We start from the raw sequence: 47,607 nt of genomic DNA on the forward strand, positions 1-47,607 counted from the left end.
AAAAATCAGGGCTACGGCTTCGACCATAATTATGGGCATGGTCAGCAGTCGCTGGCCACGGTGCTGGCTTATCTAATGCTGATGGCCTTTACCACCGATCAGCTCATTCAGTGGTGCAGTCATCCGTTTGAAGTTCTCTGGCGAGAAGCCAAAACAAAAGCCAAACTTTGGGCTACCTTCCGGGCCTTGTTTATGGTCAAACCCTTAACCAGTTTTAGACATCTATATCAAGAAACTGCTTACCTGTACGGAGTCGAAATTACTTGAAAACACCCAAATTAGAAACTGCTGTAATCTGGTTGTTCCTCAGGTCAAGACTTTGGAGTTGAGGTAGTTCCGCCAGAAAACGAATATCGTTAACCCTATTGGAACTCAGATCAAGGCGTTGGATCTGTTCAAGCTGGTTTACCTGATGCAGTGATTTTTCCGAAAGTTGATTTTTGACACCTGTATTCTGACTGGCTTTCCAATTATCCTGGCTATTCTTGTAACAATCACCCAAGTTTAATGCTGTTAGCCAGGTCAGAGTAAACAGTTCGGTAGGCAGATTGGAATCCTTTAAGCCACAGTTGCCAAGGTCTAAAAAAGGGGCGTGGGTGCGCTGGTTTTCGGCAATTAACTGGCGGGCTAAATCACTCATACGGGATAGGAAGCTAAACGCTGTCTAACTACGCATTTTTTGCGGTATCATGCAAATTGCGTTACGTACGGTATAGCCCATTTCCTGCTATGTAGCCCACTACGGGGCTATAGGTAGGGTAATCCCTCTACTTCCCCAGCCACTCTTTGAACGCCGTGATACGGTCGCCACTGACGAAAACGTCCTGCCGGGGGGGCGGGTTGAGGTCCAGTTTGAGCTTGCTGCCCGAATAGGTATGGATGGTCCGAATAGCTCCCAATGATACCAGATACGCCCGGTTGACCCGGAAAAACTGGGTGGGACTCAGTAGGTCGACCAGTTTATCCAGGCTATAGTCGATGGTGATGTGCTGACCTTCCTGCGTGGTGAGCCAGGTGGCTTTGTCTTCAAAAAAGAAGTAGGCAATCTCGGTCGTTTCGATGCTCCGAATCTTGGTGCCGATGGTAACCATAAACCGCTCCTTGTACGTTACGGACGGTTTTTGCATCAGTTTGAGCAGGGTGTTCACGTCGGCCAATGCGGGTTCGGTGGTTTTCTGCAACCGCCTGAACTTATCCAGGGCAGCAGCCAGTTCATCCGCATCGATGGGTTTAAGGAGGTAGTCGATGCTGTTGGTTTTGAACGCCTGGAGCGTGTACTGGTCGTAGGCCGTGGTGAAGATGATGGGCAGCGTCAGGTTAGCCTGCTCGATGAGCCGGAAACCCGAATCGTCTTCGAGGTGAATATCCAGAAACAACAAGTCCGGGAGGGGGAGTTGGTCGTTACTGTTGACCACCTCCGTAAACCAGGCCACCGCCTTGCTCACCGAGGGTAACTGGGCCAGCACCCGAATGGTGGGGTCATAGGTCAGCAGCATACTCTCCAGCCGCCGGGCCGTTAGCTTTTCGTCTTCTATGATAACTACGTTCATGTTTTTTAATGAGTGAATTGCGAATGAGCGAATGAGCGAATGAGCGAATGTTGGCCAGTGGAAGTGAAGTATTCACTCATTCACTCATTCGCAATTCACTCATTAATAGTGGAATAATCACGACAAAGTCGCCGTTGTGTTCGCCTACCCGAACGGGCTGTTCGGTGAGCAGGCGGTAGCGACTGCTGATATTTTGCAGCCCCATGCCCGTTGAATCGCCACTGGATGGCCGGAGCTGGATGGGGTTGCTGACGCGCAGCGTTTCGCCCACGAGGGCAATCGTGACCGTCAGCGGGTCTTCGTCCGACATCTGATTGTGCTTCACGGCGTTTTCGACCAGCAGTTGCAGGGTGAGGGGCGCAATCTGGTAGTGGATACGGGCTGCTTCGGGCACGTTGATGACTACCTTGAGCCGGTCGTCGAAACGAATATTGAGCAGAAACGTGTACGACTCGATAAAGTCCAGTTCGGTTTTCAGCGATACCTGTTCGTTGTCGCGCTGATCGAGGATATAGCGATAGGCTTTCGAGAGCCGGTTAATGAACTGCACTGATAGTTTGGTGTCAATTTCGACCAGTGATGACAGAATGCTCAGGCTGTTGAACAGAAAATGAGGACTTACCTGATTTTTCAGCGCGTCGAACTGCGCCTGCACGGCTTCTTTTTGCAGCCGTTCGGTTTGCAGTTGAAGCGTTTGTATGTGCTGGGTGGACCGCCGGTTGACAGTCAGATAAAAAGCGGATAACATGGCCATAAAAACCAGCCCGTTGTTCATACGCTGCCGATTTTCCCGCCCCCCCCGTGGTACCGTTTCCAGCGGACGGCCCAGCCTGGGGAACTGCCGCTCGATGCCCGTATCCATCCGGTGGTGAACCACGGCGAAGCCCGCGTTGAAAATCAGGGCCAGCCCCGTAGCCACCGCCAGCGAAATCAATTGTACGGGCCAGCGCAGGGCATGGGACGGGTCAGCCCCGAACCGACGCAGCAGCCGCTCCTGCAACCAGTCGATCAAACTAACCCATCCCCAGAAAAAGAGAAACGTCAGAGTAAGCTCGATCACGAAGAAAAAAGCATTATCCCACAATACGTTCCAGCTCAGTACCCCCACGTTCATATACACCCGAATGGGCCAGTAAATGAGCAGGATGCTCAGGGCTATCCGGGCTTTCTGACGCGGGGTGAGGTAAGGAACAGGCGATGCGTGCATGACAGACAAAGTTACTCCGTTGTAAACTGAATCCGACAAATCAGGTTGACGCTGATTTGCCGGACTTAAAGCGGCTCAATTACGTACAAAAGAACGGCCATTATGCGTTTAGCACGACAAAACTTTCCTGCGGAACAACCTGAACCACAAATGTCTTCGTCACAACCTCGCTACCGGTCTTCAGGGTCATCTGGTACGTACCCGCCGACAGGCCCGACACGTCGAACTGAAGGCCCAGCCCTTTTTTTAGGTTCATTGTTGAGGCATAGAGAGAATGGCCTTCGGCATCCGTAATCGCTATCTCTCCGTTTACCTGAACGGGCTGCACGAACAGTTGGATTTTCTGGTTGTTGGTCATCACTACGCGGGCTTGTGGCGTTGGCGTGTCAATGGTTTGAGCAATGGTTTTTGGGGCGAACGATGCGGTACCGGCTACCAGTCCCAGCATCAATAGAATAGTTTTTTTCATGATTTGTTGTCGTTCGTTTCGTTTGACCGCATCGGCGGCTCGGCATGACAAAGGTGCGGGTTATGTGATGCCCCGGAAACTAAATCGGATTGAATGCCGGGTTTAGCTGGACAGGGCAACCGTTTAGCCTGACGAATAATAAGTTACGCTCCTAAAAAACGGCCTGCTTCGGCCTGTTTTCGTTCATAGTCGTTGCAGGTACAAATCACTGACATGCAACAGTCAGGTGAAATCCTGCTGCTCTTCATTCTCATTATAGGAGGTTTTTCTAGCCTTATTCAGAGAATTAATTAAACCATTTGGGGGTAATCTGTTCAAAGTAGCGAATACAACCTGAAAACATTTGCTACCATGAAAAAAGTACTGTTAACAGCCGCAACCCTGCTTGCCCTCCTCTCGACCGGTGCCTTTGCGCAACGCTACGGCTATCCGCCAGCGCCATCGAATAATTACCCACAGCAACAACCGGGTTATAATCAGCCGGGCTATAATCAACCGGGTTATAATCAGTCTTACGGTCAGAATGGGTACAATTACGATTACGATGATAACCAGTTTGACCGGCATCTGGAGTGGTGGGACCGCGAACTGAACCTGACCCGCAGGCAGGAGCGTGAGATTCGCCGGATTCGGGCGAGGTACACCCAGCAAACACAAAATGTCAATTCCCGCGACCCCCGTCAGCGCGATTTCATGCGGCAGGCTCGCCAGCGGCAGTTCATCGATATGATGGCCGTGTTAGGACCACAACAGCGTGACCGGGTCATGGCCCGGATGCGTCCTTACGAACTACAGAATGGCTCCCGTTCGGCGAGTCGGGGGCGCGGGTACGGCAATGGCCGGGGTTCGTATGGTCCCAATGGCTATTAGTTGAATGTTTTGAGTATAGGAAGGAGAGTGTATAAAAAGCCGGTCAGCTTGACCGGCTTTTTTTTGTTGTGGTTCAATTGGTAAGCTGTTGACGCGTATCGCGTAAAGAGGAGGAAGAACTATAAAACGTCAATGGATTGTCGACTTTACTGGATTCAGGTTTCGTCTGATCCAGAATGCGGGCCAACGTGGCTTTTACGGTAGGTTTATCATCATCAAAATCACCATGCTGATGAGCAGTCGAATAATTTTTAGGCTCATTTAGGGCTGTATTAGGGGCCAGAATCCAGTCTGCTTTTTTAGACTTGAATAACTTAGTTAACTCTTTATCATCATCAAGAAATTTGGTCATGCCAAGAATCGGCTCTCCTTCTGGCCTGAATATGGGTATGCGTGGCCTGGCTTCAAATGCGTTAGAAACTAGGTACAGTAAAGACTTGTGATAAATTTGGGCACAATTATCATCCTGCTCTGCTTTATCGGTTAGCGTGAAGAGGGCAAAGCGACGAATTAGGTCATCCTTTATAGCCTCCAGATAGGCCTTTTTAAACAAGTCAATTGTGCAGGCCGGTGCCCACAAGGTACAGGATTCAATTGGTAGGCCGTAGCCCGTTTGACCCTTTAAATAGCCGGACGTTATCTCCCCTTTCGCCGTGAGTAACCTTACCAGAGGGGCATGAAACGTACTACCAGCGCTATGACCAACTACGTGTATTTCAACAGTTGGGTCTGTCGCTAGTTTTGATAGTTCTTCAAGGACAAAACGTACGCCACCGTTTTTATTTACAGTTGCCTGTAGGGCATTTTCCTTCATTTCGTCCCATTCTGCTTTGCCCGTCAACACTCTGGCCAATGGTTCCAGAGCATCGTCCAGGCGATCCAGCATAAAATCCAGACTGGCATCGAGGATGCCTTCCGGCCGGCGTTTCCGAAGGGCATCCTGTAGAATGTTGGTGGCTGTCGACCAGAAATCGCTATGCCAGATAAATGAAATTGGATATACCTGCGCATCGAGCATCGTTTGGCGATAATCGGCTAATCGCTGAACGGCTGCCGTTTCATCAACCAGCCCTCCATGGGCATATAACAGCAAACGCTTCTTTGGCCATTTTTCTGTAACCCGTGGGAAGTCCACCTGGAAGATATTCCGTACCTCATCGGTGGTAGTTCCAAAATCCCCCCCTTCTTCCAGAGTTCCGTCATTACCCAGACTAACGATATGGGGCCGTAGGTCTGAATAAGAATAGGCGTTGGACTTACCCGCTGCTGCCGAGAAACTGGTAGCAATCGATTGTGGCCGCAACAAAGTTACCGGTGCTCCCAGTCGTGCCACCCAAACATCGGTTCCATTGGCTAACCAATCGTCATAGGAAATAAGGCCAAATCCCTGGGACCCCCACTTTACACCCCAAGAATTTTGAATCCAGAAACCCTGATCATCGTAAGCTACAATGGCAAAAGCATGACCCCCAATGGTATTTTCAGCGAAATCAATGACCCCCTTCTCACTTACATTTCGCCAGCCATCATGAACGGAAGCTGTTGCATATAGAATGCCTACTTCAGCCATGGCACTATGCATAGAAACCAAATCTTTATGGTTAACCCGGTAATAAGCACCAAGAGGCCGCTTCAGTGCATCCGAGGTGCGCATTTGTGTTAGCCGCCCATCTGGTTTCAGCGCATTGTAGGGATAACATTCTTCGCCACATACGCCATGTTTGTGCCATCCTTTCATCGCTCCACGAGCACTGGATCCACTATAATCTTCTCCCGGCCACTCATCGTATCGCTTGGCCATTTCATACAGCATACGAGAGCTAACTGGCTTAGGATCAGGCACAATCTTTCGACGGCGTAACAGGTAGTTAGCAACAGTTGCCAAACCAAACCCTGTACAGGCCCCTTCCTGCCCCTGATCGAGAATGGGTACCTCCCATTTTTTATATTCATCCAATCCGATTCGGGTGGGCACTTCGTAAAGATTCGCTACGTAAATCTTGTCTCGAAAATCAAGTGTATCGGGTCGTGCATCAAGTTCTGGTAGAACGGTAGCTTTCTGGGTTGCCATATGGTGTAGATTTTGATCTTAGCTCGATACGTATAAACTGGTTCCTATTGGATTGTAAGTCTTGATAATCTGCTTCCCGTACAATCGTTAATGTCGCTACCGTTTCTGTTGATAACTGGGGCGACCCCGCCTACACTACCCCAATCACTACTTTTGATGCAACTGTATTTTTACAAGAAAGCCCTGCCGAACGATGATAGTGAGCAACAAAGTAGCTTTTCAAAAGAATTGTAGTCAACGGGAAAATTCCCGTATTTGTAAAGCCAGTTTTACCGGGAAAGCCAGTCAAGTTGACTGGCTTTCCCGGTAAAAGGGACTCTAATGAGAAAATAACCAGTTAGTTATCAAATCGGCCGACTGCTGGATAATGGCCTCCAGTTGCTGGATTTCTTCCGGTGTTGGCATGGTCAGCGGTGGCCGGACATCACCCGCCGAACGGCCAATGAGGGTTGCCCCTGCTTTAATCAGACTTACGGCATAGCCCTGCCTGCGGTTTCTGAGCCGGACAAACGGAATATAGAATTGCCGGAGTATAGTGGCGATAACCTCTTTGTTACCTGCCCGCAGACTCTTATAAAATAGGTTCGCCAGTTCGGGGACGAAATTGAAAACCGCCGATGAGTACGTATTGACACCGATAGACAGATACGCTTCGGCAATGATTTCGGCGGTTGGTACCCCCCCGATGTAGGACAAGCGACTGCCAACGGATTTAATGGTGTCGTTCAACTCCTGCATATTACCGGTACCATCTTTCAGGCCAGTGAAATTAGGGCAACTGTCGGCTAATTTCTGCACGTAATCACTCGATAAAACGCCGTTGCCCCGGTTGTAGTAAATGACGGGCAGGCTGGTATTGTCCATGATTGTTTTGGCGTACTGGTAAATGCCATCGGGCGGACATTCGGTGAGGTAGGGGGGCATGAGCAACAGCGCGTTCATTCCCGCTTTTTCGGCAATTTTAGCAAACGAAATCGCTTCGGGAATGCTACGTCCCACGCTTGAGATCATCGGTATTTTTTCCTGCACCGTACGGGCCGTCACTGCCACAACGTTTCGGTATTCGCTTTCCGACAGGGAGAAGAACTCGCCCGTTCCGCCCGCCACGAAGATGGCCGATACATCGTGCGTTACGAACCAGTCCAGACGGGCGGCATACGTATCGGCGTTGAATTGACCATTTTTGTCCAGGTCCGTAATGGGAAAGGATAACAGGCCATCTTCGAGCGAGGCTTTGATTTGGTGTAAGGGTAAGGCCATAATTGACTGACTGATAGAAAAAGTGAGTGATAGGGTGTCAGGTGACCGGAGCCACAACAAAAAACGCTTATAGTAAAGAGACATACAGGCGAAAAATATAACCCGTTCAAGACCTGTTCTGCGTAAAGTCCCAGCCGGGTGGTAACCACTTTTTTGGTGCCACTGGCCGAAATGCAGTCCCGAAGCGTACTGTTCTGTGCTTTCTTATTCGCTCCGTTAGGCTGATTGCCGGCAACAAAACGTTATAGGTTAATGTGGAATGTCACAAGCGAACTAGAGAAAAGTCAGGATAGAAAATCATCCCGATGCCATGCCGGATGCTCCAATTGCGCCAGACCCGGTTTCATTAACCGCTTCCCTTACTTCGTTTATCGCTCTCCCCGGAAACTTAGTCAGCAAACCTGTATGTTAAACCGACTACGAATCAACTAAACTGGCCTGTTACCGGCATTACTGTGCTGACTGCGGTACCGGGACACGGCCATCCCTAATCTAACAATGTCACAGAATCCATTCTTACTGCCGTATGTAACACCCCATCAAACGGCCCCATTCGACAAAATTGCCAATGTAGATTTCATGCCCGCTCTGAAAGAAGGGATGGTAGAAGGTCGCCGGGAAGTGGCGGATATTGCCAGCAACCCGGCTGCACCCACGTTTGAGAACACCATTGTCGCCCTTGAGCGGTCGGGTGATTTACTGGGCAAGGTTACCTCGGTGCTGTTCAACCTGAATAGTGCCGAAACTACGCCCGAACTTCAACAACTAGTGAAGGAGGCCTCGCTGTTGCTCAGTGAGTACCATAATGATATCTCCCTGAACGAGCCGCTGTTTGCGCGGGTAAAGGCGGTATATGACCAGCGGGCCAGCCTCACCCTCGACCCGGAGAGTGCCATGCTGCTCGAAAAATCGTACAAACGCTTTGCCCGTAATGGAGCCAATCTGGACGAAACCGGTAAGGCACGCATCCGGGAAATTGATAAAGAACTATCGCAGTTGGGTCTTCAGTTTGGTGAAAATGCCCTGAAGGAAACCAATAGTTTCGTCATGCCCATTGCCGATGAGAAGGACCTCGCCGGTCTGCCCGACTACGTCCGCGAAGCAGCCAAAGCAACGGCTAAGGAGAAGGGGCTGGAGGGCTGGACATTTACCCTACAGGCTCCCAGCTACGGGCCATTTATGCAGCACGCCGATAACCGCGAACTGCGCGAAAAACTCTACCTGGCCTACAACGGGCGTAGTTTTCACGGTGATGAAAACGATAACTCGGCCATTATCCAGAAAATTGTTGCGCTGCGGTACGAGCGGGCCAGCCTGCTGGGATACGAAACCCACGCCGATTTTGTGCTCGAAGATAGTATGGCCGGTTCCCGCGATAAGGTGCAGGGTTTCCTGGACGAACTGGTGACCTACGCCCGGCCTGCCGCCGAACGCCAGCTCGCCGAACTGACTGCCTACGCCAAAGCCCACCGTTTTCCGGAGGATACCCTTCAGGCGTGGGACAGCAGTTACTACGCCGATAAACTGAAAAAAGAAAAATACGACCTCGACGATGAAACGCTGAAGCCGTATTTCAAACTCGATAATGTGCTGAACGGTGCGTTTGCGCTGGCTGAAAAACTGTATGGCATCACGTTCCGGGAGCGCAGTGATATTCCGGTCTATAACCCCGAAGTACAAACGTTCGAGGTGTTCGATGCGGATGGTACGTTTCTGGCCGTGTTCTACGGTGATTATTTCCCTCGTACCGGCAAGCGCAGTGGCGCGTGGATGAACGATGTACGGGGGCAGCGAATGGAGGCCGGTGAAAATATCCGTCCGCACATTATCAACGTCTGCAACTTCACGCGGCCCATCGAGGCCACCCGTGCGGGAGATTCGGCTTCGGAAAGCAAACCGTCGCTCCTGACATTTGGCGAAGTAACGACCCTGTTTCATGAGTTTGGGCACGCCCTGCACGGAATCCTGGCTAACAGCCAGTACGAGAGCCTGAGCGGCACGAACGTCCCCCGCGATTTTGTCGAGTTACCCTCGCAGGTCATGGAAAACTGGTGCTACGACCCCGAAGCCCTCAAGCTATTCGCCCGGCACTACCAGACGGATGAGGTTATTCCCAATGAGCTAATCGAAAAAATAAGGGTCAGCCAGAATTTTATGGCGGGCATGGCTACGCTGCGGCAGCTCCGCTTTGGTCTGGTAGACATGTATTACCACAGCCAGAAACCAACCGGCGAAACCGTTACGGCGGTAGAGGACCGCGTTGATGCCGTGGCGAATCTGTTCCCGCGAGTGGCCGGGGTGGCTACCAGCCCGGCGTTCTCGCACATCTTCGCGGGGGGCTACTCGGCGGGCTACTACAGCTACAAGTGGAGCGAGGTGCTGGATGCGGATGCCTTTGCGTTTTTTGAGGAAAAAGGCGGGCTGGACAACAAAGCAGCCGCCGACAGTTTCCGCCGGAACGTGCTGGAACGCGGGGGCAGCGAAAAACCGATGGAGTTGTACAAGAAATTCCGGGGGCGTGAACCCTCGCCCAAAGCCATGCTCCGCCGAAGCGGATTGCTCGCAGAATAAGCAAAGGGGGAGCCAGTTACTGGCTCCCCCTTTGCTTATTGGGTCGGTTTAAATCGCGTAGAAAATGACGTTATTTTTCCCAAGCCTGACGCGCTGAACACGTATGTGAATACCTGACTCATGGCTGCCGGGCCGTTACCCCGTCAATACTTTTTCATCACTTTCACCAGCTGCTTGCTGATAATTGCGTTGCCTTTGTCGGAGGGGTGCAGGCCGTCGTAGGTTATGTTGATGGCGTCGGAGGGGTAGGGGTACTCGTCGGTTTCGGGGTTGAAAGGCACGTCGATGAAGGCAGGATACTTGTAGTTGTGGTACTGGCCGGTTAAAGGGTTTTTCAGTCGCTTGTACTTCACCGCCTTCTTGACGTCAAGCCCCTTGAGATGGTACAAATCGACCACCGGAAACTGTTCAAACCGGCCGATGGAGTCAACCGCCAGCGCGAATGATTCGAGCGATTGCCCGTTTTTAGGCTTGTACGACCCGAAAGCGTTGTTCTTAAAATTGGTCAGGTACACAAAATCGGCCCGTTGCATGGGCGTAATCAGGATGATGTGTGCAGCCGGATTCAGGCCACGAAGTTTGTCGATAATGATGCGAAAGGCCCCATAGACCGTAGCATCGCCGGTACTGTTCTGGTAATCAGCAAAGTGGCCCAGGGGTTTGCTGCCCCACCAATCGTTGGTGCCCAGAAAAACGGAATAGATATCCGCTTTCGTCAGGCCCAGTTTCTCAATTTCCTGCGCGATACGCACTGCCGTCCAGCCATTGTATCCCTTGTTGGTATAGTGAACGTTCGGTAGTTTCTCCACGACGCGGGTCATGTACCCCCTGGTCACCCGGTTGCCGGTTTCGTTGGTATGGTCGTTCAGGTAGGTAATCGAATCGCCCAGCGCCGTCCAGGTAAGCTGGTCGTCTTTAAAGGAGCTAAACAGGCCAACGAGGGCGACGAGCAGGAGTAGTTTTTTCATTGGAGTTGGTCAGACGGATTGGAAAGTCGGTTAACTTACCAAAGCAAACGACTGGCTAAATTTAACGGTTAATGGCCTTCTTATCTGGCTCAGATAGCCTGCTTCATCCGTTTTTAGCGAGGTTTAAACAACTCAACCAAAACCAATTTTAATCACCGATGAAAACCATCACCCTGTCCATCGACATTAAGTCATTTTTGCTGGGGGTACTCACCGTAGGTGGCATCCTCGTACTGGCTAATTTCACCCCTGCCGACAAAGCGCAACCAAAACCGGCTCTACTGGATACGCGCCGGTTCCAGATGATCGTTCACGAACGCGAAACGGTTATCCTGGACACCGAAACGGGACGTTTTGTCGTGAATCCCAGCTACCTCGGCAAACCCCGATGGATTAGCGGTGATTTCGAAGCGCTGCAACGCGAGAGCCAGAAAAAGTAGCCTGCCTTTCCAGCGCTGCCGGGCTATTCTTCATCACTGCTACCCGACTTGCCTTTCCGAATTTTGGCCCCTTTCAAACTCCCTATTTTGTAACTGAACGTGAGCCGGATGCTGGAGTTATAGATGTACTGCCGGAAATCCTGATTGAACTGCGCCGAGTTCAGCACCGATACAAAGCGCATGCCGTTGGTCAGGAAGTTTTCGGCGGCCAGCCCAATGCTGCCCCGTTTGTTGGTGAACGATTTACGCCCGCCCAGCGAATACTGCGCGAAGCCAATCCGATAGCCCTGCAACTGTACGTCGCGGCCCCGGTAGCCAAAGTTGGCCTGCGCGGCCCAACCTTTATCAAACTGAATCTGCGTGTCGAATCGTCCACCCCAGCGAATACCCGTGTTGGTCAGTGTAATTGATTCGCCCGTAATGCCCAGGGCCAACCCGCTGATGTAGCGGTACATGATGTCTATGTTGGTATTTACACTCCAGCGGGAAGTAATATTCACCGTTGTAAAAATATTGGTGCCGTAATTATATTCCTTCCCCACGTTCTGCACGCGTGTCACCACCGCCCCCGCCAGCGTGTCGGACCGCTGACTGACGGTTTGAATGTCATCGCGGTTGAGCCGGGTGTAAAGCGACACATTCAAGTACGTTTTTTTGGTGTTAGTGCTAAATCCCAGTTCAACGCGGTCAGTAACTTCGGGTTTCAGATAGGGGTTGCCAATGCGGATGTTGAGTGGGTTGGTGGCGTTGAAATTCGGGTTCAAGTCCTGAATGTTCGGGCGTTGAATGCGCCGGTTGTAGGCAAATTTTATCGTCGTTTTGTCGCTGATTTGCCGGGAAATATTCAGACTTGGCACCACCTTGCCGTAGTCAGGAATGGCGATAGGCCCCTGCCCGGCTGCTGAAGCCTGAATACTAGTGTACTCATAACGCAAACCACCTTTAAGGGTTATTTTGCTGGCCGTAATGAGCGTGTAGGCTACATAACCAGCAGCCACGTTCTGGGCATAATCGAGCGAACCTGCCGGGCGGCTGTCGTCGGGTGCAAAAGCGGAAGTAGGCCCGGCCAGCAAATACTGATACTGGCTGTTTACCTGCCGCTGGGTATTTTTGGCGCCAAACTCGAGCCGCTGGTTTTTACTCAGCGATGTCAGGTAGTCAGCCTGCAGCACAAATTCCTGACTGGTGTTATAGTTCAGGTTGCGCTGGCGGCTGCGTACGTTTTCCAGCGAGTCGAGCTGGCTGGCATCGAAGTTATTGGTCAGGTTGTTGCGGCTGAACTGCGAGGAGAGGCTAAACTCTTTTGCCGGTTCGTCGTCAACCTTTTTATACGTGTGCAGATAATCGACGTTCAGATCAACCGAGTTCGATAAATCGTGGCTGGTCACGTTGCGTAGAGCGGGCGCAGATATTACATCACCCATAAACGTACTGGTGGCAAATTGCTGGTCGCGGTTCAGGTTACGCACCCCAAACCGTGCCCCGGCGGTGAGCGACTGGTTGGGGGCAAGGTCGTAATCCAGCCCCAGCGCGTACTGTCCAAACAGGCCCGTATCGAAGCCGGTGGCGTGTTGCCGGGTCTGGATAGGCGTGGCCGACTGCGATAGGAACGTAGTCTGGTTGAGGTCTGAAGCCGACGGATTATAAATGCTGCGCCCGTTGCCGTTGAGGTTTACCCCAAGTTTTCCCTTACGAAAGCTGCCATTCAGCCCCAGCGTCGAGGTACGGTTACCCGCCCCAGCGTCGACGTCTAAATGCAATCCCTGTAAGGAGTTTTTCTTGGTGATAATATTGATAATACCGCCACTACCCTCCGCATCGTATTTAGCCGAAGGCGAGGTGATCACTTCCACCGTTTTAATCTGGTCGGCAGGAATCTGCCGGAGCGCGTCGGCCAGGTTTCCCGCCAGAATAGACGACGGTTTGTTGTTGATCAGCACCCGGATGTTGCTACTGCCCTGCAACGACAGATTTCCTGCCAGATCGACGCTCAGCATCGGTACTTTCTTCAGAATATCGGTCGCATCACCCCCTTTAGCCGATAAATCGGCATCGGCATTATAGACCAGTCGATCTACTTTGTCTTCAATGAGTGCTTTTTTTCCTTCTACCGTCACTTCAGCCAGGGTGCGGGTGCTGCTGCTAAGCCGGATAACGCCAAGGTCCCTGGTTTCGCCTTTTTCAACCATAACATTACGGATTGTTTTGGGCGAAAAACCAATAAAAGACAGAAGTACTTTATAGGTGCCGGGTGCCAGTTTATTCAACGTAAATTTCCCTTTGTCGTCGGCTACGGTACCATCAATCAGTTTGTCGTCGGCCGTATAGAGGGCGATGGTTGCAAATTCAACCGCTTTGGTTAGCGTCGAGTCAACTACGTAACCTGTAATTTTTGCATTGCCTTTGCCGGGTGTTTCACTAACCGGAGCAGGTGGGGAGGGAGCTGACTGAACAACGGGCGATTGGGCCAGGGCGACGCTCGTTGTCAGTATGAGTAAAAACTGACCGGTAATGTTGAGCCACATGATGTAACGTTGGTTGTATGCGAGGTGAATTGTGTAAAGATGAGGAGGGTATTGTCCGCATGGAAATGAACGCGGCTGAATGCCGGTTCTGCCGGACTCAATCCCCATAAGTGGGGGTTGAATGGTTTTTCACTGGTAGCCCGAACCCGACATGGAAAAAAGAAGAAGTGTGGGTAGTATTGGGACACACCAGCCCGGCAGATTATGCATTTTGAGCGATTGAAGGCGTCGAGAAACTACTTGATAAACGTACCTTTTTCATCGAAGAGGAAGTCTTTTCCCCCTACCTGAGCTTCGTACTTTTTACGGCCTTTGGCATCGACAATCTCGGCTGCTTCCTTTATTGCCTTGCCCGCCTGGTGTTTTGTTACGTAGCTGCGCACCGACTCGGGGAGGGCCGTTACCGGAATTGTTGTTTCCGTTTCCAGTACGCTCCCTTTTGCGTCGATAACGAGCGATAGTTGTTTTTCCTGATGGGTGAAACCCACTTCATAATTTCCGTCCTCTTTCTCCCACTTTGCGTTTTTTACGCCGGGATACAGCCGCGCCAGTGTAGCTTTGGCCGCTGCCGGTACATCGATGCCCGCAACCCGGTGCATAGTTGGTGTGGCAGAAGCCGTTGGTACCAGGGGCGTGGCAGCCAAAAGGGCCAGGACACCCAGCGTGGTGACGCCCAGCGTAGTGAATGAGCGTGAATTTTTCATGGATGTACGTTGGTTTGGTTTATTCCTCAAATTTAAGGAGCTATCCTGTAGCAATTCTGACGGTGTCAACGCTCATCCAATTTTAACCCCATTTGTCAAACTTTTCGGGAGTGAGTCGCTTACTACTCGGCAGGCGTTTCAGCGACTGGCCACTTGACTACAGATTTCCTTTAGGTTTTTTACCTTCCTTTACATGGATCCGCTACAATTATTGGACGAAAAGAAGCCTGCTCAACTTACTAATAAAAAACAAAATGATGCGAATAACGCCCATACTCCTGCTTTTCTGGCTGTTGTTCGCCGGTAAGTCGGGCTACGGGCAGGATTCATTACCCCACCGGACGCTGGATTTTTACCTCGACCAGGGGCTGGCCAATAGTCCGCTACTGAAAGAAAATAGTAACGCCCTTGTCCTGAACCAGCTGGACAGTCTGCTGAATGTGGCCGTTAACAAACCCTACGTGCAGGCTATCGGGCAGGTACTCTACGCGCCCGCCGGCCAAAACTTTGGCTACGACCAGAACACTACCAATGGTGGGCAATATACCGCGTTGATTCAGGCCAACCGAAACCTGCTGTATCGACGGAATCTTCGGATTCAGAATAGTCTCAACGCGGCCCTGCGCGATTCGCTCCGCAACACGCTCCGCATCAGCCGAAACGACCTTGCCAAAGGTATTACCGACCAGTATATCACGGCGTATCAGGATTACCGGCAAATGGCTATTTACGGGCAGTTGGTCAGCACGCTCTCCCGCCAGAACGAAGCACTCAAAGCCCTGCTGCGTTCGGCGTTGTTCATGCAGTCGGACTACTTGGCCTTCCGCGTCGATTTGCAACAGAGCGAAATCAATTACGAAGGAGCCAAAGTACAGTTTCTGGCCGATTTGCTCCTGCTCAACACTCTCTGCAACATTCCCGATACCAGCCGGGTGCAGCTCGAAAACCCCGGCCTGGTGGCCCGCCCCATTTTTACGCTGGATGACAACCCCTACCTGCTGCGCTACCAGTTCGACAGCCTGATTGTGGAGCGCAACCGGCGGGTCATCGATATTTTTTACCGCCCTGCTTTGGATCTGGTAGCCAACACGGGGACTAATGCCGTTAGCCCCCTGTTCATTGGCAGGCGGTTTGGCTTTAGCCTTGGCCTGAATTTCACCATGCCCATTTATAACGGCGGGCAACGGCGACTGCAATACCTGAAGCTGAACGTCTCGCAACTCAATATCCAGAACTACCGTAACCAGTACATCAACCGCTACAACCTGCGGGTCAGGACCATTACGGAGCAGTTACGGGTAAACCAGAATCTGCTGGAGCGCATCGGGAAACAGAATGCCGATGTCGAAAACCTGCTCACCATCAGTCAGGCGCGGCTCTACCAGGGTGATATGTCGGCTATCGATTACCTGTTGATTGTGCAACGATTTCTGACCATCAAACTGAGCCTGAATCAATTGACCGTACAGCAGCAACGCTTTATCAGTGATTTCAATTACCGGAATTTTTAAAGAGTGAAAGACGGAAAGAGACAAAGAGCGAATGGCTGACGCGAGAGCCAGACGCGTCAGCCTTCATGCGTCAGCCACGTTCACTCTTTCGCTCATTCATTCTTTCGCTCTTTACAATATGACTCGATACGTATTTCTTCTACTCCTCACCCTACCCGTGCTCCTCAGCCGCTGCGGGTCGTCATCGACGGATGGCGGCACGGCAGAGGCTGACAGCGTACGCCCCAGGACGCCCGTGTCCGTTACGCCTGTGGCGAGGGATACCTTCCGGCTCGAACGCACGTTTCGGGGTGTGACGTACTACCTCACGAGTGGCGATATAAAATCGCCGATTGCGGGCTACGTGACGCACGTCTACGTAAAAATTGGCGATCAGGTGCGGAAAGGACAGCCGCTGTTCGGGCTGGAAACCAAAGAAGCCTTCGCGCTGGGCGGCAAGAATTACCTCAACGACCCAACCCTTAAAAACATCGGCAAAATCACCATCCGCGCGCCCGAAGCGGGGCTGGTGACGCGGGTCATGGCCGAAGAGCGCGAATACGTGCAGGACGGGACGCTGCTGGCCAGTTTTTCGGCCCCCGATATGTTCGTGTTTCTGATTGAAGTGCCAGCCGAACAGGATTCGGCGGTGAACGTTGGCAGCCGGTGTATAATTCAGCTACCCAACGGGCGGCAGATTGGCGGGCGCATTGCCCGGACGCTGGCCCTGACCGATTCGCTCTCTCAAACCGAGCGATTCGTGGTCAAACCTGACCAGGCGATGGTACTACCCGCCCGGTTGCAGCTCAACATTACGTTTACCGATAAAGTCCACCAAAACACGCAGTCGCTGCCCGATGGGGCCGTATTGAGTAACGAACTGCAAACGGAGTTCTGGGTCATGCAGCTCCTCAACGACAGTACCGCCGTGCGGGTACCGGTCAAAACGGGGCTACTGTCGCCGGGGAAAATCGAGATTCTTCGTCCCCGTTTCGCACCCAACGCCCGCATCGTCAGTCAGGGTGGGTATGGCCTGGGCGATACGGCTTCGGTCGTGATAAACAAAGCGACCAATGGCCAATAAACAACGCATATCTCCCGACCGAACGCGGCCTGACGTGGCCCGGCCGAATGCGGCACCACCCGGATTCTTTCGGTTTCGGGTGCCGATTCTGGCCATCCTGCTGCTGTTGCTGGCGGGGGGCTTCATGGCGTACCGAAACATTCAGGTGTCGCTGTTTCCCGAAAAAACCTTTCCTAAAATCAAGGTCATTGCCAACGCGGGCGACCAGCCCGTCGAGCTGATGATGGTGGCCATTACCCAGCCGCTGGAAAACGCTGTCAATCAGGTCGAGGGGGTGCAAACGGTGCGGAGTGTCACCAGCCGGGGCAGTTGCGAACTGTCGATTTATCTGGACTGGAACGTCGATATCAACGTCTCGCTGCAGCGGGTCAACGCCTATATCAGCCAGATTCAGAATACGCTGCTGCCCAATACGAGCATTGCGGTGCAACGCATGAACCCATCTATTCTGCCCGTTATGGATTTTGCCCTCGAATCCACTGGTCGCGATCTGATTGAACTCCGCAAGCTGGCCCTGTACACCATCCGGCCTTTTCTGAGTCAGGTGCCGGGCGTGTCGAACGTGCAGATCATGGGCGGGCGTACCAAAGAATACTGGATTGTGCTCCGGGCCGACAAACTCGCGACACTGAACGTGACCCCGGCGGCCATCACGACGGCCCTGGCTAACACCAACTTCGTACAGGCCGACGGGCTGGCTTCGGACTACCATCGGCTGTATCTGACCCTGACCGACGCGACAGTACACTCGAAACAGGACGTAGAAAACATCGTCATCCGCAGCAACGGGCAGCGCGTACTGCGACTCGCCGACGTCGCCACGGTGGAACTCCACGAGCAGCAGGAATTTACGCGCATCGAAGCCAACGGCAAACAAACCGTGCTGGTCAACGTCGTAAAACAACCCACCGCCAACCTCGTAAAACTCAGTGCCGACATTGCCCAGAAAGTACGCGATCTCAAAAATGTGCTGCCCGCCGGTATTACGCTTACGCCCACCTACGTCCAGGCCGATTTTGTGAGTACCGCCGTCAAAAGCGTGACCGACAGTATTTTAATCGGGTTGGCCCTGGCTATCATTGTCACCAGTCTGTTTCTGCGGTCGCTACGGGCGAGCGCGGTTATTTTACTGATTATCCCCGTCGTGCTGGCCACGACCATGCTGGTATTGTATGCCATCGGCTTCACCCTGGATATTATGACGCTGGGCGGTATTGCGGCTGCCATTGGGCTGATTATCGACGATGCGGTGGTGATAGTAGAGCAGATACACTCCGTGGAGGAGGAACACGACGGCGAGTCCACCCCGCAGACTATTCAGCAGGCCATCAGCTACCTGTTTCCGGCCATGATTGGTTCGTCGCTGAGTACCATCGTTATTTTCCTGCCTTTCGCGCTGATGAGTGGCGTGGCGGGGGCGTTTTTCAAGGTGCTGGCTACCACAATGGTTATTACGCTGGTCTGCTCGTTCCTGATTACGTGGCTGGGCTTGCCGGTGGTGTACGGCCTGTTCAGCTTTCTGAAGAAGAAAAAGGGCGAATCCACGCCGGGCAGTTCTGAAACGCACCCCAGCATTGGGAAGTGGCTATCGGTGTTTATCCATCATCCGGTGCTGGCACTGGTATTGTCTGGCGCAATGGGCGTGGCAGTCTATCTGATTTATAGCCGCCTGGAAACGGGTTTTCTGCCCGAAATGGACGAAGGGGCCATCGTTCTCGATTATTTTTCGCCCCCCGGCACGTCGCTTGATGAAACCAACGTCATGCTGACGCAGGTGGATAAGCAGATACGGACCATCCCGGAGGTGCAGGCGTTTACGCGCCGGACGGGGGCGCAGATGGGCTTTTTTATCACTGAACCCAACCGGGGCGACTACCTGATTGCCCTCAAAAAAGACCGCAGCCGTTCTACCAGCGAAGTCATCGATGAGTTGCGCGGTAAAATCGAAGCCACCCAGCCCGCCCTGAACGTCGATTTTGGGCAGGTTTTGGGTGATATGCTCGGCGATTTGATGAGTACCCCCAGCCCGGTGGAAGTCAAGGTTTTCGGCAACGATCCCGCCAAACTCCGGCCCATCGCCCAGAAGGTCAGCGATGTAGTGACAAAGGTACAGGGCACCGCCGATGTGTTCGACGGGGTGGTCATTGCGGGTCCGTCGGTGGTGTTCAGACCCATTCCCGATGCGCTGCTGAACTACGGCCTGACCCCAATGGATTTGCAGAACCAGCTACTTACAAAACTACAGGGCAACGAAGTGGGCAATATTCTGGAGGGCAATCAGTTCGTGAAAATGCGGCTCAAATACCCCGACGCGGGCAGCAACCTGACCGCCCTGCGCCAAAGCCCCATTTTCACCGCCGACGGGCGCAGCCGGTTGTTGTCCGATTTTACGGCGGTATCAGTCGATTCGGGGTCGGCAGAAATCGAGCGAGAAAATCTCCAGCCAATGATTCCGGTCACGGCCCGGCTCTCGAACCGCGACCTAGGCAGCGTGATTCGGGATATTCAGCAACAGGTGGGCAGTCAGGTGTCGCTGGCAGCGGGGCAGCACATCGAATACGGCGGGGCCTACGCGCAGCAGCAGCAATCGTTTCGGGAGTTGCTGATGATTCTGATTTCGGCGTCGCTGTTAGTATTCGTCGTGTTACTGTTTCTGTTTCGCGATTTGAAAGCCGCCGGGCTGATTCTGTTCATTTCGGTACTGGGCGTATCGGGTTCCTTTATCGCGCTGTTCGTGACCAAAACCCCGCTGAATGTAGGCAGCTACACGGGCATCATCATGATTGTGGGTATCATTGCCGAGAACGCCATTTTCACTTTCCAGCAATTTGCCAGTCACCACAAAACCGCGCCCGTTGCCGAATCCATCGAGTTCGCGATTTCGGCGCGTATCCGGCCCAAACTCATGACCGCCACTAGCGCCATTATGGCCCTGTCACCCCTGGCTCTCGGCATTGGCCGGGGTGCGGAACTGCACCAACCGCTGGCTATTGCTGTCATTGGCGGTTTTTTCGCAGCCTTGCCGTTACTGCTACTCATTTTTCCGGGTCTGCTGCGACTGGCGTACAAAGATGAATCAACACAAACCCAATAAACCACTATTTCTTATACACGTAACCCCCAATCTATTATGAACATGCACTGGATTATTCCGATTGGCCTGCTGCTGGCTGGCCCTGTATTCGCCCAGACACCAGCGAACTATCACCTTGTTAAAAAAACGGTTGTCGGGGGCGAAGGTGGCTGGGATTACCTGCTGGCCGATGCCGATGGTGGTCGTCTGTACGTGTCGCACGGCACGCAGGTAGACGTGCTTGACCTGAAAAGCCACGCCAAAATCGGGGTGATTACGCCAACACCCGGTGTACACGGCATTGCCGTGGTGCCCGGCACCAGCGTGGGTTATACCACCAACGGTCGGCCCAACACGGCTACGATGTTCGACACGAAGACCCTCAAAGCAACCAAAGAAATCCCGACCGGCACCAAGCCTGACGCGATTATGTACGATGCCTTCTCCAAACGGGTCTTTATCTTTAACAACGAAGGCAATAGTGCCACGGTGCTGGATGCGGTTACCGGCAACGTCGCCGGTACCGTCGACCTGGGCGGGGCACCCGAAGCCGCCGTCACCGACGACAACGGAACGATTTTTGTGAATCTGGAAGACAAAAATCAGGTGGCGGTTTTCGATGCCAAATCGCTGTCCGTGAAACACCACTGGTCGCTGGGAACGGGTGAAGAACCCACCGGACTGGCCTTCGATAAGGTGCACCATCGGTTGTTCAGCACCTGCCACAACAAAGAAATGGTGGTGCTCGATTCGCAGACGGGCAAGGTACTGGCCACCGTGCCCATTGGTAGTGGCGTAGACGGGGCGGTGTTCGACACCTCCACCGGCTCGGCCATCAGTTCCAATGGAGAAGGGTCCTTAACGGTGGTGAAAGAAACGAAACCCGGCACGTTTGAAGCCGTTCAGACGGTGCAGACGCAACGCGGTGCCCGTACCATCACGATTGACCCGGTGAGCCACCACATCTTCGTTACCACCGCCGACTACGGCCCCGCACCCGCTGCCACCACGGAAAACCCACGCCCGCGTCCGTCGGTAGTACCGGGCAGTTTTACGGTGATGGAGTACAGTAAGTGAGCCTACGGTCGTTGGAATGACAGAAAAGTCTCTCTAATTTCCGAATAGAAAAAAGGTTAAACCATAAACCTCAAACTACTCAACCCCAGTTCTTTTTATGACCCAGGCTCGTATCGAACAGTACCTGAACAACCATCTGACCACCCGTTACCCAGCCGTTACGCGCTGGCTGGCGGCCCGACTAACTACGGAAAACTTTCGGGGACTGCCGCTAACGGCGCTGGTTGGGTTACTGATTATTACCGTGATGACCCTCTCCGAAGTGGCCGAAAATATTGTCAACACGGAGCCGATGGTGCAGGTCGATACCGCCTTTACGCACTGGCTTTTTCAGGCGCGTACATCGAGCCTGAGTCAGTTCTTCTACGGCGTTACCTGGCTTGGGTCGATTTACGCAACTGTCAGTGCACTGGTCATCGGCTCAATCGTTTTGTTCCGGCAGCACAAACGGCGAAATGTGTTCATTCTGTGGTTTGTTGTGGTCGGTATGGGCGCATCCGTGCAGTTGGGTAAGCGTACATTTGTTCGGGCACGTCCCCTACAGGTGGCCTATTATCCCGAAACGGGTTACTCGTTTCCCAGCGGCCACTCAGCCACGGCTATGGCCATGTACGGGCTGCTGGGGTACTGGTTCGTTCGGAGCGTTCACCGGTATCGGAGGCTGATCGGGGCGGGTGCCGTCACGCTGATTCTGTCGGTGGGGTTCAGCCGGATTTATCTCGGCGTTCACTTTCTGAGCGATGTGCTGGGCGGTTACCTGCTGGGTATCTGCTGGGTAATAGCGGGTATTGTCCTGACCGAATGGCAACGCACTACGCACCAGCCGGAAGTGGGGTAGGGCTGTTCGCTATACAGAACTATTTCTTCTGGCAATCACTTTTGTCATGCTGACGAAGGAAGCAACTTAAACGAGTATAACGGACAGGTAAGGATGCGGTAAGATGCTTCCTTCGTTAGCATGACAAAGACACTTATCAAACCCTATCGATGCAACCCAACGCTACTCCGCCGTTAACCATTGTACTGATTCGCCACGGCGAAAAGCCTGCTCAGGGGGACAATCTGTCGCCACAGGGGTTCAACCGGGCATTGCAGCTACCCACCATTCTGCACAGTAAATTCGGCGTTCCCGACCACGTGTACGTACCCGCGATAGGCACGGATGTGACCACCACCCATGCCCGTATGTTTCAGACCGTTACGCCTTTTGCCATTCAGTATAACCTGGGCATCAACAGCAAATTCGATGAGCATGATTACACCCGTATTGCCGACCATGTACGGAACAAAACAGGGCTGGCCCTGTTCGTCTGGGAACACCATGCTATCCCCGAACTGGCAAAAGCGATGGGGATCAGTAACCCGCCCGACTGGCCCGACGATGATTATGACAGCATTTGGATTATTGCCGTCAACCAACTGGGTAAACCCATACTGAGGATGGATAAACAGCACATGACACCCGCCTAATACCCGTATCTTTGTCGGGAGGAATTCCCGAATGAACAGACCCATTGATGATGCCGATACGAAAAATGTTGACCAATGCTTTGTTAACCAGTATACTGCTTGCCCTGATGGGTACGCGGGTGCTGGCGCAGTATCCCATTATTAACGGTAGCCCGGCCGGGCGTTCGCTGCTGACTACGGGGCTGGACCAGGTGTACGATTTGAAATTTACGGAGGCCGAAAACACCTTTGCCCAGTTGGATAAACTGGTGCCCCGGCACCCGGCCGTCGATTTGCTGCGGGGCGTTAGTCTGTTTTACCAGTGGTTTCCGGCCCGCACCAGTCTGGCCCTGCAACGTACCTGTACCCAGCAATTGGAAAAGGCCGCCCGTAAAGCCGAAGACTGGCAGCAGTCGCTCAAAAAAAGCGGGGAAGATAAGGTCGCTCTGCCCGAAGCCATGTTCGTGTATTTTACCGCCGAAGCGATGCTGGCCAAAATCAGTCATTACGAACACGAAACGATGGCGACCGTCCGCTACGCGAAAAATGCCTATCCGTTTGTGCAGAAGGGTAAAGCCTACCAGCAGCACTACCCGGATTTTTACCTCTCAACGGGGTTGTACAACTTTTACCGGGATGTGTACCCCGAAATTCATCCGTTCTACAAAACAGTAGCCTGGGTTATGACGGCGGGAAATAAAAATCTGGGGATGAGTCAGCTACAAATCGCTACCAAACAGGCGCTGTTCGTGCGTACCGAAGCCATCCTATACCTGACCCATTTGCTGACGGACTACGAAAACCGGCCCACCGAAGCCCTGCCTCATCTGGCGCAGCTGACGGTTCGTTACCCCAATAACCCGTACTGGCGCTACAAATACGCCGAGGCTCTCCTGAACGCGCATAAAATGGATTCTGTACCGCCGTTGATTCAGCAGACAATGGCTGGTGAGGCCCCGGTTTATAAACAAATGGGGACGTTACTGAAAGCACGTTATGCCCTGGAAACGGGACAGCGTCCGGCCGCACGGACATACGCGCAGGAGGTAGTAAAAAGTGCGGTTCGGGAAGAAACGGTACGCGCCTACGCCTATCAGGTGCTGGCGAAGGTAGCCCGTCTCGACGGTCAGCAGAAGCTGGCGCGTCAGTATGATAAACTGCTGCTTGAGTTCGCTGAATTCCCGGTTCTGCGCAATCAGGCAAACTGATGAAACGCAACCAGATAGCCGTATGCGTGCATTCAGCCTGTTGCATGGCTTTTCCCGCAACCAGTAGCCAATAACCTGTTCATTTCTAAAGTCTGTTTTATGTGGTGGATTTATGCCCTGCTTTCTGCGTTGTTTGCCGCACTAACGGCAATACTGGCTAAAATTGGTATCAAAGGGGTTAATACCGATCTGGCAACGGCCATCCGGACGGTGGTTATCCTGCTGGTGGCCTGGGGCATTGTGTTCACGCGGGGGGGCATCGATTCTCTCCCCGCGCTGACCCGGCAAAACTGGCTGTTCCTCATTCTGTCGGGCGTAGCGACGGGCCTGTCCTGGATTTTTTACTTCAAAGCCCTGCAACTGGGGAAGGTATCGCAGGTGGCACCGGTGGATAAACTGAGTGTGGCCATTGCCATTCTGCTATCCGTTGTTTTTCTGGGTGAAGTGCTGACCTGGAAAGCCGCCCTGGGTGCCGCGCTGATTATTGGTGGAACGCTGGTGCTGATTCTGTAACTAATGGAGGTAATGGCTGATGGCGGACATAAGCCCAGCTACCGCCCACCGTGCCGACGGTGAGGCCCGACATCGGGATGGCGGGTGGTGTAGCTCCGGGTGCCAGAACGGCTGTGTATCTTGCCTGAACTATGCCAGCCCGTGCTCAACTGCAAACTTCACCAGATCCGCGGGTTTGTTGATGCCCAGTTTGAGGTTAATATTGTTGCGGTGCGTTTTCACCGTAGCCACGCTCAGAAACAGTTTATCGGCTATTTCTTCATTGGTGAAACTCTGCCCCACCAGGCCGATGATCTCGATTTCGCGTTTGGTCAGTTGAAACTGCTTCATGAACGAATCATCGGCATGCAGGTTCGTCTTGTGGGTTTGGGTGAGCTTGGGGTCGTAGTATTTTTTGTCGGCACGCACGGTTTCGATGGCGTTGATGACCTCGTCTACGCCCGAATTTTTGAGAATGTAGCCGTGTACGCCCATTTTTTTGCAGTCGTCCACAAACTTGCGGTCGTTGTACATCGTCAGCACAATTATCTTCAGGGCGGGCACCTGTTTCAGCAGTTGCGCGGCCACGTCCAGGCCATTGGTGTGGGGCATATTGATGTCCAGTAACAGCACATCGGGTTGTAGCCGGTTCACGGCATCCGGCACGTCTTTGCCGCTGAACACCTGCCCTACCACCTGTAGGGTATCCTCGGGCGAAAGCATCATTTTCATGCCATCATTGAAGAGTTGATGATCGTCGGCAATCAGAATTTTTGTTTGCGTTTCCATGCGTTATACGGGTTGGTGTTGATACGGAATCTCAATAATGGTCGTTACGCCGGTGGGCGCGGTGTCGATAGCGAGGGTGCCCTGAACGAAATTTACTTTAGAGGACAGGTTGTTGTAAACCGGGGTGCGGGGACTATCATCTTCGGCAATCAGGGTCAACGTCTGATGATTAAATACCAGTTGCAGGGTAGCCTGCGTAGCGGTCGAATTTTTGATAATGTCGTTGATGAGTTCAGCCGCGATCCGAAACACCTGTACCTCGGTGGCCGCATCGAACCGGCGTTCCTGCCCAATTACCACATACTCGAACTGGACGGAGCTGCCCGGGCCTACCTTGTCGACCGTTTCGGCCAGTGATTTGGCCAGCCCCAGCTGGGCGAAATTTTTGGGCATCAGGTTGTGCGAAACAGTACGCAGATTCTCTACCGCCCGGTCCAGCAGGCCGCGGGCTTCGCCCAGCATCGGGAACCGCTCCCGAACGTCGGGCTTGCGTAACGTACTCGACACGTACCCAATGGCGGTAGAGAGCATGGCCCCCACATCGTCGTAAAGGTCTTCGGCCATGCGGTTACGCTCCATTTCGAGCGCGTCGATAATCCGTTTCGACTGGGCCTGTTCGCTCTGATGAAGAGCCGTGAGCAGCAGACGGTTTTGCCGCTGGTATTTCTGAAACCAGAAGAACAGGATGCCCGATGTAAGTACCAGCAGATCAAACAGCAAATTAATGATGATAAGTATATAACTGTCGAATTGAAACAACGGCTCTTTCCCGCGCGTGAAGGCCAGGTTGATAAAGAAAACCAGCAGGTAACCCACCAGCTGAATAGAAAAAGTGAAGGTGTAAAAAATCACCACCTTTTCGCCTTGCCGGATGCGCTCAAAGATGGACCAGAACGCCAGCCCGATGCTAATAACAATGAGGGCTAACGTTGCATTAAACGTCCATTGAAAATGGTGCAGCGGAAATACGTCGAAAACCCGCAGGACAATGTTCAGTACCAGCAGCAGCGTAAGCCCGTATTTGAACCCGTTTACGGCGTAACACGCCCGGCTTTGCCCCGCTTTTTGCCCGATAAATTGCTGCATAAACTGTAACTGTGTCAGCATAATGAGCCAGCCCGAGAGCAATTGGGGGTCGAGCCGGTTGAAGGCCGGGGTGTTAGGCCAGAGGTATTGAAATCCCAGGCCCGACTGTCCCGAAATGTGGAAGGCAATGGCCAGGATGAGGCAGATAAACCAAAAATAGATCCGGTCTTTCGTAGCCACAAAAGCAACGGTGTTGATGAGCAGAATCAGGAGGCTGAATCCGGTCAGGAAGCCCCAAGACAGGTAATCATTCCGGTCGTGTCGCTCGAAGGTATTACTCCCCCACAGGCTGACCCGAACACCCAGTACCTCGTGCCGTTTGGCCACCATGATAAATAAATCGGTGGGGGCTTTAGCCGTCAGTGAAATCGGAAACAGCCAGTTTCGGCTCGGAAAGGCCCGCGAATCGAAGGGCCGGGCGTCGCCCGTAAGTACCTGGTGAATCAGGTTATTTCCGGTTAGCTGATAAAACCAGAAATCATTGATGCGCGGATTGTCGAGTTCCAGAAAAGCGGTTTGAGGGGTACTGGAAGCCAGTCGCAGATGAATCCAGTGATGCGAAGCCGTGTAACCCTGGTTCAGCAGGCTGGACGGTAAAGGCTTAAAACGCCCCTGCTTATGAAGCCGGACTATCTGCTGCATGGAAAGTCGGGTGGTGGTGTCCTCAAAATGATCGATGAAGCCGTCCAGCAAATACCGTTTGTCGGACGTGACCCGATAAGTTTGCTGCGCTTCCACGGCAGAAAGCGATACGATGAGCAGGAGCAGTATGAAAACGGGATGTCTCAACAACAGTGGGTGATTTGGGCAAAGCTAGCCGGATACGCCCTGCCAAAACATACTAACTTGTTTGTATTTTTTGCGAAAGCCGAACGGCTATGGTGGTACCGTCTCCTCCCGAATCGAGGGTTACGTCGGCCTGTAGTTCGTGGGCGCGGGCGTACAGATTCTTCAGGCCAATACCCGGTTGGCTTTCTCCGGCCGACCGGGCATCGAACCCCCGGCCGTTGTCGCTGACCGTCAGCGAAACACCCCCGGCCTCATTCGTTAGTACAACATGCGCCTGCGTGGCCTGCGCGTGTTTGCGTACATTATTCATCAGTTCCGTAGCAATCCGGTACAACTGCACGTCCTGACTAACCGATAACGCGGGTTTTTCGCCCGTTTGCACAAACGTGAACTGCACTAACTGGGTCTGGTTGAGTTGCTCCGTCAGTTCAGCCAGGGCAGCGGCCACGCCTTTTTGGGCCACCGCAACGGGTAGCCTGTTCCGGGCAATCCCATCCAGGTCGGCATCCGCTTTCTGAATAAGCCGAACCGAATCGGTAAGCTGCGCCGACGAAACTACGCCGGTCAGGAGGTGCTGGACCTGCCCGAGTCGCTGGCTTACATCGGCGCGGAGGAGGTGCTGCACCTGTTCCCGTTCCGCATCGAGCATCTGGATAATTTTCTGGTTTGTCTGCTGCTGCGTCCGTGTCAGGTTGAGTGTCAGCGTCTGATGCTCCCGCACCGACTGCCGGTAGCGGTACGCCAAGAGGTAGGCAAACACCACTAAGTCGATAAAAAAGATGACAACTATGAGCAGGTACGGCTCAATCAGATAAACCCCGTCGGCCTGGTTGCGCGACATATTCTGGATAATATTGACAAACTGGCCAGTCATTTGCAGGGCCAAACCGGCCCCGTATAGCTGCCGGAGTGCATTGTCTGACTGTAAACTAACCACAATAATCCACAGAAAAGCTAAAACAGTTGCATTTGCCAGTAGGGTATGGATGCGCGTAACCACCTGAATCAGTTCCGGATAGTGCTGCGGCAGGTGCAGTAGTTGCGCGGCAAGTAACCCCGTGAAACCAGCCCAGAAAGTACACTTCAGTACCTGCGTGGCCCAAAACAGCCGTTTGTGTTCCTGCTTTAGATTCAGAAAATACTGCTGAAACTGAAGCATAGCCGGTACATACAGCCAAAGTGCCTGGATGAGTGGGTCGGGTGCGTTGAGGGCGGGCAGCCCCGGCCACAGGTACTGGAAGCCCAGCCCCGAATCGGCGGCCTGCCGCAGAAACAGGCCAGTCACATAAATAGCGTACCACAGGTATACAGGGTCATTGCTGGTGCGCCAGAACAGTACGTTGAGCAGTACCACCAGCGCCACAATACCCACAAAAATGCCCCACAGAAAATATTCGCGCTGCTCTTTGTCCTCAAAATCGCTGGTGCGCCAGAGCGTCATCTCGGTCGCTAAATTCTCGTACCGCTTGTCGAGCCGGAGGTAATACTCAGTAGGCTGGCGGGGGCTGCTATGGAGTGGGAAAGCGAAGGTTTTAGTGGGTATGGGCCGCTGGCTGAACATGAACCGGTCGCCCGTTTTGGTGACCGACATTACGAGGCCATTTCGCACCGTTATCAGTTGCAGCGCATTGATAGCATGATTCCGAACGTCGAGGGTCAGGTCCGTTTCAAGGCTGTCGGGCGGCAACCGGAACCGGTACCAGTGGATTGACTCGGTGTAACCCACGTTTTGCCGCCGGTGCCGGATGGGGGCAAACCCCGCCGACTGCAGTACGGACTGGATGGTGGCCCGCGCCGTAGTGTCTTCCCAGTGAAACAGGGTTATTGGAAAGGCTTTCATGGGCGCTGTAGAGCGGGCATGATACCACGAAAAGCCCCAAATGGCCAGTATTACTATTCCAAACAAGCCAATCAGATTCCGGACCATATCAGGCAGTGGGAAAAGGGACGGTGAGCATCACGGAATGCCCCTGCTCATTGGTTTCAATGAGTAAGTCGGCGTTCAGAAACTCCGCTTTCGTGAGCAGGTGGGGCAAACTGCGTTCGTCCCGGTAGTCAGGCTGTGCGGGGCCATTGTCTTCAACGGTCAGGTTCAGGTAGCCGGGGTGATAAATCAACTGGACCGTAGCCTCGGTAGCGTGGTTCTGGTGCTGAACCTGCTGAATCAGTTCGGTGGCTATACCAAACAGTAGCCGTTCCGTTTGAGCGGGTAGCCGTTTAACGTCTCCCAGGCTGATAAACTGAAACTGCGTACCCATGCCCGATTTCTTTCGTATCGTTTCGTCAATGGCTTCGGCCAGGCCCGTCTGTTCGAGGTGCTTCGGCATCAACTGGTGCGACAGGGTTCGCAGTTCGTGGGCGGCTTCGTCGAGCAGGGTCTGCGCGTGCATCAGGGGTCCCGTTTTTTCGGTACGGGTCAGCACCGACAGGTAGCCCTTTGCCACCGACAGGGTAGGGCCGATGTCGTCGTGGAGGTCCTGCGCCAGTCGCTGCCGTTCCTCTTCCAGCGCATCGATTACCCGTTGCTGCGTTTGCTGATGGGCGGTGAGCAGGTCGAGTTCGAGGGTACGGTTAATTTGGCGGGCAACCTGGTAGCGATAGGCCAGGCCATACGAGAAAAAGACAATATCCAGGAAAACGGTTACGCCCATGATAACATACGTCAGCACATCAAACGGCAGGGGCCAGCCTCTATCCTGGCACCAGTTGATGAGCGACACCAGTACGAAGCCCGAAAACTGAATCAGCAGCGCGTAGGTGTAATACCGAACTAATTTTTCCTGTTGCCGCAATGAACTCCGGCGCTTGTGCTCCCACAAGCTAAGGGCCGTCAGCGTAATGAGGGCTATCACAAAATAGCGTGTAGCCGATGCGGTAAACTTATACAGGTACAGTTCGCGCCCGGCCACGTCGGAAAGCTGAATGCCAATCACTGCCAGCAGGGTTATCAGAACTACTAGTTTGAACCCGTTATTCCAGCGATATATCCGGCTTCTCAGGGCGGTTTGCCGGATAAAAAACTGCATAAAGGTGAGCTGCGCAATCATGGCTGCCCAGATGTAGAGGTAAACCGGCGCGAGCTCGTTGATGCGGGGCGTATTGGGCCACAAATACTGAAACCCCAACCCGGCATCGGAAAACAGATGCATGGTCATGAAGTGAATATACAGCCCGAACCACAGGTAAATCCGGTCTTTGGTAGCCAGCAGCATCACAACCGCTACAATAAGTACCAGGCAGATAACGCCGATGTATATACCCCACGCAAAATACTCGTCGCGGTCGGTATGCAGGAAAACGGTCCGGGGCCAGAGCCGGATAAAGAAGGACAGGATGGCGTTGGGACGGTTGAAGCGCAGGTAATACCCGGCCCGTTCGCCTGCCAGCAGCCGGAGCGGAAAAACGTAATTATTGTTGAGGTAAGGCCGGTGGCTGAAGCTAAATCGGTCGCCGGTGTGCCCCAGCGACTGGATGACCCCGTTCTGAACGCTGAACAGTTCGAGGTCGTCGATGTTGGCGTACTCGATTTCCAGCATCAGGCTGGCTTTCTGAACGGTTTCCAGCTCAAAATAAAGCCATTGCACGGCGGTGTTATAGCCAAAATCCTGCCGGACCGTACGGCTGTTGGATAGGCTGAATTGCCCCTTGTTCTGCCGTTCTACTGCCTGGTTAATGGTGAGTTTGCCCGTTGTGTCTTCCAAATGATACAGGGCTTCCCGTAGAGATAATTCGCCGGAGGGCAGGGCCGAAGCACCAACCAACAGAGGCTGAGGGCCGGACTGCGCCCAGGCTGCGTGGCTGAGCCAGACGCACAGCCAAAAACACCGAAAACGGTTCATGAGAAGGGAAGGATTTGCCGGGATAGATGCGAAACTCCCTCAAAAGAAAACCTTTTACGGTAAAAATACAAACAAGTTGGTATGGATTTGCCCCTGTCCAATCTGCCACCTTTGTATCACCCAAACGGGATAATTTCTTTCTCTTTTTTAACCAAATCAAATCAAACAAAAATCATGAAAAAAGTAAGCTTGATTCTCGCCCTTGTTTTCGGCTTCGCAGCCACATCATTCGCTCAGTACGGTGCGGCAAAATGCGCCTGGAATATGGAAAGTGCCCCGTATAATTCAAACCAGACAATAATACAGTTCACCAACATTGTGCTGCTCGGGATTTCGGATAGTGAGGGTGAGCCGGTCTATTCCGTTGCACTGACGGCAAACTTCGGTACCGGCAAGGCATCCAACGTTGTGCTTACCGAAAGCAAATCAGGAAAAAAATGGCTGATGAATCAGGTTAGCCCCGGGGGCAAACCCTTACCAACTCCCTGCAACAGTGGTCAGGGGGCCACGTTCAGTGATGCACTGGTGTACCGGTCATCAATGACAAATGTCTCGGTTTACGTTTCCGTGCGAGACAATGGTAAAGCGGTGTACGTGTTCGCCCACAAACCGATGGACACCAAGCTGAAACTATAACCGGCTTACCAATTCCATACAAGAGGCTGATCCATCGGGTCGGCCTTTTTTATGGAGTACACTAGTAAAAATACAAACAAGTTAGTATGGATTTTCCCCTGCCCAACCGGCCACCTTTGTATCACCCAAACGGGATAATTTCTTCATCTTTTTTTTAACCAGCTACAGTCATGAAAACACAAAAACTGATCGGTATCATCGGCGCGGGAGTCAGTGGCTTGGTTACGGCCAAAACCATGCGCGAACACGGTTTCGAGGTGGTGCTCTTCGAGAAAGAGGCCGAGCTGGGGGGCGTCTGGACAAGCACCCGCCGGTATCCGAACGTGACCACGCAGAACACCCGCGATACCTACACGTTTTCGGATTTTCCGATGCCCAGACACTACCCCGAATGGCCCACCGGTCAGCAGGTGCAGGAATACCTTACCAACTACGCCCGCCATTTCGACCTGCTGCCCCACATTCAGTTCGGCACCGCCATTCGCCACGCCGACCCCATCAACGGCGGACACGGGGGCTGGGTGATGCATACCGTGCAAAACGGGATTCCCGGCCGGGTAGAAGTCGATTTTCTGGTGGTTTGTAATGGCGTTTTCAGCGAACCGGCTGTGCCAGCTATCCAGGGCCGGGAGTCGTTTGGTGGGCAGGTGATGCACAGCACGGCCTTCCGGCAGGAGCACCTCGACGCGGCCAAAACGCAGAAAGTAGCGGTGGTGGGCTTTGCCAAATCGGCCCACGATATTCTGTCGCAGGTGAGTTCGGTTTCGGAGAAGCCGGTGTGTATTTACCGGGAAGCGAAGTGGAAAATGCCGCGTATTTTCTGGGGCCTTAATTTTAAATACCTGCTGCTGCACCGTTTTGGCGAGTCGCTGTTTCCGTACCGGTTTTTGTACGGTATCCATAAATTCCTGCACGGCCCAATGGGTAAACCCGTTACCAACTTCCTGGTTAAAAGCATCGGCAACCTGGTAGCGGCCCAATTGAAACTCAAAAAAAGTGGACTGCTGCCCGATAAGCCTTTCGACAGCATCGCCAACTGCTCCATTGGCCTGACCTCCGACAATTTTTACGAGTGGGCCGCTACGGGCGATATCCAACTTGAAAAGGGGGAAATCAGCCGGTTTGAAACCGACGGCGTTCGGCTGACCAACGGCAAAAAGATTGAGGCCGATATCGTTGTGTTTGCCACCGGTTTCCGGCAAACGGTGCCGTTTTTCGACGCCGATATAACCCGGCGGCTGCGGAATGCCAAAGGCTGGTTTCAACTCTACCGGAACGTACTGCCCGCCGATGTGCCGAACCTTTCTTTTGTGGGCTACAACCCCTCGTTATTCACGCCGTTTACGTCCGAAATGGCCGCGCATTACTCAGCCCAGTACGTTAAAAATCAGCTTAACTTGCCCGATGCCGCCGGGATGAAAGCGGAGATTGCCCGGCATCAGGAATGGCTCATGCAGCGGGTGCCGCACGGGCATTCGTCGGGTACGTGCATTATCCCGTTCTCGTTCCACCACGCCGACGAACTGATGCGCGATATGGGTCTGAAAACCCGCCGTACCGGCAACCCGGTAACCGAGTTTATGGCCCCGTTCAACCCCGGTATGTACAAGGGACTGACGCAGGAATTGCAGCGGTTGCCCGCGGCCCGGTCACAACCCAAAGTGGGGCAGATGTTGGCTAATGCAGTAGCCGTAGTTTGAGGTAGTAAACAGGACAGACCTCACAAGTAGCTGATTTTACCCCTGACTTTTCTGGAGATTCAGGCTTTGCGAACACCCCTTACCCACGAACCACCCCCCTGACTATGACACCCTTTGCCAACTTCCTTACCCGCATTGCCAACTGGAAAACGTTGCTGTTTCTGGGGGTAATTTACGTAAGTTTTCCCGCCTACTGGTTTAAAAACGCCGGAGCCACCATCAGTCAGTTAGCGGGGAAACCCGTTGACCCCATCGACCTGACGTTTGGGTTCAACCCCGCCCGGACGCTGGCGATGGTGGCCGGGTACGGCCCCACTGCCCGTGCTTTTTACGCCCGCACCGAACTGACGATTGATCTGGTTTACCCCGTCGTGTACAGTTTTCTGCTGGCCGTAATCCTGACGATGCTATTTCGCCACTGGTCTAACAGACAGTTTGTTCTGTTACCCTTTGTCGTTCTGTTGTCCGATTACCTCGAAAATGCGGCCATTGTAACGCTGCTGACTGGCTACCCAGCGCAATCAATGACTGTGGCCGTGCTGTGTGAAGTGTTTAAACTAATCAAGTGGCTTTCGTTCGGGATTACCGTTTGCCTGGTTGTTTATGGGCTTGTCTTAAGGGTTTCAGGACGCAGAGACGCCCGCCCGAGAAACGGCTAAAGTGAATTAGTGCAGCGTACCCGGATAATTGAATTAGTGGGGTGTTGATTTTATGACACCCCATCATGTGCCTTTGATGATACGGCTATTCGTTCAGAACAGAGCTCCGTTCAGTCTTGTAATCAGTTGTCACCACCCACCAGACGGGCGATGTTGCTTTTGACTACCTGACGGAAAGGTAGAAAGTGGCTGCCGATCATCCCCTAATCACCCACATTGACCCGGTCCGCCATCAGTGAACCAGATGCCCGGAAGGGGTGAACGCTGATCAGTGAAATGGTTAACGTTAGGGTGTTCCAGGCTATTGACCGTTTGGATCGGTCAGTATCCGTTCCCGGGTATCATTCCCTGCAATCCGCAGCCGCTCCTGTATTTAGGGGTGGCTTTTTTTTGAACAATTAACTCAGTATCAGAAAAATACAAACTTGTTTGTATGGATTTGCCCCTCCTCCATCTGCCATCTTTGTATCACCCAAACGGGACAAACATTGCTCATTTTAACCAACGGCCAACGGCCACAAACCAATCAGTATCATGAAAAAAGTACTCAGTATCCTCGCCCTTTCCCTGATTGCCTTATCAGGATTTGCCCAACCCGCCAAATACTCCTTCGAGGAGGTGTCGTACAGCGCCCGCGATAAAACAAAATGGGTGCAGATTTACTCATCCGACATTGTTGATGCGGATGGCGCACCCAGGTACAGCGTTATCGCCCAAATTGATGTTCAGACGAACAAACTCAAGGAGTACTCGGTCTATCTGTCGGAAACCGGAAAGTCTGGTTCGCTGTGTATGAGTACCGTCAATCACATCAGTCACCTGTACTTAAGTACGCCCAACACGGGGGGCGTGGAGGCCTACGCCTGCCGTAACAAGTTTACCAACGTAGTTATCTATTTCCTGGCCGGTGCCACCACGTCGGATACATTTAAGTTTCTGATTCATGTGCCATCGGGCCCGCAGAATATTAAGATGTAGTCCGGTGCGGGACTACTGACTGAACCCGGCACAAATTATCCTCTTTTTAACCCGTTCAATCGCCAGCGAAAGACTCCGGTCTGTTCGCTGGCGATTATAGTTTCATGTCTGCCTGAGTTTAGGTTGTGAGCAGTTGTTTTGTGCTGATAATGAGTAAAATACAAACTTGTTTGTATGGATTGGCGGGGGCGGGAATTGCCACCTTTGTCGGGTAATCCAGACACGAAAAAGCTTGTGAAAACGTCTTTTCTTTTCCTCTTCCTCAACATACTGTCAGGCAGTCTGACAATGGCCGGTAACGGATCGGCGCGTCTGGATACCGCAACCGTGCCACAGCCGGACTCCACCCGCCCCGCCCAACCCGCCTTAACCATTACCGGCGATCTTGACCTGACAAAAAGCGTCTATGCCATGCGGGGTCAGGAGGGGGCTTCGGCTTCTGCGCAGCATACGCCCTGGTACCTGACGGGTAGTCTGGTTCTGGCAACCCGCTCTGGCTGGATCATTCCCCTTCAGGCCGTGTGGAGTTCGCCCGCCAGCAGCAACGGGCAGACCTACAATACCATTGGCGTTAGTCCACGCTACAAAAACTGGCTGACGCTGCACGGAGGGTACCGCAATCTGGAGTTTTCGCCCTTTACGCTGGCGAGTCATACCGTACTGGGCGCGGGCGTCGAACTGAATCCGGGCCTGTTACGGGTTGGTCTGATGGCGGGGCAGTTCAGCAAAGCCGTTGAGGCAACCGCAACCGACCCCGACCGGGTGGCCACCTTCCGGCGGATGGGCTACTGCGCCAGAATTGGCGTTGGCAATGACCGGACTTACCTCGATGTAATTTTGCTTAACGCAGCCGACGATGCCCAGTCTATCCGGCCCGATACCCTGGGTTACCTGACGCCCGCCCAAAACGTGGTGCTGGGGTTGAGTGGCCGGATTCGGACCAATCGGAACATAACAGTCGAGCTGGATGCGGCTGGCAGTGCCTATACCAGCGATACCCGCGCTGAACCGTTGCCTGCAACATCGGCCGATAGTCGGCTGCACTACGTACACTACCTGAACGGAGTCAAAAAATCAATTTCTGTCAATTCATCCACCAGCATCCGTACGGCAGTACAGGCATCGCTGAACTACCGCCTGAACTGGGTCGACCTGCGCCTGCGGTACAAGCGCGTTGAACCCGGCTATCAGTCCATGGGGGCGTACTACATGCAAACCGACATCGAACGGATTACGGTAGCTCCCACCATCCGGCTGTTTAAAAATCGACTCCAGTTTCGGACCAGCGCAGGCTGGCAGCACGACAACCTGAACAATCAGAAGCGTACCCGAACCAACCGGCTGATTGGCTCCGTAAGCGTCTCCTACACAACGAACAACAACCTGACGCTCGATCTGTCGGTATCGAATTACGGTACTACGCAGCGGGCAGGCTACCGCCCCCTCAACGACACCACCCGGTTGGCCCAGAATAACCGAACCCTGTCGGGCAGCGTGTTCAAGTCCTGGACCGGACAAAATAAACTGCACAATCTGACTGGTTCGGCAACGTACCAGGAATTGCAGGACCTTAACCCGTTTACCGCCGACAATAACTACAGTCAGAACTGGAACTACACCGTTGGCTACACCCTGCAGCATCCCGCAGCCGGGCTGGACCTGAACCTGGGCTATACCTACACCTTCAGCCGGGCAGTGGAGCTGAGTTTTCTGTTTCACGGCCCCACCGTAAGCGTACAGAAAAAACTGGTTGCCGATAAGCTGAGCGCGTTGCTGATGGTTGGTTACCTCAGAAATGAAGAAACCCTTACCGGCGAAATGCAGCAGGGGTTTACACTGAACAACACCCTTACGCTCGACTACCAGCTAACGCCGGTGCACAGGCTGTCGATAAGCGGAACTGATAACCGCAGTCGGGGCGCGCAGTCCTACCGCCAGCAGCAGGCTACCGTTCAGTACACGGTGTCATTCTGACAATGATAGCCCCCTATGCCCTGCCTTGTGGGGGAACGAAGCCGCTGGTGTAGCGCTGATTTGACGGGTGTTAGGAGGAACACCCGTATAGCATACTTACAAAACACCTCATCATACAGGGTATGCTGTTGCATGACTGTTGCCCGGTCGGGGGAGGAAGCTGGCATAAAAGCCGGAGGGGGCCGCGTTTCGTAGTAATAGCAGCGAATCGCCAACTCCCCAAACGAGGCTGCGTACCAAAAGACCAGCGTAGCCTCCCGGCCCTGTTGGCAACTGGACGCACCGGAGGGACTTTCCTGATAGTATAACTTGATCGCTGTCATACGGCTGAATGACCAATATCAGCCGCAATGGAGTCGCGGGTCATGATTAGAACAGGCGCAGGCGACGACCTTTGTCTTGCCTGGTAGCTCCCACGGTGCTGTAGCGTATCAGCCTGATCATCTGAGGCAATAGTTCAAACAGGCGGAAGCGGCACCCGGGCCAGCCAGCTATGTATATGCCTATGAGCCGCCCAATCCAGTTGAATGCAGAAAATAACCAGACCAAAGCACCATCATCAGACGGGTCGACTTACGGTAAAATCATCTCCGTTCGGGGGAGTGTGGTGGATGTGTGGTTTGATCATGATTTGCCAGCCATCTACTCGGTGCTCTATGCCGGAGTAGACAGGCAGGTTACGATTGAAGTGCTGACCCAGCTCGATGAACATAGCGTTCGGGGAATTGCCCTCAACCCCACGCAGGGACTGGCGCGGGGTATGCGCATTGAAACAGAGGGGAAACAGCTTTCAGTACCGGTCGGGAAGGAAATAATCGGTCGGATGTTCGATGTGTTTGGCAAAACAATCGACCACGACCCACCCTTGCCCGACATGGCTCAGCGCTCCATTCATCAACTGCCCCCACCGCTGTCGAAGCGGTCGACGAAATCAGAAATTTTCCTTACCGGCATCAAAGCCATTGATGTACTTATTCCGCTGGAGCGGGGTGGGAAAGCCGGTTTGTTTGGCGGGGCGGGTGTTGGCAAAACCGTGTTGCTCACGGAGATGATTCACAACATGGTTGGCCACTCCAATGGGGTAAGTCTGTTTTGTGGCATTGGCGAACGCTGTCGGGAAGGCAACGAACTCTACCACGAGATGAAGGATGCCGGGGTGCTTCAACACATGGTGATGATGTTCGGCCAGATGAACGAGCCCCCCGGTGCCCGCTTTCGCGTGGGTCATGCCGCCCTGACCATGGCCGAATACTTTCGGGATGATGAACACCGCGACGTACTGCTGCTCATCGACAACATATTCCGGTTTATTCAGGCGGGGATGGAAGTGTCGGGTCTGTTGGGCCAGATGCCGTCGCGGCTGGGCTACCAGCCAACGCTGGCAACCGAACTCTCCAAGCTGGAAGAACGCATTGCCAATACCGATGCGGGTGCTATTACCTCCATCCAGGCCGTGTACGTACCCGCCGATGATTTGACGGACCCGGCCGCCGTACACGCGTTTTCGCACCTGTCGGCATCCATTGTGTTATCCCGAAAAAAAGCCAGTGAGGGCCTTTACCCCGCCATCGACCTGTTGCAATCCAATTCTAAAATGGCCACCCCCGGCACCATCGGTGATCGGCACTACGCACTGGCGCAGGAGATTCGGCGGGTGCTGGCGCAGTATGAAGACCTACAGGATATTATCGCCATGCTGGGTCTGGAGCAGCTTTCGGCCATCGATCGGGACCTCGTAAACCGGGCCCGGCGGCTGGAGCGATTCCTGACGCAGCCCTTTTTTACCACCGAGCAGTTTAGCGGCCTTACCGGCAGGGATGTCAGTCTGGAAGAAGCCCTCCGTGGTTGCGAGCGGATTCTGGCCGGTGAGTTCAACGACCTGCCGGAAAGTGCGTTTTACATGGTCGGCACCATTGACGAGGTGATTAAAAAAGCCGGTTCGTCCGGCAAATCAGCCAATCTGAAATCCGAAACCGCAGCCAAACCGGCAGTAGCCGTTGACAAATAAACCAACCAATTATGGACCAATCCGGGATGAATCTGAACGTGTTGCTGCCATTCCGGGTCTTCCTCAGCCTCCGGAACGTGCGCCGTATTGTGGTAGAAACGAATGCTGGTTCCTACGGTTTTTTGCCTCACCGTCTCGATTGTGTGGCCGCGTTGGTACCCGGTATCTTTACGTACGAAACCGATAAAGGAGCCATTCATTACGTAGCCGTAGACGAAGGCGTTTTGGTAAAAGCAGGTGCCGACGTGTCGGTATCCGTACGCAATGCCATTGGCGGGGCCGATCTTGGGAAGCTCCGGGAATCGGTAGAAAAGGAATTTATGCAGCAGGATGCGCAGGAACAGACGGTTCGCTCGGTGATGAAAAAAATGGAAACCAGTTTCATCTCCCGGTTAGAAAAGCTTCGGCAGGAATAACCATGAAATCGACCCCTGAAAAAACCGGTTCATCCTTCAGCCAGCAGATTGGCGAGCAGGAAAACCAGAAACTGAATGCCCAGCATGAAACAAAGCAGGGCGTCTGGTATGGATTGGGCATGTTTGGCATGATCGGCTGGTCTATTACGGTGCCCGTCTTACTGGGGACGGCATTGGGAGTCTGGCTGGATAACCACTACCCCGAATCGTTTTCCTGGACCATCACCCTGCTGTTTTCAGGGCTTTTTTTGGGTTGCCTGACCGCCTGGACGTGGGTATCGACCGAAGAGAAAACAATGCATCAAAACAAGGAAAAATCCGATGAATGAATTCGTAAAAATTACACTGGCCGGACTGGCAGGCCTGGGCCTGGGTACCTTCTTCTTTTATGGCCTCTGGCTCACGGTCCGCAAAACACTCACTACCAGCAGGCCCGCCCTCTGGATGCTGAGCAGTTTCATGATTCGGATGGGTATAACCGTTGCGGGCTTTTTCTACGTAGGAAACGGAAACTGGCAGCGACTGGTGGTTTGCCTGCTGGGGTTTGTCATTGCCCGTTATATGGTTACCTACCTCACCCGGTCTGCCGAAGCCCAACAACAACCGGTAGATAAATCGATCAGCCATGCATCTTAGCCCCGACGACGTTATCTTCTGGCAGTACGGGTTCATCACCATCAACCTGACGCTGGTTACGACCTGGGGATTGATGGTAGTGATGGTCGTTGGCTCAGGGTTAATTACCCGGAAACTGAAAACGGGGCTACACATTTCCCGCTGGCAGTGCGCCCTCGAAATAATTGTTACGGGCATCAATACCCAAATCGAGGAGGTTGGGTTACGTCAGCCCCAAAAATACATTGGCTTCATTGGCACGCTGTTTCTATTCATTGCCATCGCCAATATGTGCATCGTTTTTCCGGGATACGAACCCCCAACCGGCTCGTTATCAACCACTACTGCGCTTGCTCTGGGTGTATTTCTGGCGGTGCCCTTTTTTGGCGTCGAGCGGGGCGGGGTGCTCACGTACCTGAAATCATACCTGCAGCCAACCTTCATCATGCTTCCCTTCAACATTATCAGCGACATTACCCGGACGCTGGCCCTGGCGGTGCGTCTGTTCGGAAATATCATGAGCGGGGGCATGATCGTCGGTATTCTGCTGAGCATATCGCCCCTTATTTTCCCCGTCATCATGAACGTGCTGGGCTTACTGACGGGGCTGGTACAGGCCTATATTTTTAGTATTCTGGCTACGGTGTACATCGCGGCCGTGGTGTCGAAACCCGATAAACAAACGTGAATTTAAAATTTGATTTTGTTCAGTATTATCCCGTAGGGATCAAACAGCGATGCGTCGGTAGAAACCCCGGGTAGCCAATGCAATCCAGCGTGCCGTAGGTACGCAACAATTGCGCGGGTTGCGTACCTACGGCACGCTTAGGCTTGAGGTGATTTTAATTTCTACCGACGCTTCGCTGTGAAGGCCCTACGGGCCAAAACATGGCCCACTGTTAACCCGAATTCACGATCAACAAATACAACCAATCAAACCTATGGATAGTATCACCATTATTGCCCTAGTCTCCATCATCACGGCGGGCTTCACCACGGGTGTCGGAACAATGTATCCGGCCCTGAGCGAAGGCAAAGCCGTTGTCGCGGCCCTGAGTTCCCTGGCCCAGCAGCCCGATGCGTCATCGACCATTACGAGAACCTTATTTGTGGGCCTGGCTATGATCGAATCGACCGCCATTTACTGTTTCGTCGTGTCGATGATTCTCATTTTCGCCAACCCATTCTGGAACCACTTCATCGCTAAATAAGCAGCTATGCAAATCAACTGGTTCACTGTCATCGCACAGCTCTTTAATTTTATCCTGCTGGTGTGGCTGATGAAACGCTTTCTGTATGCCCCCATTCTGGCTGCCATCGACGAGCGGGAGAAGAAAATAAAGGCGCAACTCAACGACGCAAAAGATCAGAAAGCCGAAGCCAAAAAAGAGCAGGATGAGTTCAGTGCTAAAAATGCGGACTTCGATCAGCATAAAAAGGCGTTGATGGATGCCGCCATTGCCGAAACGCAGACCGAGCGGCAAAAACTGCTCGATGCTGCCCGAACCGACGCTGAAACCCTGCGCACTAAACAAGCCAGAGCGCTGGAAGAAATGCAGGCCAGCTTGCAGACCGATATTGCCAAAAAGACGCAGCAGGCCGTTTTCTCGATCACCCAAAAAGCACTGGTCGACCTGGCTTCCGTGAGCCTTGAGAGCCAGTCTGTAGCCGTTTTCATCGAACGACTCAGGCACCTGAAAGCCGATGAGAAACAGGCGTTTGTGGATGCGTTTCAGGCCGACAAAAAGCCGGTTCAGATAAAGAGCGCCTTTGCCTTGTCGGCCAGTCAGCAAACCGATGTGAAAGCCGCACTCACTAAACTCCTCGGCGCCAGTGCCGACGGCGCGTTTACGACAGACCCGGCTTTAATCAGCGGTATTTCCCTGATGGCCAACGGGTATAAGCTGGCCTGGAGCGTGGCAGACTACCTGACATCGCTCGAAAAAAGCATATCGGTACCAAAATCTGTGGCCCCGAAAAAAGAATCAGATACGAAAAAACATGCCGTCAACTGACTTACGCGAATGCATAAACAGCACCTTCGATGACTTAATCACGGGCAGTGAAACGTTTACCCCTTCGCTGGTTCCCCGCGAGATCGGTACGGTCATGAGCGTGTCGGCGGGCGTTGTCCGGGTGTCGGGGCTGCCGGGTGCGGGCTTCGACGAACTGCTGGCGTTTCCCGGCGGGCTATTTGGTATTGCCTATAACATCGATGAAACGGAGATCGGTGTTATTCTGCTGGGTGAAGATGACCGGCTGAACGTCGGCGACATGGTCGAGCGGACGGGCCGGGTCATGGATGTTCCCGTGGGCGATGCATTGCTGGGACGGGTGATTACGCCCCTGGGAGAACCCCTGGACGACGGCGATCCGATTGCTACCCGGAAGCGACTCCCCATCGAGCGGCCTTCCCCGGCCATTATGGATCGGTTGCCGGTCACGGTTCCGCTGCAAACGGGTTTGAAAGTGATCGATGCGCTGATTCCCGTTGGTCGCGGGCAGCGCGAACTGATTTTAGGCGACCGGCAGACGGGTAAAACGGCCATTGCCCTCGACACGATTCTGAATCAGCGCGACAGGGAGGTGGTATGTATCTATTGCGCCATCGGCCAGCGGTCGTCTTCGGTGGCGAAAGTGATTGCCACCCTGCGCGAAACGAAAGCCCTGGACTATACCATTGTGATGGTAGCCGAAGGAAATGACGCTCCCGGCCTGAAATACATTGCCCCCTATGCTGCCACCAGCGTAGCCGAGTATTTTATGGAACAGGGCCGCGATGTGCTGATTGTTTATGACGACCTGACCAATCACGCCCGGGCGTATCGCGAACTGTCGCTGCTGCTCCGGCGACCACCGGGCCGGGAAGCCTTTCCCGGCGATATTTTTTATATCCACTCCCGATTACTGGAACGATCGACGCACCTGAGCCAGGAATTGGGCGGTGGGTCGCTGACGGCCCTGCCCATCATCGAAACCGAAGCGCAAAACATCTCGGCCTACATTCCGACGAACCTTATTTCCATCACCGACGGGCAGATCTACCTGTCGCCCAGCCTGTTCGAATCGGGTATTTTGCCGGCCGTTGATGTAGGTAAATCCGTTTCGAGGGTGGGTGGCAAGGCGCAGTTGCCCGCCTACCGATCCATTACGGGAAATCTGAAACTGGACTATTCGCAGTTTGAAGAACTGGAAAACTACGCCCGGTTTGGCACACGGCTCGATGAACATACGCAAACCGTGATTGAGCATGGCAAGCGGATTAGGAACTGGCTCAAACAACAGGAACTGCACCCGATGTCGGTGCCGGAGCAACTGGTCGTACTACTGGCCCTGACCAATGGCCTGTTTGATACGGTGCCGGTTGATAAAATGCCCGAAGCGCAAACGCTGCTGGCCGCGAGCAGCCTGAAACTCCCCGCCAAACTCCTGAAGCAACTCGTTTCGGAAGCAGACCTGAGCCAGGCCGATCACGACGCTATTCTGGCCAGTGCTAAAACGCTGCTGGCTCCTTTTCAAGCCCAGCCCGACCTAAAAACGACCTGAGCCAATGGATACGCTGGAAAGCCTGAGCCGAAAAATTGCCGGAGCCACCGATATTAAATCCGTAGTTCGGACCATGAAAGCAATGGCCGCTGCCAACATTGGGCAGTATGAACTGGCGGTTGGTTCACTTGGCGATTACTACCGAACCGTGGCGCTTGGTCTCGTTGCCTGTTTCAGGGCTGAGCCAGTTAAGTCGGAAACCACAAAAATAGAACCCGTCAACACGCCTTTACCGGCGATTGGTGCCGTTGTTTTTGGGTCCGACCAGGGCCTGGTTGGTTCGTTTAACAATACCCTCGCCGATTTTGTCGGGCAGACGCTTGGGGCTTTGCCGGGCCAGAAAGAAATCTGGACGGTGGGCGAACGGGTTCAGCTAATACTATCGGATAGTGGCCTGCCGGTCAGTACCCATTTTCCGGTGCCTACATCGATCAATACCATTACCCCGCTGGTGGGGCAGATTCTGGTAAAAGCACAGGAAAGCCTTGAAAATGGCACCCTTACCGAATGCTACATCTTCCATAATCAGCCCAAAGCAGATACGGGCTACGTAGCCGTATGTAAGCGTCTGTTGCCGCTGGATACGCAGTGGAAACGGGAACTGACCGCGTTTGCCTGGCCAACGAAAACGATTCCTCAGGTAGCCGGAGAACCGCAAAATACCTTGCTGACCCTGATTCGCGAGTTTCTTTTCGTATCCTTATTCAGAGCCTGCGCTGAGTCGCTGGCCAGCGAAAATGCCAGTCGGCTCAAGGCCATGCAACGGGCCGAAAAAAGCATCGACGAACTGCTGGACGATCTGGGGCATAAATACCACCGCACCCGTCAAAGCGCCATCGATGAAGAGTTGTTCGATGTTGTGTCGGGATTCGAAGCGTTGAAAGTTGATAAGGCTAAGGGGGAATAGAGTGCAGGTGGGAACGGGGGTGGGGATGAGATTAAGGAGGGATGTCACTCTGTCTGTAATGCATTGGGTTAATAAGCCCCTAAGAATTTGTGACCGTTGAAATGAATAAGGTGGTCTGGGTTATCGGCAATCCAAACTTCCGTTTCCCACGCAATATTCATTACCCACTTGCGAAAGTCGGTCCGGGTCAGGAATGCTGTCACAAAAATTAGTTCTGCCCTACAGTCTTTCAACAGCTTTTTGAGTTCATGTACCCTTATTTCAGACATAGGGCCTGAACTGTGTACCGCTTCAATCAGGTACAGCCAATTGTTCTTTTCGCTGTAGGCTATTATATCTGGCAGCTCATCGTGAGAAAGTTTGAAAAAGGCAAGCCGCGCCAATTCTTCTTCCTCAATGTGCAGCATTTTATTCGATGTATCGCCGATGTACAGCACATGACAGTCGCTCCCAAACCTCGGCAGAAATTGCTCAATAACAGCCTTTTGCAACACGTTGTGTTCACCCAACGACAAATTGAGTGGCTTGCCGCCAGGTAACGATACCGGTATCTGCTCAATATTTCTCTTGCGTTCAAGAAGGTCGGCAAGGGAAGGTTTGGTTGCATTGAATGCCGCGAGTGATTTGACCCAACTTGTTGTCTTGTACTGGACAACAAGATTTTTAAAGTCAGAATGCAGTGCATACCCTCTTGTCGGGTCATTTGTAGCTGCGCTTAACTTGTCACCACTATTTACAATCAAGTCGGCAATTACCAAAAGTTTTAAGTCCTTACGGCGTATGTCGTCATAAGAGCCGGAAGAAATAGTTTCCTCAAAATGTTTGTTGACAAACGTAATGATTTGTCTCGTCTGCAAATGCGTATTGTCCGAAGCCGTCGTCCAATCTTCTGTGACGTTGGCTACAGCTAAGAATGCCTGTGCCATTTTCTCAGCTCCCCGCTCGCTCTTTGTGTTTACTGGAATGCCTACACTGTCAAGAATATCTAATGCTTCGTTTACCAAATGCTGAACCTTTGCCGATTTGGTGCTTTTGGGAATGTAATTCTTCATGCGGGAAATAGTGTGAGCACTTTGTTGGGCGAAAATTCCTTCTCAATTATTTCCTCCGGTGAATAAAGTGGTTCAAGGTTATAGCACTCTTTCAGGGCCAAAGCAAGTTTGTAAGCTAACAGCGGGGGGACTGCATTGCCAATTTGATTGAAGCGTTGCGTTTCATTGCCTTCAAACTCAAACCAATCAGGGAAGCTCTGTAATCTTGCCGCTTCACGGTGCAACAAACGTCTGCGTCTTCCGTCTTCCAATTTTACCCTTTGCATATCGCCGGTTGCACCTGCCAGGTTGCGGCAGGTTAATGTTCTTGCTGGTTTGTTAGGGTATAAATCTCTTGGATTAACACAGGCGGATGCTTTTTCGTACTTAGCAACATACCTGTCCATCGATTCAGTAAGAAATTTGCTTTCTTCAGGAACGGTGTACATATAATCACCAATGGCCTGGCCTACTGTAACCTTTACCGGTGAAGGCTTGGGGAATTTAAAATCACTGCGGTGGCCGAAAACAAACAGCCGTTCCCTATTTTGGGGAATGCCAAAATTGACAGCGTTCAAGAGTTTAAAATCAATTATATAACCCAGCTTTTGGAGTTCCTTTATCACAAGCTCAAAGTACCATTTGTTGGCATAAAGCAAGCCCCGTACATTTTCAAACATGCACACTTTAGGCTGTAACTGTTTTACAGCGTCAAGAAAAATAGGAAAACCGTCTCTAGAATCGTAAATACCTTTTTGGTGCCCGCCAACACTAAACGGCTGGCAGGGAGGGCCACCAATCACGATCTGAGCCGCCGGGTAGTCAAAGCCCACGCCCAATTTTACGGCATGACATTCGCCTTTCAGGTTGCGATTGTAAGTAGCCGTTGCAGCGGTGTCCATTTCATAGCCAACAGTTTTGTAACCCGCAGCCTCAAAGCCTAATGAAAGTCCGCCACATCCTGCAAACAGGTCAAGCACAAGTGCCTTTTCGGTTATGTTCGGCGTTAAAACTCGATTTATTTCGTCAACATATTCTATTTGCTTCATTACTCCAAAAATACAAAAGTCGGCGGTATGTCAGGGTAAATACTTCACTTATACCCGTCTCCGATGCTCTAAACAATCATAGACGGGAACGATATAAGTCAGGCCCAACAACTCCGCAACCCAATCCTGCCAGCGGATTCGGTTGTCTTCCAGCGGTATGGCAATGCCTTCCTGGTGGGGCATGGTCCGACGTCGGGCCCGAACCGCTGCTGATGCCTACAGATAGCGGAGGGTACATTATCCAGTCCTGCTTCTGCAACCACGTTTGTTATGCGCTTTTTTTACGTCTCAGTATGTTTACAATGCGATTATACACGATCTCCGATAGATTCCAGGTGTACCCACCACTTGTATTGATAAACTGAATAACAACCGTGTCAATGTCTTTGTGATACTTTGCAATACTCGAGTATCCTGGCAACAATCCTGTATGTTCATAAACATAAATAGAGGAATAAATAGCCTGTTCATTGTCATTTAGCAAAGAGCCATCGTTCAATGCCCTCAGGAATATGCCCACATCGGCTGCTGTAGCAACCATTGAGCCGGCAGGGCTTATAAAATCATTATGCTTTAAATCGCCATCATAGCCTACGTCATACCCACTCATAACATCGTCTAAATCCACTTCACTAAGCAAACTGTACGTATTATTCAACTCAAGCGGTATCAAAATTTCCCGCTTGATGTATTGATGATGGCTGTATCCTAATGTTTTATCGAGGATTTCGCCTATCAACAAATAATTCGTATTTGAATAACTATAATTTTTATCAGGTTCAAAGTCAGCAGGCTTATCAACTGAAGTTACGCAGGGTCAATGTTTAACAAGAGATTCTTTTGTTGGAGAAACCGGAGTTCAGCTAAAGCTGCCTGAATGGCTTTGATATACAGTCGACCTTTCAAGGCGAACTGATTCGTTGATTCAGCAAGTTTTAAGCCCTCTAACTTGACAAAAGCACAGACTGAAGCCAGCAAATGAGTGCTCTGTGTGGTGATACTACGAGCCGGTGAATTTTGCAGTGAAGTGTTGTTCTTCAGCGACTTATGGTAGTCTTCAATGCCCCACCGTTTTTG

General features: G+C 52.7%; 42 protein-coding genes and 3 pseudogenes. 26 read left to right on the forward strand and 19 right to left on the reverse strand.

The genetic code is table 11. The features are described 5' to 3' along the window. A pseudogene (locus B157_RS39120) lies at window positions 1-267 on the forward strand (hypothetical protein); the annotation flags it as partial. On the opposite strand, the gene B157_RS0124885 reads toward B157_RS39120, so the two are convergent. The 4 genes from B157_RS0124885 to B157_RS0124900 form a co-directional block, all read right to left on the reverse strand. Further along, window positions 260-640 carry a leucine-rich repeat domain-containing protein gene (locus tag B157_RS0124885; RefSeq protein WP_020606027.1) on the reverse strand — a complete coding sequence of 127 codons (381 nt, stop codon included), beginning with the start codon at window positions 638-640 and terminating at the stop codon, window positions 260-262. The pseudogene B157_RS39120 and the gene B157_RS0124885 sit on opposite strands and share 8 nt — an antisense overlap. A 127-nt stretch (window positions 641-767) precedes the next feature. Beyond that, window positions 768-1,550: a LytR/AlgR family response regulator transcription factor gene (locus B157_RS0124890; protein ID WP_020606028.1), complete on the reverse strand. Its 783-nt coding sequence runs from the start codon at window positions 1,548-1,550 to the stop codon at window positions 768-770. A 76-nt stretch (window positions 1,551-1,626) separates the two neighbouring features. Next, the gene (locus tag B157_RS0124895) at window positions 1,627-2,757 is read right to left on the reverse strand and encodes a sensor histidine kinase (protein WP_020606029.1); all 1,131 of its coding nucleotides are present in this window, start codon (window positions 2,755-2,757) and stop codon (window positions 1,627-1,629) included. A gap of 100 nt (window positions 2,758-2,857) precedes the next feature. Further along, complete coding sequence (locus B157_RS0124900) at window positions 2,858-3,226, reverse strand: T9SS type A sorting domain-containing protein (RefSeq protein ID WP_020606030.1); 369 nt, start codon at window positions 3,224-3,226, stop codon at window positions 2,858-2,860. 351 nt (window positions 3,227-3,577) lie between these two features. On the opposite strand from B157_RS0124900, the gene B157_RS0124905 reads away from it, so the two are divergent. Then, the gene (locus B157_RS0124905; RefSeq protein WP_020606031.1) at window positions 3,578-4,096 is read left to right on the forward strand and encodes a hypothetical protein; all 519 of its coding nucleotides are present in this window, start codon (window positions 3,578-3,580) and stop codon (window positions 4,094-4,096) included. 73 nt (window positions 4,097-4,169) lie between these two features. On the opposite strand, the gene B157_RS0124910 is transcribed toward B157_RS0124905, so the two are convergent. Together B157_RS0124910 and B157_RS0124915 are read right to left on the reverse strand one after the other, a co-directional pair. Next, window positions 4,170-6,167 carry a C1 family peptidase gene (locus B157_RS0124910; RefSeq protein ID WP_020606032.1) on the reverse strand — a complete coding sequence of 666 codons (1,998 nt, stop codon included), beginning with the start codon at window positions 6,165-6,167 and terminating at the stop codon, window positions 4,170-4,172. A gap of 318 nt (window positions 6,168-6,485) precedes the next feature. Beyond that, window positions 6,486-7,427, reverse strand: coding sequence for a 5-dehydro-4-deoxyglucarate dehydratase (locus tag B157_RS0124915; protein ID WP_020606033.1), 942 nt, complete (start codon window positions 7,425-7,427; stop codon window positions 6,486-6,488). 498 nt (window positions 7,428-7,925) lie between these two features. On the opposite strand from B157_RS0124915, the gene B157_RS0124920 reads away from it, so the two are divergent. Next, window positions 7,926-9,998: a M3 family metallopeptidase gene (locus B157_RS0124920; RefSeq protein WP_020606034.1), complete on the forward strand. Its 2,073-nt coding sequence runs from the start codon at window positions 7,926-7,928 to the stop codon at window positions 9,996-9,998. A 143-nt stretch (window positions 9,999-10,141) separates the two neighbouring features. On the opposite strand, the gene B157_RS0124925 is transcribed toward B157_RS0124920, so the two are convergent. Next, a complete protein-coding gene (locus B157_RS0124925; RefSeq protein WP_020606035.1) occupies window positions 10,142-10,966 on the reverse strand; it encodes an SGNH/GDSL hydrolase family protein in 825 nt (274 codons plus the stop codon). 158 nt (window positions 10,967-11,124) lie between these two features. Between B157_RS0124925 and B157_RS0124930 the strand changes: the two genes are divergently transcribed. Continuing rightward, window positions 11,125-11,406, forward strand: a complete 282-nt coding sequence (locus tag B157_RS0124930) for a hypothetical protein (RefSeq protein WP_020606036.1) — start codon at window positions 11,125-11,127, stop codon at window positions 11,404-11,406. Between the two features lie 23 nt (window positions 11,407-11,429). Here B157_RS0124930 and B157_RS0124935 read toward each other — a convergent pair whose 3' ends face one another. Together B157_RS0124935 and B157_RS0124940 are read right to left on the reverse strand one after the other, a co-directional pair. Further along, entirely contained in the window at window positions 11,430-13,931 is a 2,502-nt protein-coding gene (locus tag B157_RS0124935) for a TonB-dependent receptor (protein ID WP_020606037.1), read from the reverse strand. Window positions 13,932-14,167: 236 nt separating this feature from the next. Then, on the reverse strand, window positions 14,168-14,635 hold the full coding sequence (locus tag B157_RS0124940; RefSeq protein ID WP_020606038.1) for a PepSY-like domain-containing protein: 468 nt from the start codon (window positions 14,633-14,635) through the stop codon (window positions 14,168-14,170). Window positions 14,636-14,889: 254 nt separating this feature from the next. On the opposite strand from B157_RS0124940, the gene B157_RS0124945 reads away from it, so the two are divergent. The 8 genes from B157_RS0124945 (at window position 14,890) to B157_RS0124980 (ending at window position 24,529) form a co-directional block, all read left to right on the forward strand. Beyond that, window positions 14,890-16,146, forward strand: a complete 1,257-nt coding sequence (locus B157_RS0124945; RefSeq protein WP_020606039.1) for a TolC family protein — start codon at window positions 14,890-14,892, stop codon at window positions 16,144-16,146. 118 nt (window positions 16,147-16,264) lie between these two features. Next, window positions 16,265-17,209: an efflux RND transporter periplasmic adaptor subunit gene (locus B157_RS0124950; RefSeq protein ID WP_020606040.1), complete on the forward strand. Its 945-nt coding sequence runs from the start codon at window positions 16,265-16,267 to the stop codon at window positions 17,207-17,209. Further along, window positions 17,199-20,303: an efflux RND transporter permease subunit gene (locus tag B157_RS0124955; RefSeq protein ID WP_020606041.1), complete on the forward strand. Its 3,105-nt coding sequence runs from the start codon at window positions 17,199-17,201 to the stop codon at window positions 20,301-20,303. Before B157_RS0124950 ends, B157_RS0124955 begins: the two co-directional genes overlap by 11 nt. Before the next feature lie 36 nt (window positions 20,304-20,339). Further along, window positions 20,340-21,359 carry a YncE family protein gene (locus B157_RS0124960; protein ID WP_020606042.1) on the forward strand — a complete coding sequence of 340 codons (1,020 nt, stop codon included), beginning with the start codon at window positions 20,340-20,342 and terminating at the stop codon, window positions 21,357-21,359. Window positions 21,360-21,456: 97 nt separating this feature from the next. Beyond that, window positions 21,457-22,197: a phosphatase PAP2 family protein gene (locus tag B157_RS0124965; protein ID WP_020606043.1), complete on the forward strand. Its 741-nt coding sequence runs from the start codon at window positions 21,457-21,459 to the stop codon at window positions 22,195-22,197. A 149-nt stretch (window positions 22,198-22,346) separates the two neighbouring features. Next, entirely contained in the window at window positions 22,347-22,829 is a 483-nt protein-coding gene (locus tag B157_RS0124970; RefSeq protein ID WP_020606044.1) for a hypothetical protein, read from the forward strand. Between the two features lie 47 nt (window positions 22,830-22,876). Continuing rightward, complete coding sequence (locus B157_RS0124975; protein WP_245565257.1) at window positions 22,877-24,016, forward strand: hypothetical protein; 1,140 nt, start codon at window positions 22,877-22,879, stop codon at window positions 24,014-24,016. A 99-nt stretch (window positions 24,017-24,115) separates the two neighbouring features. After that, window positions 24,116-24,529 (forward strand): EamA family transporter, encoded by a 414-nt coding sequence (locus tag B157_RS0124980; RefSeq protein WP_020606046.1) that lies wholly within the window; start codon window positions 24,116-24,118, stop codon window positions 24,527-24,529. Window positions 24,530-24,658: 129 nt separating this feature from the next. On the opposite strand, the gene B157_RS0124985 is transcribed toward B157_RS0124980, so the two are convergent. The 4 genes from B157_RS0124985 to B157_RS0125000 are packed head-to-tail and all read right to left on the reverse strand — an operon-like array spanning window position 24,659 to window position 31,011. Then, on the reverse strand, window positions 24,659-25,297 hold the full coding sequence (locus tag B157_RS0124985; protein ID WP_020606047.1) for a response regulator: 639 nt from the start codon (window positions 25,295-25,297) through the stop codon (window positions 24,659-24,661). Between the two features lie 3 nt (window positions 25,298-25,300). Continuing rightward, window positions 25,301-27,172, reverse strand: coding sequence for a sensor histidine kinase (locus B157_RS0124990; protein WP_020606048.1), 1,872 nt, complete (start codon window positions 27,170-27,172; stop codon window positions 25,301-25,303). A 52-nt stretch (window positions 27,173-27,224) separates the two neighbouring features. After that, window positions 27,225-29,099: a sensor histidine kinase gene (locus B157_RS0124995; RefSeq protein WP_020606049.1), complete on the reverse strand. Its 1,875-nt coding sequence runs from the start codon at window positions 29,097-29,099 to the stop codon at window positions 27,225-27,227. Between the two features lies 1 nt (window position 29,100). Continuing rightward, entirely contained in the window at window positions 29,101-31,011 is a 1,911-nt protein-coding gene (locus tag B157_RS0125000; protein WP_020606050.1) for a sensor histidine kinase, read from the reverse strand. 174 nt (window positions 31,012-31,185) lie between these two features. Between B157_RS0125000 and B157_RS0125005 the strand changes: the two genes are divergently transcribed. The 5 genes from B157_RS0125005 to B157_RS0125025 all read left to right on the forward strand — a co-directional run bounded on the left by B157_RS0125005 (window position 31,186) and on the right by B157_RS0125025 (window position 36,958). Next, a complete protein-coding gene (locus B157_RS0125005; RefSeq protein WP_157618579.1) occupies window positions 31,186-31,647 on the forward strand; it encodes a hypothetical protein in 462 nt (153 codons plus the stop codon). Window positions 31,648-31,817: 170 nt separating this feature from the next. Beyond that, on the forward strand, window positions 31,818-33,347 hold the full coding sequence (locus B157_RS0125010; protein WP_020606052.1) for a flavin-containing monooxygenase: 1,530 nt from the start codon (window positions 31,818-31,820) through the stop codon (window positions 33,345-33,347). Window positions 33,348-33,451: 104 nt separating this feature from the next. After that, on the forward strand, window positions 33,452-34,006 hold the full coding sequence (locus B157_RS0125015) for a hypothetical protein (protein WP_020606053.1): 555 nt from the start codon (window positions 33,452-33,454) through the stop codon (window positions 34,004-34,006). Window positions 34,007-34,540: 534 nt separating this feature from the next. Then, entirely contained in the window at window positions 34,541-34,984 is a 444-nt protein-coding gene (locus B157_RS0125020; RefSeq protein WP_020606054.1) for a hypothetical protein, read from the forward strand. Between the two features lie 234 nt (window positions 34,985-35,218). Continuing rightward, a complete protein-coding gene (locus B157_RS0125025; RefSeq protein WP_245565258.1) occupies window positions 35,219-36,958 on the forward strand; it encodes a hypothetical protein in 1,740 nt (579 codons plus the stop codon). On the opposite strand, the gene B157_RS38530 is transcribed toward B157_RS0125025, so the two are convergent. Beyond that, the gene (locus B157_RS38530; RefSeq protein ID WP_157618580.1) at window positions 36,937-37,281 is read right to left on the reverse strand and encodes a hypothetical protein; all 345 of its coding nucleotides are present in this window, start codon (window positions 37,279-37,281) and stop codon (window positions 36,937-36,939) included. The two genes, B157_RS0125025 and B157_RS38530, sit on opposite strands and share 22 nt — an antisense overlap. A 182-nt stretch (window positions 37,282-37,463) precedes the next feature. Between B157_RS38530 and atpD the strand changes: the two genes are divergently transcribed. From atpD to B157_RS0125070, 9 genes are all read left to right on the forward strand, one after another. Continuing rightward, the gene (gene atpD / locus B157_RS0125030; protein WP_157618581.1) at window positions 37,464-38,966 is read left to right on the forward strand and encodes a F0F1 ATP synthase subunit beta; all 1,503 of its coding nucleotides are present in this window, start codon (window positions 37,464-37,466) and stop codon (window positions 38,964-38,966) included. 11 nt (window positions 38,967-38,977) lie between these two features. Further along, a complete protein-coding gene (locus B157_RS0125035) occupies window positions 38,978-39,382 on the forward strand; it encodes a F0F1 ATP synthase subunit epsilon (RefSeq protein ID WP_020606057.1) in 405 nt (134 codons plus the stop codon). A gap of 2 nt (window positions 39,383-39,384) precedes the next feature. Continuing rightward, complete coding sequence (locus tag B157_RS0125040) at window positions 39,385-39,711, forward strand: AtpZ/AtpI family protein (RefSeq protein WP_020606058.1); 327 nt, start codon at window positions 39,385-39,387, stop codon at window positions 39,709-39,711. Further along, a complete protein-coding gene (locus tag B157_RS0125045) occupies window positions 39,704-40,018 on the forward strand; it encodes an ATP synthase subunit I (protein ID WP_020606059.1) in 315 nt (104 codons plus the stop codon). Before B157_RS0125040 ends, B157_RS0125045 begins: the two co-directional genes overlap by 8 nt. Continuing rightward, window positions 40,008-40,685: a F0F1 ATP synthase subunit A gene (locus B157_RS0125050; protein WP_020606060.1), complete on the forward strand. Its 678-nt coding sequence runs from the start codon at window positions 40,008-40,010 to the stop codon at window positions 40,683-40,685. The genes B157_RS0125045 and B157_RS0125050 overlap by 11 nt, the downstream gene beginning before the upstream one ends. A 253-nt stretch (window positions 40,686-40,938) precedes the next feature. Beyond that, window positions 40,939-41,208: a F0F1 ATP synthase subunit C gene (locus B157_RS0125055; RefSeq protein ID WP_020606061.1), complete on the forward strand. Its 270-nt coding sequence runs from the start codon at window positions 40,939-40,941 to the stop codon at window positions 41,206-41,208. A gap of 6 nt (window positions 41,209-41,214) precedes the next feature. Then, window positions 41,215-42,012, forward strand: a complete 798-nt coding sequence (locus B157_RS0125060; RefSeq protein ID WP_020606062.1) for a F0F1 ATP synthase subunit delta — start codon at window positions 41,215-41,217, stop codon at window positions 42,010-42,012. Beyond that, window positions 41,999-43,543 (forward strand): alternate F1F0 ATPase, F1 subunit alpha, encoded by a 1,545-nt coding sequence (locus B157_RS0125065; protein WP_020606063.1) that lies wholly within the window; start codon window positions 41,999-42,001, stop codon window positions 43,541-43,543. Before B157_RS0125060 ends, B157_RS0125065 begins: the two co-directional genes overlap by 14 nt. A gap of 4 nt (window positions 43,544-43,547) precedes the next feature. Next, window positions 43,548-44,450: a F0F1 ATP synthase subunit gamma gene (locus B157_RS0125070; protein WP_020606064.1), complete on the forward strand. Its 903-nt coding sequence runs from the start codon at window positions 43,548-43,550 to the stop codon at window positions 44,448-44,450. Window positions 44,451-44,518: 68 nt separating this feature from the next. Here the strand turns inward: B157_RS0125070 and B157_RS0125075 are convergent, their stop codons facing one another. From B157_RS0125075 to B157_RS39440, 5 genes and pseudogenes are all read right to left on the reverse strand, one after another. Next, window positions 44,519-45,502: a BsuBI/PstI family type II restriction endonuclease gene (locus tag B157_RS0125075; RefSeq protein ID WP_020606065.1), complete on the reverse strand. Its 984-nt coding sequence runs from the start codon at window positions 45,500-45,502 to the stop codon at window positions 44,519-44,521. Further along, complete coding sequence (locus tag B157_RS0125080) at window positions 45,499-46,530, reverse strand: DNA cytosine methyltransferase (RefSeq protein WP_020606066.1); 1,032 nt, start codon at window positions 46,528-46,530, stop codon at window positions 45,499-45,501. Before B157_RS0125080 ends, B157_RS0125075 begins: the two co-directional genes overlap by 4 nt. 48 nt (window positions 46,531-46,578) lie before the next feature. After that, window positions 46,579-46,713 (reverse strand): hypothetical protein, encoded by a 135-nt coding sequence (locus B157_RS40150; RefSeq protein ID WP_281168505.1) that lies wholly within the window; start codon window positions 46,711-46,713, stop codon window positions 46,579-46,581. 85 nt (window positions 46,714-46,798) lie between these two features. Next, window positions 46,799-47,311, reverse strand: a pseudogene (locus B157_RS36000) (serine hydrolase domain-containing protein); the annotation flags it as partial. A gap of 26 nt (window positions 47,312-47,337) precedes the next feature. Beyond that, window positions 47,338-47,607, reverse strand: a pseudogene (locus B157_RS39440) (IS701 family transposase); the annotation flags it as partial.

It is taken from the genome of Spirosoma spitsbergense DSM 19989 (genome assembly GCF_000374085.1).
Taxonomy (GTDB): Bacteria; Bacteroidota; Bacteroidia; order Cytophagales; family Spirosomataceae; genus Spirosoma; species Spirosoma spitsbergense.

Bases quoted from the DNA above. Each gene is read 5' to 3' on its own strand.
- B157_RS0124885 (WP_020606027.1), bottom strand. From the start codon at position 640: ATGAGTGATTTAGCCCGCCAGTTAATTGCCGAAAACCAGCGCACCCAC.
- B157_RS0124890 (WP_020606028.1), bottom strand. From the start codon at position 1,550: ATGAACGTAGTTATCATAGAAGACGAAAAGCTAACGGCCCGGCGGCTG.
- B157_RS0124895 (WP_020606029.1), bottom strand. From the start codon at position 2,757: ATGCACGCATCGCCTGTTCCTTACCTCACCCCGCGTCAGAAAGCCCGG.
- B157_RS0124900 (WP_020606030.1), bottom strand. From the start codon at position 3,226: ATGAAAAAAACTATTCTATTGATGCTGGGACTGGTAGCCGGTACCGCA.
- B157_RS0124905 (WP_020606031.1), top strand. From the start codon at position 3,578: ATGAAAAAAGTACTGTTAACAGCCGCAACCCTGCTTGCCCTCCTCTCG.
- B157_RS0124910 (WP_020606032.1), bottom strand. From the start codon at position 6,167: ATGGCAACCCAGAAAGCTACCGTTCTACCAGAACTTGATGCACGACCC.
- B157_RS0124915 (WP_020606033.1), bottom strand. From the start codon at position 7,427: ATGGCCTTACCCTTACACCAAATCAAAGCCTCGCTCGAAGATGGCCTG.
- B157_RS0124920 (WP_020606034.1), top strand. From the start codon at position 7,926: ATGTCACAGAATCCATTCTTACTGCCGTATGTAACACCCCATCAAACG.
- B157_RS0124925 (WP_020606035.1), bottom strand. From the start codon at position 10,966: ATGAAAAAACTACTCCTGCTCGTCGCCCTCGTTGGCCTGTTTAGCTCC.
- B157_RS0124930 (WP_020606036.1), top strand. From the start codon at position 11,125: ATGAAAACCATCACCCTGTCCATCGACATTAAGTCATTTTTGCTGGGG.
- B157_RS0124935 (WP_020606037.1), bottom strand. From the start codon at position 13,931: ATGTGGCTCAACATTACCGGTCAGTTTTTACTCATACTGACAACGAGC.
- B157_RS0124940 (WP_020606038.1), bottom strand. From the start codon at position 14,635: ATGAAAAATTCACGCTCATTCACTACGCTGGGCGTCACCACGCTGGGT.
- B157_RS0124945 (WP_020606039.1), top strand. From the start codon at position 14,890: ATGATGCGAATAACGCCCATACTCCTGCTTTTCTGGCTGTTGTTCGCC.
- B157_RS0124950 (WP_020606040.1), top strand. From the start codon at position 16,265: ATGACTCGATACGTATTTCTTCTACTCCTCACCCTACCCGTGCTCCTC.
- B157_RS0124955 (WP_020606041.1), top strand. From the start codon at position 17,199: ATGGCCAATAAACAACGCATATCTCCCGACCGAACGCGGCCTGACGTG.
- B157_RS0124960 (WP_020606042.1), top strand. From the start codon at position 20,340: ATGAACATGCACTGGATTATTCCGATTGGCCTGCTGCTGGCTGGCCCT.
- B157_RS0124965 (WP_020606043.1), top strand. From the start codon at position 21,457: ATGACCCAGGCTCGTATCGAACAGTACCTGAACAACCATCTGACCACC.
- B157_RS0124970 (WP_020606044.1), top strand. From the start codon at position 22,347: ATGCAACCCAACGCTACTCCGCCGTTAACCATTGTACTGATTCGCCAC.
- B157_RS0124975 (WP_245565257.1), top strand. From the start codon at position 22,877: ATGATGCCGATACGAAAAATGTTGACCAATGCTTTGTTAACCAGTATA.
- B157_RS0124980 (WP_020606046.1), top strand. From the start codon at position 24,116: ATGTGGTGGATTTATGCCCTGCTTTCTGCGTTGTTTGCCGCACTAACG.
- B157_RS0124985 (WP_020606047.1), bottom strand. From the start codon at position 25,297: ATGGAAACGCAAACAAAAATTCTGATTGCCGACGATCATCAACTCTTC.
- B157_RS0124995 (WP_020606049.1), bottom strand. From the start codon at position 29,099: ATGGTCCGGAATCTGATTGGCTTGTTTGGAATAGTAATACTGGCCATT.
- B157_RS0125000 (WP_020606050.1), bottom strand. From the start codon at position 31,011: ATGAACCGTTTTCGGTGTTTTTGGCTGTGCGTCTGGCTCAGCCACGCA.
- B157_RS0125005 (WP_157618579.1), top strand. From the start codon at position 31,186: ATGAAAAAAGTAAGCTTGATTCTCGCCCTTGTTTTCGGCTTCGCAGCC.
- B157_RS0125010 (WP_020606052.1), top strand. From the start codon at position 31,818: ATGAAAACACAAAAACTGATCGGTATCATCGGCGCGGGAGTCAGTGGC.
- B157_RS0125015 (WP_020606053.1), top strand. From the start codon at position 33,452: ATGACACCCTTTGCCAACTTCCTTACCCGCATTGCCAACTGGAAAACG.
- B157_RS0125020 (WP_020606054.1), top strand. From the start codon at position 34,541: ATGAAAAAAGTACTCAGTATCCTCGCCCTTTCCCTGATTGCCTTATCA.
- B157_RS38530 (WP_157618580.1), bottom strand. From the start codon at position 37,281: ATGACAGCGATCAAGTTATACTATCAGGAAAGTCCCTCCGGTGCGTCC.
- atpD (WP_157618581.1), top strand. From the start codon at position 37,464: ATGAGCCGCCCAATCCAGTTGAATGCAGAAAATAACCAGACCAAAGCA.
- B157_RS0125035 (WP_020606057.1), top strand. From the start codon at position 38,978: ATGGACCAATCCGGGATGAATCTGAACGTGTTGCTGCCATTCCGGGTC.
- B157_RS0125040 (WP_020606058.1), top strand. From the start codon at position 39,385: ATGAAATCGACCCCTGAAAAAACCGGTTCATCCTTCAGCCAGCAGATT.
- B157_RS0125045 (WP_020606059.1), top strand. From the start codon at position 39,704: ATGAATGAATTCGTAAAAATTACACTGGCCGGACTGGCAGGCCTGGGC.
- B157_RS0125050 (WP_020606060.1), top strand. From the start codon at position 40,008: ATGCATCTTAGCCCCGACGACGTTATCTTCTGGCAGTACGGGTTCATC.
- B157_RS0125055 (WP_020606061.1), top strand. From the start codon at position 40,939: ATGGATAGTATCACCATTATTGCCCTAGTCTCCATCATCACGGCGGGC.
- B157_RS0125060 (WP_020606062.1), top strand. From the start codon at position 41,215: ATGCAAATCAACTGGTTCACTGTCATCGCACAGCTCTTTAATTTTATC.
- B157_RS0125065 (WP_020606063.1), top strand. From the start codon at position 41,999: ATGCCGTCAACTGACTTACGCGAATGCATAAACAGCACCTTCGATGAC.
- B157_RS0125070 (WP_020606064.1), top strand. From the start codon at position 43,548: ATGGATACGCTGGAAAGCCTGAGCCGAAAAATTGCCGGAGCCACCGAT.
- B157_RS0125075 (WP_020606065.1), bottom strand. From the start codon at position 45,502: ATGAAGAATTACATTCCCAAAAGCACCAAATCGGCAAAGGTTCAGCAT.
- B157_RS0125080 (WP_020606066.1), bottom strand. From the start codon at position 46,530: ATGAAGCAAATAGAATATGTTGACGAAATAAATCGAGTTTTAACGCCG.
- B157_RS40150 (WP_281168505.1), bottom strand. From the start codon at position 46,713: ATGCCCCACCAGGAAGGCATTGCCATACCGCTGGAAGACAACCGAATC.